Source organism: Streptosporangium subroseum, from assembly GCF_900188345.1.
Lineage (GTDB): Bacteria > Actinomycetota > Actinomycetes > Streptosporangiales > Streptosporangiaceae > Streptosporangium > Streptosporangium subroseum.
In genome coordinates this window covers 1-57671 of the sequence record NZ_FZOD01000060.1, presented here as the reverse complement: position 1 = coordinate 57671, position 57671 = coordinate 1, and the positions used below count along the sequence as shown (strand labels likewise).

Annotated in this window: 42 protein-coding genes and 2 tRNA genes; 31 read left to right on the top strand and 13 right to left on the bottom strand. The window is 69.1% G+C overall.

All coding sequences use genetic code 11. The features are described 5' to 3' along the window. Positions 1 to 240 precede the first annotated feature (240 nt). Complete coding sequence (locus CHC08_RS37750; protein WP_089212175.1) at positions 241 to 558, bottom strand: hypothetical protein; 318 nt, start codon at positions 556 to 558, stop codon at positions 241 to 243. 596 nt (positions 559 to 1154) lie between these two features. On the opposite strand from CHC08_RS37750, the gene CHC08_RS37745 reads away from it, so the two are divergent. The 17 genes from CHC08_RS37745 to CHC08_RS37665 all read left to right on the top strand — a co-directional run bounded on the left by CHC08_RS37745 (position 1155) and on the right by CHC08_RS37665 (position 28655). Beyond that, a complete protein-coding gene (locus tag CHC08_RS37745) occupies positions 1155 to 2063 on the top strand; it encodes an alpha/beta fold hydrolase (protein WP_245878808.1) in 909 nt (302 codons plus the stop codon). 80 nt (positions 2064 to 2143) lie between these two features. Beyond that, positions 2144 to 3325 (top strand): adenylyltransferase/sulfurtransferase MoeZ, encoded by a 1182-nt coding sequence (moeZ, locus tag CHC08_RS37740; RefSeq protein WP_089212173.1) that lies wholly within the window; start codon positions 2144 to 2146, stop codon positions 3323 to 3325. A gap of 268 nt (positions 3326 to 3593) precedes the next feature. Further along, on the top strand, positions 3594 to 4328 hold the full coding sequence (locus CHC08_RS37735) for a hypothetical protein (protein ID WP_245878807.1): 735 nt from the start codon (positions 3594 to 3596) through the stop codon (positions 4326 to 4328). Continuing rightward, positions 4322 to 5560, top strand: coding sequence for a S8 family serine peptidase (locus CHC08_RS37730; protein ID WP_089212172.1), 1239 nt, complete (start codon positions 4322 to 4324; stop codon positions 5558 to 5560). The genes CHC08_RS37735 and CHC08_RS37730 overlap by 7 nt, the downstream gene beginning before the upstream one ends. Before the next feature lie 283 nt (positions 5561 to 5843). Then, positions 5844 to 6641 carry a hypothetical protein gene (locus CHC08_RS37725; RefSeq protein ID WP_245878806.1) on the top strand — a complete coding sequence of 266 codons (798 nt, stop codon included), beginning with the start codon at positions 5844 to 5846 and terminating at the stop codon, positions 6639 to 6641. Next, positions 6635 to 7891: a S8 family peptidase gene (locus tag CHC08_RS37720; RefSeq protein ID WP_245878805.1), complete on the top strand. Its 1257-nt coding sequence runs from the start codon at positions 6635 to 6637 to the stop codon at positions 7889 to 7891. The genes CHC08_RS37725 and CHC08_RS37720 overlap by 7 nt, the downstream gene beginning before the upstream one ends. Before the next feature lie 252 nt (positions 7892 to 8143). Then, positions 8144 to 8512 carry a hypothetical protein gene (locus CHC08_RS37715; RefSeq protein WP_089212170.1) on the top strand — a complete coding sequence of 123 codons (369 nt, stop codon included), beginning with the start codon at positions 8144 to 8146 and terminating at the stop codon, positions 8510 to 8512. Then, the gene (locus CHC08_RS37710; RefSeq protein ID WP_089212169.1) at positions 8500 to 8820 is read left to right on the top strand and encodes an MGMT family protein; all 321 of its coding nucleotides are present in this window, start codon (positions 8500 to 8502) and stop codon (positions 8818 to 8820) included. The genes CHC08_RS37715 and CHC08_RS37710 overlap by 13 nt, the downstream gene beginning before the upstream one ends. Positions 8821 to 8991: 171 nt before the next feature. Next, positions 8992 to 11784: a CDP-glycerol glycerophosphotransferase family protein gene (locus CHC08_RS37705; protein ID WP_089212168.1), complete on the top strand. Its 2793-nt coding sequence runs from the start codon at positions 8992 to 8994 to the stop codon at positions 11782 to 11784. 231 nt (positions 11785 to 12015) lie between these two features. After that, positions 12016 to 15171 (top strand): ATP-dependent helicase, encoded by a 3156-nt coding sequence (locus CHC08_RS37700; protein ID WP_089212167.1) that lies wholly within the window; start codon positions 12016 to 12018, stop codon positions 15169 to 15171. Positions 15172 to 15343: 172 nt separating this feature from the next. Continuing rightward, on the top strand, positions 15344 to 19087 hold the full coding sequence (locus CHC08_RS37695) for an ATP-dependent DNA helicase (protein WP_089212166.1): 3744 nt from the start codon (positions 15344 to 15346) through the stop codon (positions 19085 to 19087). Positions 19088 to 19441: 354 nt separating this feature from the next. Further along, positions 19442 to 19780: a histone-like nucleoid-structuring protein Lsr2 gene (locus CHC08_RS37690; RefSeq protein ID WP_089212165.1), complete on the top strand. Its 339-nt coding sequence runs from the start codon at positions 19442 to 19444 to the stop codon at positions 19778 to 19780. A 1405-nt stretch (positions 19781 to 21185) separates the two neighbouring features. After that, complete coding sequence (locus CHC08_RS37685; protein WP_179282441.1) at positions 21186 to 22388, top strand: EfeM/EfeO family lipoprotein; 1203 nt, start codon at positions 21186 to 21188, stop codon at positions 22386 to 22388. Then, positions 22385 to 23572, top strand: coding sequence for an iron uptake transporter deferrochelatase/peroxidase subunit (gene efeB / locus CHC08_RS37680; protein WP_089212163.1), 1188 nt, complete (start codon positions 22385 to 22387; stop codon positions 23570 to 23572). The genes CHC08_RS37685 and efeB overlap by 4 nt, the downstream gene beginning before the upstream one ends. A 126-nt stretch (positions 23573 to 23698) precedes the next feature. Further along, positions 23699 to 25321: a phospholipase C gene (locus tag CHC08_RS37675; RefSeq protein WP_089212183.1), complete on the top strand. Its 1623-nt coding sequence runs from the start codon at positions 23699 to 23701 to the stop codon at positions 25319 to 25321. 412 nt (positions 25322 to 25733) lie between these two features. Further along, positions 25734 to 27377, top strand: a complete 1644-nt coding sequence (locus CHC08_RS37670) for a methionine--tRNA ligase (RefSeq protein ID WP_089212162.1) — start codon at positions 25734 to 25736, stop codon at positions 27375 to 27377. Positions 27378 to 27578: 201 nt separating this feature from the next. Beyond that, positions 27579 to 28655, top strand: coding sequence for an alanine racemase (locus CHC08_RS37665; protein WP_245878804.1), 1077 nt, complete (start codon positions 27579 to 27581; stop codon positions 28653 to 28655). 155 nt (positions 28656 to 28810) lie between these two features. Here CHC08_RS37665 and CHC08_RS37660 read toward each other — a convergent pair whose 3' ends face one another. From CHC08_RS37660 to CHC08_RS37640, 3 genes are read right to left on the bottom strand one after another with little or no spacing between them, the layout of a single operon-like run. Then, positions 28811 to 30502 carry an IucA/IucC family protein gene (locus CHC08_RS37660; protein WP_245878803.1) on the bottom strand — a complete coding sequence of 564 codons (1692 nt, stop codon included), beginning with the start codon at positions 30500 to 30502 and terminating at the stop codon, positions 28811 to 28813. After that, a complete protein-coding gene (locus tag CHC08_RS37655; RefSeq protein WP_245878802.1) occupies positions 30499 to 32361 on the bottom strand; it encodes an IucA/IucC family protein in 1863 nt (620 codons plus the stop codon). Before CHC08_RS37655 ends, CHC08_RS37660 begins: the two co-directional genes overlap by 4 nt. 14 nt (positions 32362 to 32375) lie before the next feature. Beyond that, complete coding sequence (locus CHC08_RS37640; RefSeq protein WP_089212160.1) at positions 32376 to 33734, bottom strand: siderophore biosynthesis protein; 1359 nt, start codon at positions 33732 to 33734, stop codon at positions 32376 to 32378. Positions 33735 to 33954: 220 nt separating this feature from the next. On the opposite strand from CHC08_RS37640, the gene nudC reads away from it, so the two are divergent. Then, positions 33955 to 34932 (top strand): NAD(+) diphosphatase, encoded by a 978-nt coding sequence (nudC, locus tag CHC08_RS37635; protein WP_089212159.1) that lies wholly within the window; start codon positions 33955 to 33957, stop codon positions 34930 to 34932. Positions 34933 to 35108: 176 nt separating this feature from the next. Here the strand turns inward: nudC and CHC08_RS37630 are convergent, their stop codons facing one another. Together CHC08_RS37630 and CHC08_RS37625 are read right to left on the bottom strand one after the other, a co-directional pair. Beyond that, positions 35109 to 35363 carry a mycoredoxin gene (locus tag CHC08_RS37630; RefSeq protein ID WP_089212158.1) on the bottom strand — a complete coding sequence of 85 codons (255 nt, stop codon included), beginning with the start codon at positions 35361 to 35363 and terminating at the stop codon, positions 35109 to 35111. A gap of 84 nt (positions 35364 to 35447) precedes the next feature. Beyond that, the gene (locus CHC08_RS37625) at positions 35448 to 36437 is read right to left on the bottom strand and encodes an alpha/beta hydrolase (RefSeq protein ID WP_089212157.1); all 990 of its coding nucleotides are present in this window, start codon (positions 36435 to 36437) and stop codon (positions 35448 to 35450) included. Positions 36438 to 36612: 175 nt separating this feature from the next. On the opposite strand from CHC08_RS37625, the gene CHC08_RS37620 reads away from it, so the two are divergent. The 3 genes from CHC08_RS37620 to CHC08_RS37610 all read left to right on the top strand — a co-directional run bounded on the left by CHC08_RS37620 (position 36613) and on the right by CHC08_RS37610 (position 40359). Next, positions 36613 to 38682 carry an ATP-dependent DNA helicase UvrD2 gene (locus CHC08_RS37620; protein WP_089212156.1) on the top strand — a complete coding sequence of 690 codons (2070 nt, stop codon included), beginning with the start codon at positions 36613 to 36615 and terminating at the stop codon, positions 38680 to 38682. After that, the gene (locus tag CHC08_RS37615; RefSeq protein ID WP_089212155.1) at positions 38679 to 39545 is read left to right on the top strand and encodes an acyl-CoA thioesterase; all 867 of its coding nucleotides are present in this window, start codon (positions 38679 to 38681) and stop codon (positions 39543 to 39545) included. The genes CHC08_RS37620 and CHC08_RS37615 overlap by 4 nt, the downstream gene beginning before the upstream one ends. A 544-nt stretch (positions 39546 to 40089) precedes the next feature. Next, positions 40090 to 40359 (top strand): WhiB family transcriptional regulator, encoded by a 270-nt coding sequence (locus CHC08_RS37610; RefSeq protein ID WP_089212182.1) that lies wholly within the window; start codon positions 40090 to 40092, stop codon positions 40357 to 40359. A 535-nt stretch (positions 40360 to 40894) separates the two neighbouring features. Here CHC08_RS37610 and CHC08_RS37600 read toward each other — a convergent pair. Beyond that, positions 40895 to 42238 (bottom strand): ABC1 kinase family protein, encoded by a 1344-nt coding sequence (locus tag CHC08_RS37600; protein WP_089212153.1) that lies wholly within the window; start codon positions 42236 to 42238, stop codon positions 40895 to 40897. A 63-nt stretch (positions 42239 to 42301) separates the two neighbouring features. Then, on the bottom strand, positions 42302 to 43402 hold the full coding sequence (locus CHC08_RS37595) for a ThiF family adenylyltransferase (protein ID WP_089212152.1): 1101 nt from the start codon (positions 43400 to 43402) through the stop codon (positions 42302 to 42304). Between the two features lie 168 nt (positions 43403 to 43570). Between CHC08_RS37595 and CHC08_RS37590 the strand changes: the two genes are divergently transcribed. The 3 genes from CHC08_RS37590 (at position 43571) to CHC08_RS37580 (ending at position 45609) form a co-directional block, all read left to right on the top strand. Beyond that, a complete protein-coding gene (locus CHC08_RS37590; protein ID WP_089212151.1) occupies positions 43571 to 44356 on the top strand; it encodes an enoyl-CoA hydratase/isomerase family protein in 786 nt (261 codons plus the stop codon). A gap of 141 nt (positions 44357 to 44497) precedes the next feature. After that, positions 44498 to 45013, top strand: coding sequence for a M48 metallopeptidase family protein (locus tag CHC08_RS37585; RefSeq protein WP_089212150.1), 516 nt, complete (start codon positions 44498 to 44500; stop codon positions 45011 to 45013). A 14-nt stretch (positions 45014 to 45027) separates the two neighbouring features. Then, entirely contained in the window at positions 45028 to 45609 is a 582-nt protein-coding gene (locus CHC08_RS37580; protein ID WP_245878801.1) for a hypothetical protein, read from the top strand. A gap of 291 nt (positions 45610 to 45900) precedes the next feature. On the opposite strand, the gene CHC08_RS37575 is transcribed toward CHC08_RS37580, so the two are convergent. The 3 genes from CHC08_RS37575 to CHC08_RS37565 form a co-directional block, all read right to left on the bottom strand. Next, positions 45901 to 46905, bottom strand: a complete 1005-nt coding sequence (locus CHC08_RS37575; RefSeq protein ID WP_218825680.1) for an endonuclease/exonuclease/phosphatase family protein — start codon at positions 46903 to 46905, stop codon at positions 45901 to 45903. A 515-nt stretch (positions 46906 to 47420) separates the two neighbouring features. Then, entirely contained in the window at positions 47421 to 47978 is a 558-nt protein-coding gene (locus tag CHC08_RS37570; RefSeq protein ID WP_089212148.1) for an NUDIX hydrolase, read from the bottom strand. Beyond that, entirely contained in the window at positions 47975 to 49288 is a 1314-nt protein-coding gene (locus tag CHC08_RS37565) for a zinc-dependent metalloprotease (RefSeq protein WP_089212147.1), read from the bottom strand. The genes CHC08_RS37570 and CHC08_RS37565 overlap by 4 nt, the downstream gene beginning before the upstream one ends. 79 nt (positions 49289 to 49367) lie before the next feature. Between CHC08_RS37565 and CHC08_RS37560 the strand changes: the two genes are divergently transcribed. From CHC08_RS37560 to CHC08_RS37530, 7 genes are all read left to right on the top strand, one after another. Beyond that, the gene (locus CHC08_RS37560; protein WP_089212180.1) at positions 49368 to 50444 is read left to right on the top strand and encodes an NAD-dependent epimerase/dehydratase family protein; all 1077 of its coding nucleotides are present in this window, start codon (positions 49368 to 49370) and stop codon (positions 50442 to 50444) included. A 218-nt stretch (positions 50445 to 50662) separates the two neighbouring features. After that, the gene (locus CHC08_RS37555; protein WP_179282440.1) at positions 50663 to 51088 is read left to right on the top strand and encodes a molybdenum cofactor biosynthesis protein MoaE; all 426 of its coding nucleotides are present in this window, start codon (positions 50663 to 50665) and stop codon (positions 51086 to 51088) included. Positions 51089 to 51244: 156 nt separating this feature from the next. Next, complete coding sequence (locus CHC08_RS37550) at positions 51245 to 52288, top strand: YlbL family protein (RefSeq protein WP_089212145.1); 1044 nt, start codon at positions 51245 to 51247, stop codon at positions 52286 to 52288. A gap of 283 nt (positions 52289 to 52571) precedes the next feature. Further along, entirely contained in the window at positions 52572 to 55499 is a 2928-nt protein-coding gene (locus tag CHC08_RS37545) for a UPF0182 family membrane protein (RefSeq protein ID WP_179282439.1), read from the top strand. Between the two features lie 74 nt (positions 55500 to 55573). Continuing rightward, positions 55574 to 55650: transfer RNA gene (locus CHC08_RS37540), tRNA-Met, on the top strand. 306 nt (positions 55651 to 55956) lie between these two features. Then, positions 55957 to 56033 (top strand) — tRNA-Met (locus CHC08_RS37535). Positions 56034 to 56154: 121 nt separating this feature from the next. After that, positions 56155 to 56574: a PH domain-containing protein gene (locus tag CHC08_RS37530; protein WP_089212144.1), complete on the top strand. Its 420-nt coding sequence runs from the start codon at positions 56155 to 56157 to the stop codon at positions 56572 to 56574. A gap of 15 nt (positions 56575 to 56589) precedes the next feature. Here the strand turns inward: CHC08_RS37530 and CHC08_RS37525 are convergent, their stop codons facing one another. Together CHC08_RS37525 and CHC08_RS37520 are read right to left on the bottom strand one after the other, a co-directional pair. Continuing rightward, on the bottom strand, positions 56590 to 56817 hold the full coding sequence (locus CHC08_RS37525) for a hypothetical protein (protein WP_089212143.1): 228 nt from the start codon (positions 56815 to 56817) through the stop codon (positions 56590 to 56592). Positions 56818 to 56870: 53 nt separating this feature from the next. Then, the gene (locus tag CHC08_RS37520) at positions 56871 to 57272 is read right to left on the bottom strand and encodes a hypothetical protein (RefSeq protein WP_089212178.1); all 402 of its coding nucleotides are present in this window, start codon (positions 57270 to 57272) and stop codon (positions 56871 to 56873) included. Positions 57273 to 57671 lie beyond the last annotated feature (399 nt).

Genomic DNA, 57671 nt, shown 5'->3' with positions numbered 1-57671 from the left:
GGTTCGATCCGGTGAGTGAAGCGGGGTTTTGGCGGCGCATGCTGAGTGCCCGTGTCCTCTGGGTGATCACGGTTCTTCGGTGAAGAGTGATGACCTCGGTGAGCACGGGCACTCTTTTCCTCCGTCGTGGATCCGGGTTTTCCGCAGTCCCGGATTCAGCCGCGTGATGTCGATGTTCTTCGACTACGTGCTGTGCCCACGGCGGAGGCTAGTTGTTATTCGGCGATTAAATCAGCGATTTCAGACGTTGTTGTTGTTGTTGGTGTTGTTGACGTCGTCTTCCGCACCGTTGACGTTGTTGTTGTTGATGTTGACGTTGAGCCTGAACCGGTGGCTGCGGTGGTGGAAGCTGCGGTGGTGGTGGCAGCAGCGACGGTGGCAGCCGCAGCCGCGACGCCAGCCCCAGCCGCCGCCACCGCAGTTGATGACGCTCGCGCCCGCGGTGACCGTGGTAGCGCTCGCGGTGGCCGCGGTGGTCGCCGCGCCCACGCTCACGACTCCGCCGGCCAGCGCCGTGCTGATCGCGAGTCCCGCAATGACACCCTTGACATTGGGCATTGCATTTCCTCCTCGAAAGGATCGATTGCCCCGAATTCGACTTTTTCCAGATTTCTGGAAAATTCCAGAGTCCATGAAGTGTCTGGCTCTCTGGAATGTCTGGGATGACCACTTATGGGTCGTCCCTAGTTGTCATGGTTTCCTCTAGTGTGGTGCGACAAACGGACATAGAGGGCTTTTGCTATCTCATTGTCTATTTATTGATTGTATTGAACTCTTATTATTTGTTTTACTGTGAAATGTCTTCAATGTCTGATTTGTCGCGCAAGCCAGAATCGAGAGCGCCGCAGGAGGGGCACGGGAAGGGCGTGTTGTTCGAGTGGGGAAGAGGCCCGAATTGAATTGACCGGTTTTGCCCTTTTTGTCCGAATGGATCGAACGGATAAACGGGGGCACGCCGGGGGTTCGCGTGCGCCGAACCCCGAGCCGGTCGCCAGGGGATGACGCGCACCCTGCCACGCGTACCGGACGGCGGTGATCACACGCATCGGGCGACGGATCGCGGGTATCGGACGACGGCGAATCATGCGGCCGAACTGGCGCATCACACGCATCGAACTATCGTGGAACGGAGCAAGAACAGAGGAGGACACGTGGTGGACAACCCGATTCCGAGCTGGCCCGGCGAGCTGGTCGACCTTGGAGAGCAGATCGTCCACATGCGGTCGACCCCGGAAGGCCCCGGCGAGAAAGCCGTCTACGTACACGGCCTGGGAGGCTCGGCGACCAACTGGACCGACCTGATGGGCGAGTTGTCCGACGTGGTCACCGGCTATGCCGTCGACCTGCCGGGAGCCGGATACTCCCCCGAGCCGCCCGGCCGCGACTACTCCATCGGCGCCCACGCCCGGACCGTCATCGCGCTGATCGAACGCGTCGCGGACCGGCCCGTTCACCTGTTCGGCAACTCCCTGGGCGGTGCGGTCTCGGTGCGGGTGGCCGCCGACCGGCCCGATCTGGTCCGCTCGCTCACGCTCGTCTCGCCGGCCCTGCCCGATCTGTTGCCCAGGTCCGGCCCGGCGCGGGTGGCCCTGTCCACGGTGCCCCGGCTGGGCGAGTGGGCCGCGGGCCGGCTGAGCGTCCTGCCCGCGGAGCGCAGGCTCAATGCCACGATCGCCATGTGTTACGCCGACTCCGGCCGGATCCACCCGGAACGACTCAGGGAGGCGGTCGAGGAACTGCGCCGCAGGGACGGCCTGCCGTACGCCGCGTTCGCGCTGGTCAGCTCGGCGCGGGGCCTCGTCGCGGAGTACTTCAGGCGCGGCGAGGAGAATCTGTGGCAGCAGGCGGCCCGGGTCAGCGCGCCCACGCTGATCGTCCACGGCCGCCACGACCGGCTGGTCAATCCGCGCATGGCCGCCCGTGCGGGCCGGACGTTCCCGCAGGTGAGGCTGGTGCTGCTGCCCGACGCGGGGCACGTGGCACAGATGGAGGTCCCCGGCCGGGTGGCCCGCGAGGCACGGCTTCTGATCGGCGAGACTGCCCCCATGTCAATTGGGGAATGACCTGGGTACCGCATTGGGTTGTGAATGGTGCGTGCTGTGCTAGCCGTACCGCCAAGACCCCCTGAAACGGGAGCTGAACTGTGTCGTTGCCACCGCTGGTAGAGCCGGCAGCCGAGTTGACCGTCGAAGAGGTGCGTCGTTATTCGCGCCATCTGATCATTCCCGACGTGGGCATGGCCGGTCAGAAGCGTCTCAAGAACGCGAAAGTACTCTGCGTGGGCGCCGGTGGCCTGGGCTCCCCCGCACTTCTGTATCTGGCGGCCGCGGGTGTGGGCACGCTCGGCATCATCGACTTCGATGTCGTGGACGAGTCCAACCTTCAGCGCCAGATCATTCACGGCCAGTCCGACATCGGCCGGCTCAAGGCCGAGAGCGCTGCCGACAGCGTCAAGGAGATCAACCCGCTGGTCAAGGTGATCGTCCACAACACGGCGCTCACCACCGACAACGTCATGGAGATCTTCTCCGGCTACGACCTGATCGTGGACGGCACCGACAACTTCGCCACCCGCTACATGGTGAACGACGCGGCCGTCCTCCTCGGCAAGCCGTACGTCTGGGGTTCGATCTACCGGTTCGACGGTCAGGCCAGCGTGTTCTGGGCCGAGCACGGCCCCTGCTACCGCTGCCTCTACCCCGAGCCCCCGCCCCCCGGCATGGTCCCCTCGTGCGCCGAGGGCGGCGTGCTGGGCGTGCTGTGCGCGTCCATCGGTTCCATCCAGGTCAACGAGGCCATCAAGCTCCTGGCCGGCATCGGGGAGCCGCTGGTCGGACGTTTGATGATCTATGACGCCCTGGAGATGAACTACCGCTCGGTCAAGGTCCGCAGGGACCCCGAGTGCGTGCTCTGCGGCAAGAACCCGACGGTCACCCAGCTTCTGGACGACTACGAGGCGTTCTGCGGCGCGGTCTCCGAGGAGGCCCAGGAGGCCGCCTCGGGCTCCACCATCACCGCGAAGGATCTCAAGTCCCTGCAGGACGCCGGCGAGAACATCTACGTGATCGACGTCCGCGAGCCGAACGAGTACGAGATCGTCTCCATCCCGGGCGCCGTGCTCATCCCCAAGGGTGAGTTCCTCAACGGCTCCGCGCTGGAGAAGCTCCCGCAGGACAAGCGCATCATCCTGCACTGCAAGTCAGGTGCCCGGTCCGCCGAGGTCCTGGCGATCGTCAAGAACGCCGGCTTCTCCGACGCGGTCCACGTGGGTGGCGGCGTGCTGAGCTGGATCAAGACGGTCGACCCGAGCCTGCCGGCCTACTAGGCCCCGTGCCGCGGACGCCCCATGGAGCCCGCTCCATGGGGCGTCCGCCGTTTCTGGTGAGTTCGCCTCGCCGTACAGCGGCCGGCGAGGCGGGGACACGGGCGGGGCAGGCGTGGCGGCCTCCCGGGAAGGACTCCGGTCAGATGGAGTCGCGAATCGAACGAACTCAGCCGGACACGGCGATCCCGACCGCTGAACGCGTGTGGATCTCGACGTATCCATCCGGAATGGCGGATGGCACCCTCCTTACCGCATTAGGGTCGATGACGTGAATGAAGCCCCAGGTCGGCGGCGGCGAGTGTGGCCGGCGCTGGTCACGGCGTCCGCGCTGACGTTGAGCTGCGCCGTCGTGGCCGGGGTGGCCTCCAGCGCTGCCGGAGCGGAGTTCACCCGAGGTCCGAGCCCGGCGGAGCTGGATCGGGCCGCCGTCAGCGAGGTGGCCCTGCGCTGGCAGGTCTGGCCCGCCGGGCGGATCTTCCCCGCGACCGTCGGTTACGCCGCCGAGCAGGGCGGCGAGGAGAAGGCCCGGCGCGTGGGCATCTCTCCGGAGACCCGCTGCGACAAGGCCGTGGACGCCAAACTGCTCAAGGCGCTGCGGCAGGCCGGTTGCCGGGGCATCCTGCGTGCCACCTACCTCGACGCGCTCCAGGGCGTCGTCCTCACCGTCGGCGTCGCGGCCTTCGCGGACGAGGTGGGCGCGGCACGGGCCAAGGCGTCGCTGCCCCGGGCGGGCCGCCCCTCGCCGGGCCTGCGGACACTGGCCTTCCCCGGTACGGTCACCGACCGGTTCACCTCGGCCGGGCGGCAGAGCAGCCTGGTACGGCAGGCCGGGCCGTACGTGGTGATGGCCACGATCGGGCAGATCGACGGCCGCCCCGCCAAGGCGGTCGGGGAGCAGCGGCCGACCATTTTCGCCTTCACCGGGGACATCGCCGAACGGATCCTCGCGGACATCTCCACGCCCGTACGTCCGGATTGCACCTCTGAGGAGTGGCGATGCTGAGGCGGGTGGGCGTCGCGGTACTGCTGGCCATGATCGCCCTGGGGCTCGCCCCGGCGGTGGCACGGGCCGACGACGTCCGGGACAGCCAGGGACAGGTGCTGCGGACCCTGGGGCTGTCCGACGCCTGGCGGACCTCCGAGGGCCTGGGCGTGACGGTGGCCGTGCTGGACTCGGGGGTCGATCCGGGCCACCGTGACCTGGCGGGCTCGGTGACCGTGGGCAAGGACTTCACCGAGGGCTCCAACCCGCCGGGTGTGGAGCCCCTGCGGCTGCACGGCACCTACATGGCGTCGCTCATCGCCGGGCACGGTCACGGTCTGGGCGGCGGCGACGGGGTGATCGGCGTCGCGCCCAAGGCGAAGGTGCTGTCGGTGCGGGTGATCCTGGAGGACGAGGAGCCCGGCTTCAGGAAGTTCAACACCGCGGCGCGCTACGAGAACGTGGTGGCCAGGGGCATCAGATACGCGGTGGACCGTGGCGCCGACGTGATCAACATGTCGATCTCCAAGGAGCTGGCGACGAAGGAGGAGCGGGCGGCGATCCGCTACGCGATCTCCAAGGGCGTTGTGCTCGTCGCGGCGGCGGGTAACGAGGGCGCAAAAAAGCCCGACTCCACGGGCTTCGCCCCCTACTCGTACCCCGCGGCCTTCCCCGGGGTGGTCTCGGTCGCCGCGGCGGACGGAGGGCTGCGCCGGGCCTCGTTCTCCAACCGGAACCCCTCGGTTCTGGTGGCCGCTCCGGGGGTGGACATCCTCGGCGCGGGCCCCGGTGACGAGTACTGGGTCGGCCGCGGCACCTCGCAGGCGACCGCGCTGGTCTCGGGGGTCGCCGCCCTCATCAAGGCCAAATACCCGAAGATGTCGCCGGCGTTGGTCGCGCAGGCACTCGCCGTGGGGGCGACCCGGCGGCCCAAGGGCGGCTACGACACCGGCACGGGCTTCGGCATCGTCAATGCTCCCAGGGCGCTCGCCGCCGCGACGAAGATCTTCCGGCACACCCTCACGGCCAAGGGGCGCGCCACCTACGACCCCGCCCGCCCGCTGGGCAGGGCGGTCAGACCGGTGCAGGTGATCCACCGGGACCAACACAAGATCAGCTTGTACGGAGGAGTCGCCGTGGCCGCCGGGATCGGCGCCGTCGTCTCCCTCGTGGCGCTGGCCGTGTTCGTCAGCCGGACGCGGTCGGCGAACAGGTTCGCGGAGCCCGTACGGGCACCGGTCTCCACACACTGACCGCCGCATCAACGGTTGAAAACCGGAGATTTGGGGAGCCGCATATGCCGCGCGCGGCGGGTGATCGGGTAAACACACTCCGACGATAGGGCGGCGGAGCTCGGCAACGTAGCATCGAAGTATGTCGCAGCCAGGGAGGTCTCAGGAGCCGGAGCGGCCCCTGGAAGCTTCGGCATCCCGTGCTCGCGGGGGCTGGCCGCCATCCGGTTCCCGGACGTCCGGCGCGAGGAGCGCCCGGGCGCCGCGGGTGCCGGCACCGGGCGCCGCGGGCAGGCGTGCCCGGGTGCGTTCCTGGCCGGGCGCGAGCCGTACCCGCGGGGCGATCGAACGCGCCGAGCAGATGGCGCTGGAGCAGGGGATCCGCTACCGAACGATCTTTCTGATCCTGATGGGCACGATCCTGGCGATCGCCGCGACCAACGTGCTGGCCGGCACGGTCGGGCTGGTGCGTGAGACCAGGTCCCGCCCGATGACCGCCGTCGAGCAGGCCCGCTACATTCAGGAGGACATCGCCGCCCGCTGGCACAACTGGCCGGCGGACCTGGTCTTCCCCGTCGAGCTGCAGTACATCGGCCTCGGCCGGGTGCAACAGTACGCCCGGAGGGTCGGCCTCGCGCCCGAGGTCGCCTGCGCGGCCGGTGTGGACGCCCCGGTGGGATCGGTGCTCACCGAGTACGGCTGCCGCACGCTGCTGCGGGCCACCTATGTCGACCAGACCTCCAGCTTCGCCTTCACGGTGGGCATCGCGGTGCTCGCCAGCGAGGAGAAGCGGATCGCCGCCGCCGGTCAGCTGGCGGTGGACGACCGCGTGGGGGTGCGGCCGGTGGCGTTCCCCGGCACGGCGACCCAACTGTTCGGCGCGGCCCAGCGGCAGCGCAACTCCTGGGTCGGCGTCGGTCCGTACATCATCTTCTCCACCGCCGGTTACACCGACGGCCGTACCCGCGAGTCGATCCCCCCGGAGGAGATCCTGCACAGCGAGCTCTGGCCGACGGCCCAGGCGGTCGCGGGCCGCATCGCCCGCGCCCTCGGCGACGAGCCCAGCGCCGTCCCCCAGTGCACGCAGGGGAACGTGTGCTGAGGCGGAGGCGGGTCTGGGCGGCGGGAGCGCTGATCGCGGTCTCCCTGACGGTTCCGACGACGCTCGCCGCACCGGTGGCCGCCGCGGACGTGCGTGAGGACCAGCGCTGGGTGCTGGAGAAGATGAACGTCGAGCAGGCCTGGAGGGTCACCAAGGGCGCGGGGGTCACCGTGGCCCTGGTGGACAGCGGGGTGGACGACCAGGTCGCCGAGCTACGCGGCCGGGTGACCTCCGGGCCCAACATGGGGTCGGTGGAGTACGACAGGAAGGACCCGGGCGCGGGTCTGCACGGCACCGCGATGGCCTCGCTCATCGCCGGGGCGGGCAACGGCGAGGGCGGCCTTCTCGGGATCGCGCCCGAGGCCCGGATCCTCTCACTGCCGATGATCATAGAACAGGACGCGGCGGACGGCTCCGCCATTCCCGAGGAGAACCTGCGCTCGCAGAGGGACAGCCCCCTGGCCCGTGCGATCCGCTACGCGGCCAACAACGGGGCCGAGGTCGTCAGCATGTCGCTGGGGGCCTACGGGGCGCAGAAGAGCGAGCGGGAGGCGATCTCCTACGCCCTGTCCAGGGGTGTGGTGCTGATCGCGGCCGTGGGCAACGAGGGCGAGTCCGAGGACGCCATGCAGAACGGCACCTCCTTCTGGAACTTCCCGGCCGGATACTCCGGGGTGGTCGGGGTCGCCGCCGTGGACGAGCAGGGCAAGCCGGCGCTGTTCAGCAGCGACAATCTGTCGGTCCTGGTCTCCGCGCCGGGCGTGGACGTGCCCGTGGTGATGCCGGGCGGCGACTACGGGGTGTCGGAGGGGACCAGTTCGGCGACCGCCCTGGTGTCGGGGGTAGCCGCCCTCATAAAAGCTAAATATCCAGATATTTCACCGCAAATGGTGTCGCAGGCGCTGACCTCCACCGCCACGTCCGTCCCGGCCGCCGGATACGACGACCACGTCGGGTTCGGCGTCGTCGACGCGGGCGCGGCGCTCACCAAGGCGGGAGAGCTGGTGGCGGGCGCGGCGGAGGTCCCCGCGGTCGAGGACCAGCACTTCGGCAAGGGCCCCCTGGTCCAGGAGCCGCCCAGGCCCGGTCCCGCGCCCGCCCGGCTCTGGCTGTACGGTGGGGGTCTCCTCGGAGGACTGCTGGCGTTCGCGGGAGCGGTGATCATGCTCGTCCGCCGCCCGGAGCCGGCGGGTCCGATGCCGGGACCGCCGATGGCGAACCGGCGGGGGAGCGGCCGAGCGCGGCCCTAGCCGCGGCCGGCGGCGAACCACGGCCGGGAGGCGCCGGATACGCCGGAGACCTCGACGGTGAGGCCGGGATCGCGCGGCAAACGGGCGAGCGACGCTTCGGGGATGAACCCGGTACTCCAGGGATGAAAACGATAGGGCTAAGCGGATTTTGAATTCGATTCGAACGCGTTTTGGACACTGTTCGGACGCGGTCCGCTAGATGTCGGCCTTCCTGCTCGGGAAACCGGCGAAGGTTCGCTAAGGTCGCGGATCATGGGGTACGAGTTGCGCGTGGAGCGCCCTGCGCCTCTCGGCTTCGCGGAACTCGCGACTGTGCTGGGGCAGGCGGGGTTCGAGTTCCGCGGTTCGCAGGAAGCGGGCGAGGTCCTGGCCCGGCACGGCGACGAGATCCATGCCGTCGCCGACTGGAACGGCCGTCTGTCGGGCACGCCCGACTCCGACTGGCAGGTGGCCCAGATGGCGAGGGTGTCCTCCCTGCTCGGCGCGCGCCTGGTCGGTGAGGACGGTGAGTCCTACGCGATCCGTGACGGCCTCGTCGAGCAGCTGAACGGCTCCGCGGCATACGAATTCGGCAAACTTGGCGAGATTCTCTCGGCCGGCCCGACTCTATGGAGTCGGTAGGCCACCCCACCCCGTACGCGGAACGTGTGCTCGACCTGGTCGAACGCATCCCGCCGGGCATGGTCATGTCCTACGGGGACATCGCCGAATATCTCGGCGAGGGGGGTCCGCGTCAGGTCGGGCGCGTCATGTCCGTCTGGGGCGGCGGCGTGCCCTGGTGGCGTGTCGTGCACGCCGACGGCAGCCCCCCTCCCGGCCATGAGCAGCGATGTCTTGCGGGATGGCGTCAGGAGGGGACTCCGATGAGGGGAACCCGCGCGGATATGCGCGTCGCAAGGTGGGACGGACGGCCGGAAAGCACGGCGTAACCGGGCCTGTCGTATCCCACTACCATGGCCATGGACAGCGCTCTGTCGAAAGGCGGTGCTTTCTCCATGGCCACCGGCGCCACACCCGCACGAGCCAGCGGCGACCCCGTCGCTGACCGTCTACGGGCTGTCCAAGATCTCTGCGACCGGGGAGAACCACTTGAGTTGATCATGGCGGCGGTGCTGGCCGAAGGGCTGGACCCGAGTGAGCGTCGCAGGTTCGACGCCGACGCACTGGCAGGTCCGCTCGGTTCGAGGTTGGATCTGGCGACCAAGCGCGGCGCCGTTCGCCGTCGCGAGTTCGTCACGCTCTTCAAGCCCTACATCGCCGGTGTGGACGCACGCGTCAAGCGTGATCTGCCGGTTGCGCGCAGGATCGCCTTCCACCTGCTCGAACACCGGGGGATAGACGACCTCGCCGACGGCGACGCGCTGCAGAAGGTCGCGACGGCCGCCGCGGAACCGTCCAAACGGATCCGCACCAGCCTGCGCTGGTATGCGGACCTGCCGCTGCGGGACGAGCTCCCCGAGTCCCTGTACCGGCTGCGCGCCGCCGACCTCATCCCGATGACCCAGGTCGAGGACATCTCCTGGTCCGACGGACGGCTGCGCGTCAGCGGTCACGCCTATCTGGCCGGGCTCTCCGTGCGAAGCCGTCGCTTCAACCGGGCGACGGTGGTGCTGCGGGGCCCGCGCTGGCTGCCGCCGGTGCGGTTGCGCACCCGCCGGGTCTTCCACCCCGAGGCGACCTACGGCGCGGAGGAGGCCGGCTGCAACTACGACTGGTCGGGCTTCACCGCCGAGTTGCACCCGTGGGCGCTGCGCTGGCGTGCCGGCGTGCGGGCCGTCGTGCGCGGCGCCAAGCGTCTGCTCCGCCGCCGGGCGACCGTACAGGACACCACCACCTGGCGGGCCGAGATCGTGATCTGGAGCCGGGGCGCCCGCGCCACCGGCCTGCTCCGCGGTCCCTCCAGCGGTCGCACCGAGCGTCCCTCGGGTCTGGAGGTCCGTCCGAGCAGATGGGTCCGCCCGGTCTGGACCTCCGACCGCGCCCTCCAGATCGTTCTGCAGCCCACCCGGGCGGAGCTGACCGGGGTGCGGCTGGAGGGCGAGAAGCTGGAACTGGCGGTGTTCCTGCCGGGCAAGGGGACGGGCAAGGGCCACGCGCGCCTGGACGGTCACCGGATCTCCGCGGACTTCACCCCCGTCGAGGGGGGCACGGCCGTCGTCGTGCCGCTCGCCGTGTCGTCCCTGCTGCAGGAGCGCGACGGAGGCAGGCTCTGGGTCGAGCCCAAGGGAGATCCGGCCGCCTCCGTCATGCTCGGCAAGGCGCGGGAGAGCCGTTCGATCGTCGGTGAGCGGGAGATCACGGTGCTGCGCGACCGGCGCGACCGAGTGATCGTCTCCGCGCACCGGATCCGTCCGATCATCTCCGCGGCCACCTGGGACGAGAACGGCACGCTCATCCTTGAGGGCTCCTACCCGGGCTCGGGCCCCGCGGAGCTGTCGCTCAAGCACCGGACCGGACTGATCTACACCGTTCCGCTGGAGCGCGCCGACTCCCGTTTCTCGGTACGGTTCGCGCCCGCCGCGATGCCCCGGTTCGGAGACACCGTGCCGCTGATCAGCGGCAGCTGGAGCATGGTGGTTCGCGACGGCAGGGAGATGGTCCCGGTCCGTGTCGACCACGCCATCCTCGACGGGCTGGACGAGGCCCCCAGGATCCGCGACGGGCGGGAGTATCGCCTGATCTCCACCCGGTTCGACGTGCCGGTGCTGGCCGTCTCCGAGAACCTGCCCGACGACGAGAAGGGCGCCGGCGGCCTGTACTCGCTGCGGCGCGCCTTCTACCCGGCCGAGCGGGCCCGCGAGCTGACCGACGCGACCGTGTACGTCGCCTCCGACGGTCGGCAGTACGAGGGCAACGTCCGCGCGATCTACGAGGAGCGGGTGCGCCGCGGCGACGATCGCGAGCACATCTGGGTGGTCAAGGACGGCGCGTTCGTGCCTCCGGGGTCGCAGGAGCTCGGATTCGGCTCGGACATCAGGCCGACCGTGGTCCGCGCGGGCAGTCGCGAGCACTACGCGGTGCTCGCCCGCTCACGCTACGTGGTGACCAACGGCTTCCTCCCGCCGTGGTTCCGGGCACGTGAGGACCAGATGGTCGTGCAGACCTGGCACGGCACCCCGGTCAAGCGCCTCGGCAACGACCTTCCGCACATGTCCCGCGACCCGAAACCACCGGTGTGGCACCGGCAGGTCGCCGAGGTGCGCGGCTGGGACCTGCTGATCACGCAGAGCCCGTGGGCGACCCCGGTCCTGCGCAAGGCGTTCGGCTACCAGGGCAAGATTCTGGAGAGCGGCTACCCGCGCACCGACGCCTTCCTGTCGCCCGAGCGGGAGGAGCTGGCCGCGGCGATGCGCCGGAGGCTCGGCATCGCCGAGGGCGTAAAGGTGGTCCTCTACGCGCCGACCTGGCGTGACTACGACCGCAAGAGCGCCACGCTCCGGCTGGACCTGGCCGAGGCCCGGCGGGTGCTGGGCCCCGGTCACGAGTTCCTGATCAGGGCCCACGCGATGCAGGCGGCGCCGAACATGCCCGCCGGCCTTGGACTCGACGTCACGACATATCCGGATATAGCTGATCTGCTGTTGATCACTGACGTGCTGATCACGGATTACTCGTCCGTCATGTTCGACTTCGCCGTGACCGGACGGCCCATGATCTTCTTCACCCACGATCTGCAGCGCTACTCGGCCAAGCGGGGTCTCTACTTCGACCTGGCCGCCGAGGCCCCCGGCCCGCTGCTGACCACGAGTGCGGATGTGATCGAGGCCATACGGACGATCGACGAGGTGGCGGCCGAGCACGCCGAGCGTTACGAACGGTTCCAGCGCGTCTACACGCCCCGCGACGACGGCAAGGCGACGGCAAGAGTCGTCGACCACGTCTTCGTCTCCTGAGCGTCTGGGCCGGAGGCTTCCTCGAAGGAGGATCCGCACCTCCGGCCCAGGTCCTCGCACCGGAGAACACTCTGACGAGCTGATCATCCGGCTCGCGGGACCGGGCCTCCGCCATGCCGTACACCCGGACTCGGCACGATCATCGTCCGAGATCTGGTGGAATGGCGAGTTGTGAGTGGTCAGGGCTGGCGACTGGTGCGTCGTGAGGATGCGGGGAGAGCTGTTGCCCCTGTGCTGGACGAGCACCAGCGGGCGGTGGTGGCCCACGAGGGCGGCCCGCTGCTCGTGCTCGCCGGGCCCGGCACCGGCAAGACCACCACGATCGTGGAGACCGTGGTGGACAGGATCGAGCGCCGCGGCGTGGATCCCGAGCGGGTGCTCGTGCTCACCTTCAGCCGCAAGGCGGCCGAGGAGCTGCGCGAACGCATCACCGGCCGGATGCGCCGCACCACCCGCACCCCGCTCGCCCTCACCTTCCACAGCTACGCCTACGCGCTGCTCCGCCGCGAGGCCGTGCTCGCCGGAGGGGTGCCGCCCCGCCTGCTGACCGGTCCCGAACAGCTTCTGGAGATCCGCCGCCTGCTCCACGGCGAGCTGGAGGACGGCGCCGCGCACTGGCCGGACGACATGCACGAGGCGCTCAAGACCCGCGGCTTCGCCTCCGAGCTCCGCGACTTCCTGTCCCGCGCCGCCGAGCGCGGTCTCGAAGGCGCCGAGCTGGTCGAGCTGGGCCGCCGCCACGGCCGTGCCGACTGGGTGGCCGCCGGGCGGTTCTCCGACCGCTACCAGGCCAGGTTCGACCTCGATCTGGAGCCGGTGCTCGACTACTCGGAGCTGATCCGCGCCGCCGCCGCCCTGCTCAACGATCCCGAGGTACGGCAGCGCGAGCGGTCCGCCTACGACGCCGTCTTCGTGGACGAATACCAGGACACCGACCCGGCACAGGAGCTCCTGCTCCGGCAGCTGGCGGGGGAGGGGCGCGACCTCATCGCGGTCGGCGATCCCGACCAGTCGATTTACGGCTTCCGCGGCTCCGATGTCCGCGGAATCATGAAATTTCCGGATAGATTCCGTGACGCGGCGGGGGAGAAGGCGCCGGTCATCGCGCTGCGCGTCTGCCGCCGTAGCGGCTCCGAGCTTCTGAAGGCCACCCGGCGCATCACCGCGCGGCTGCCCGCCACCCCGGGCGGCGCCGCGCACCGGGACCTGAAACCCCTTCCGGACACCGAGCCCGGCGACGTCCGGGTCCTGGTGACCGACGGGGCCATCCAGGAGGCCGCGGTCGTCGCCGACACGCTCCGGCGGGCGCACCTGCTGGACGGCGTCCCCTGGTCGCGAATGGCGGTGCTGGTGCGGTCGGCGACGCGCCAGGTGCCGCTGCTGCGCCGGGCGCTGGTCTCGGCCGGGGTGCCGGTCGTGGTCGGCGGCGGCGAGGTGCCGCTGTTCCAGGAGCCGGGCGTGCGGCCGCTGATCAGGCTGATCCAGGTCGCGCTCCATCCGGAGATCCTCGACGAGGCGCTGGCGGAGGAGCTGCTGACCGGCGCGCTCGGCGGCACCGACATGATCGGTGTGCGCCGCCTGCGCCGTACCCTGCGGATCGCCGAGCACGAGGCGCTGACGCACCCCGACGAGCGCGACCTGGTGGACAACTCCGCCGAGCGTGACGCCGCCGAGCCGCGCTCGTCGGGCGAGCTGCTGGTCGCGGCGTTGAAGGACGTGCGGGAGCTGGTCAGGGTGGATCCCCAGGTGGCGCTGCCCGCCGAGCGGCTGGCGAAGCTCATCGCCGGCGCCGCCGAGGCCGTACGGCGGGGCGGCACCGCGGAAGACATGCTCTGGACCGTCTGGCAGGCCACCGAGCTGGCCGCGAAGTGGACCGAGACGAGCGTCAGGGGCGGCTTCCGGGGGACCATGGCCGACCGCGACCTCGACGCGGTGGTGGCACTGTTCGACCACGCGGCCAGGTTCGTGGACCGCCTGCCGCACGCCGGCGTCGACGTGTTCGTGGAGGACCTGGTCGCCCAGGAGATCGCCGGTGACTCCCTCGCCGAGCGGGCCCCCGACGGAGACACGGTCCGCATCCTGACCGCGCACCGCTCCAAGGGCCTGGAGTGGGACGTCGTGGTCGTGGCGGGGGTCCAGGAGGGCGCCTGGCCCGACCTGCGGCTGCGCGGATCCATCCTGAGCGCCGACGACATGGTCGCCAGGGCCGAGGGCTCCGAGCACGAGAACCCGGCGGCCGTCTCCGCCGCACTGGCCTCCCAGCTGCTGGCCGAGGAGCGCCGCCTGTTCTACGTGGCCGCGACCAGGGCCAGGAAGCGGCTCATCGTCACCGCCGTGGGCGGGGAGGACACCGAGGAGCGGCCCTCCCGGTTCATCACCGAGCTGGTGCCCGGGTCGACCGACGAGACCGGCATCGACGAGCGCTCCCGCTGGCTGAGCATGTCCGCCCTGGTGGCGGACCTGCGCTCGGCGGTCTCCGACCCCACCAGGCCCGACCCGCTCCGCAGGACCGCGGCCGAACACCTGGCCAGGCTCGCCGCCGCCGGGGTGCCCGGCGCCCACCCCAACGACTGGTACGCCCTCACCCCGATCTCCGACGATCGCCCGCTGAGCTGGCCCGACGACATCGTGCGCATCTCGCCCTCGGCGGTGGAGAGCTTCAGCAAATGCGGCCTGCGCTGGCTGCTGGAGACCTCGGTGGGGGCGAGCGGCACCGACGCGGCCCGGGGTCTGGGCACGGTCATCCACGCGCTGGCGGTGCTCGCGGCGACCGGGATGCCCACCGAGGACACCCTCGGCAAGCGCCTGGACGAGGTCTGGCACGAGCTGGACTTCGGCGGTGTCTGGTACAACCGCAAGCAGCGCAAGGTCGCGGAGGAGATGATCTCCAAGTTCGTCCGCTGGCACCAGGACAACCCCCGCGAGCTGGTCGGCCTGGAGGAGGCGTTCACGGCCATGGTCTCCGAGGGGGTGCAGATCAAGGGCCGGGTGGACCGGGTGGAGCGTGACGGCGAGGGCCGAGCCGTGATCATCGACATCAAGACCGGTAAGAACGGGCCGAAGGACGCCGAGCTCGAACGCCATCCCCAGCTCGGGGTCTACCAGCTCGCCGCGCTGCTGGGCGCCTTCCAGCGGCACGGGATGACCGAGCCGGGCGGCGCGGCCCTGGTCCAGGTGGGCGACGCCGCGGGCAAGAAGGGCGCCAAAGAGCAGGCGCAGCAGCCCCTGGGGGAGGACGATAATCCCGGCTGGGCCCGCGACATGGTCGACACCGTGGCGATCGGCATGTCGGGGCCCTTCTTCCAGGCCAAGGTCAACGATGGATGCCGCACCTGCGCTGTGCGGGCGAGCTGCCCGGTCAGCAAGAACGGAGATCAGGTGTGCTGAGCCGTACCACCGGCCGCGAGGCCGCCCCCGCGCTGAGCCGTGCCGTCCGTGGTGAGGGTGCTCGTGCTGTGAGCCGTGTCGCCCGTGGTGAGGGTGCTCGTGCTGTGAGCCGTGTCGCCCGTGGTGAGGGTGCTCGTGCCGTGAGCCGTGCCGTCCGCGGCGGGGTCACCGCGTGCTGAACCCGATCCAGCTCGCGGCCAAGCTGGGGATCCTGCCACCCACTCCCGAGCAGGCCGACGTGATCGAGGCCGGTCTCGAACCGATGGTCGTGGTGGCCGGGGCCGGGTCGGGCAAGAGCGAGACCATGGCCGGGCGGGTCGTCTGGCTGGTCGCCAACGGCCTGGTCCGTCCTGAGCAGGTGCTCGGCCTGACCTTCACGAGGAAGGCCGCAGGAGAGCTCTCCATCCGCGTTCGCGAGCGGCTCAACGGCCTCGTCGCCGCGGGCCAGGTCCCCGCCGAGCTGATGGAGGGCGAGCCGACCATCTCGACCTACCACGCCTACGCGGCCCGGCTGGTCACCGACCACGCCCTGCGTGAGGCGCTGGAGCCGACCATGCGCCTGGTCACCCCGGCCGTCTCCTGGCAGCTCGCCGGGCGGGTGGTCAGCGCCTACGACGGGCCGATGGAGCAGATCGAATGGGGTCCGGCCACCGTCACCCGGGCGGTGCTGGAGCTGTCGGGGGAGCTGGCCGAGCACCTGCGTTCCCCGCAGGACGTCCGGGAGGTCGGCGCCTGGCTCGCCCAGCGGTACGGCGAGCTGCCCGGCACGCCCGTCAAGGACCAGCGCAGGCCGCTGGCCACCCAGCGGGCCAGGGAGCAACTGCTGCCGCTGGTCGAGGCCTACAGCCGGCTCAAGCGCAGCCGCGAGGTCGTCGACCACGGAGACCAGATGGCGCTGGCCGCCCGCATCGCGGCCAAGCACGCCGAGGTCGGCGAGATCGAGCGGGGACGGTTCGCCGTCGTCCTCCTGGATGAATACCAGGACACCAGCCACGCCCAGCTCGTGCTGCTCCGCGCGCTGTTCGGCGGCGGCCATCCGGTGACCGCCGTGGGCGACCCCTGCCAGTCCATCTACGGCTGGCGCGGCGCCTCGGCGGGCAACCTCACCCGCTTCCCCCGCGACTTCAGGACCGCCGCCGGAGAGCCCGCTCCGGTCCGCCGCCTCTCGGTCAGCTTCCGCAACGGCGACGCCGTACTGGACGTCGCCGCCCGGCTGCAGATCCCGCTCCGGATGGAGGCCAGGGAGGTGCCGGTGCTCGTGCCGGGTGGCAACCGGATCGAGCGCGGCCGGGTGGTGTGCGCCTTCCACGAGACCGCCGACGACGAGGCGGAGTGGATCGCCGCCGGGATCGCCAAGGTGCTGGGCGCCGAGACCGCACCCGACGGCATGCCGTGGGGCGAGGGCGAGCGCAAGAAGGCCAAGCAGAGCGCGTGGGGCGGCCCGCAGTGCGTGCAGCCCCACGACGTGGCGATCCTGGCCAGGAAGCGCTCGCAGTTTCCCGCGCTGCGCAAGGCGCTGGAGAACCGGGGGATTCCGGTCGAGGTGGTCGGACTGGGCGGCCTGCTCGCCGTGCCGGAGGTCTCCGACATCGTCTCCACCCTGCGCGCGCTCTACGACCCGACCGCGGGAGACGCCCTGGTCCGGCTGCTCTCCGGACCGCGGTGGAGGATCGGCCCCGCCGACCTCAAGGAGCTGGGTGAGCGGGCGCGCGAGCTGAACCGGGAGACCAGGGACGGCGCGTCGCCGGTGGCCGACCCGCTGGACCAGGTCGTGGCGGACATGGCCGAGGAGCGCGGCAGCCTGATCGACGCCCTCGACGAGCTGCCCGACCGCCCCGAATGGCAGGACCTGTTCTCGCCCCTGGCGCGCCTGCGGCTGGTCGCCATGGCCCAGGAGCTGCGAACCCTGCGTGCCCACACCGGTCAGCCCCTCCCCGACCTGATCCTCGAGATCGAGCGCAGGCTCAACCTCGACATCGAGGTGGCGGCGCGGGGGACGGCCATCGGAGCCTTCGCCGCCCGCGCGGACCTGGACGCCTTCCTGGACGCCGCCGCCCGGTTCGCGGGCGACTCGGAGGACCCCACGCTGGGCGCCTTCCTGGCGTTCCTGAAGGCGGCGGACGAGGAGGAGAACGGCCTGGACGCCGGGCGGGTGGGAGAGAGCAACAGCGTGAAGCTGATGACCATCCACGCCTCCAAGGGCCTGGAGTGGCCGGTCGTCGTGGTGCCCGGCATGTCGCAGGCGCTGTCGAAGGCCGGGACGCTCACGGTCGGCACGGTGTTCCCCGCCCGGGCGGCGACCAGTCCCAAGTGGACGGAGAACCCGCGCAAACTGCCCTACCAGCTCCGCGGAGACGCCTCCGACCTGCCGGGGCTGGCCGGGCTGGCCAAGGAGGAGCTGGCCGATTTCGACGAGCGCTGCCGTGACCGCGACCTGATGGAGGAGCGCCGCCTCGCCTACGTGGCCGTCACCCGCGCGCACTACCTCCTGATCGCCTCCGGTTACCGGTGGGGCAGCGCGGCCAAACCGCTGGAGCCCTCCGACTTCCTGGTGGAGACCCGCGACACCTGCGGCCGCGTGGCCTTCTGGGCCCCGGAGGCGGAGGAGGGCGCCACCAACCCCCTCCTCACCGAGCCCGCCGAATCCACCTGGCCCGTCACGCCGGACGGCCTCCGGTACGGGGCCGTCCTCGACGGCGCCACCATGGTCGAATCCGCTCTCGCCGCACTCGCCGGTGCCGCGCCGATCTCCCCGGCAGGGCGGAGCCGTCCGGCAGGTTCCGATCCGGAGAGGGAGGACGTTCCTTTCCCGGAGGCTCCGGATGACGAGGACGTCCCCTTTCCGGAGGTCCCCGGCGATGAGGACGTTCCCTTTCCCGAGGCTCCGGACGACGAGGACGGCCCCGTATTCGAGGAGCCTGACGACTTCCAGGACCTTCAGGACTTCCGGGACCCTGAGAGTCCGCGGGAAGGCCGGGACCCGGAAGACCTTCGGGAGCCCCGGGCCCCCGAGAGTCTCCAGGGCTCGGAGCGCCCCCGGGACTCCGGGGATCTCCAGGATCCCCAGGGCTTCGAGGACTTCGGAAAACCTCGGGACCACGGGGAGCCGGGACCGGTGCTCCCCGCGCGGCGGGGCGATCCGGCCGGTTCCGAGTATGAGCGCGTGCCCGAGGAGCCCGAGAACGAGCGCGCCGCGGCCTTCCCTGAGCTACGGGGATGGGACAGGGAGCGGGCCAAGGCCTGGGAGCGCGACACCGAGCTCCTGCTGAGAGAACGGGAGATGAACCGGCGGCGCGGTAGCGGGCGGGTGGAGCTTCCCACTCACCTGACCGTCTCGTCGCTTGTCACGCTGGCCTCCGACCCCAAGGCCCTGGCCAGGCAGATCCGCCGTCCCGTGCCCAAGAAGCCCACCCCCCTGGCCCGCAGGGGGACGTCCTTTCACCGCTGGCTGGAGTCTCGCTGGGGACAGCAGCGGTTGATGGACGAGTTCGAGCTGCCCGGCGCGTCCGACGACTTCGAGGAGACCGACGCGCATCTCGACGAGCTGCGCGACCGGTTCGAGGAGAGTGAGTGGGCGGGCAGGGAACCTCTGGACGTCGAGGTCCCGTTCGAGACGATGATCGCCGACCGGTTGATCCGGGGCCGGATGGACGCGGTGTTCCAGGTCTCGGAAGACCGCTACGAGGTGGTCGACTGGAAGACCGGCCGGCGCCCCAACGGCAAGAAGGCCGAAGCCGCCGCCTCAGTTCAGCTTGCCGCCTATCGCCTGGCCTGGTCCCATCTGGCCGCCATCCCCCTGGATCACGTGAGCGCGGCATTCCACTACGTTCGCCTCAACGAGACGGTCCGGCCCGTTAACCTTCTCGACGAGCGTGGCCTTATCGCGCTCGTCGAGTCGGTCCCCGCGCTGGGCTGAACCAGGGCGTCCGGTTGTCGTCTCCGTGGCCGCGGCACGGGCCGTCCGCATGAAATCGGACGTGACTTCGTCCGGCTTCCGGCGCGGGCGGGACATGCTCTGGGCTATAACGCTCGGCGTTAAATGACCCCACTCCATCTTGCTTTGGGAGAGGGTGCCATTGAGGGCGAGTAGATTAGTGGAGCAGTCGGATCCAGCCGTCACTGTTGCACGAGGGCGTCGGGTCCTTCTCTGCCCGCATGGAATTGCAATGACAGAGGGAGCGCCTCAGGGAGAGTAAGCCCCTTTGGCCCGAAGCACCTGGCGGAACCGCTAAGGTATCGCCAACACCTAAACATCATTTGGAGAACGATCATGGCCAAGCGGATCGTGGAGTCTTTTGTAGACGACCTAGACGGTAGCGAGGCAGAGGGAACCATTGCCTTTGCCATCGAAGGCTCGTCCTACGAGATCGATCTCTCAGGCTCGAACGCAGACAAGCTGCGCGCGGCGCTCGCACCGTTCATCAACGCTGCTCGTCCGGTCCGCCAGGAGCGACCGGGGCGTGGCCGTAAGCTCAACGTCTCCGGCCGGGCGCTCGAGCGCGAGAAGAGCAGCGCGATTCGTACGTGGGCGAAGGACCAGGGTCTGAACGTCAGCGAGCGCGGCCGGATTGCGGCGAAGATCGTCGAGCAGTACGAAGCGGCCAACTAGGTAAGTCCTCTTACCGAGCTCGGCCGTAAAAGCCCCCTCCTCCGGAGAGATCCGAAGGAGGGGGCTTTTTTCGTTGCTCGAAAAGAGCGGCGGGCAACAGGTCCGATCTGCGCGGGCGCGCCGTGGCAATCGCGAATGTTAGCGGAAACATGGAAAGGCGCGCAGGGGAGTGGACGTCCGGCAGGAGGCAATCTCCACACCTGCTGGGCCGTCGGGTCAATGATCGCCGGACGTGCGCCCGTCGATGATTGAATTCGCCTTATCCATGATGAATGCGAGAGAGGCCTCATTCCTGTCGCACGCGTGAGGAGTAAAAAGAGTTTCTCGAAGGTCGGCGGTTAAAATCGACGACAGGTTGCCTTGAGGTTTTCGTCCGTTGTCCAAGAAGGAAGCGGGCGCCGTTCCGCCGCATGGAGCCGTTCCGGCGGAGTGTTTTCCACCGGAAGCGTGTGGCGGCGGAAGAGCCGGTTCCCCGGGCAATTCATGGAGAGGCTCGCCAAACGGATCTGTGAACGGACCGTCGCCGGAGCCATCGGCGCCGGGGTTGGATGTCACTCGCGGACCGTGACCGGGATGAGAAGTCGCCATCGTGGTTTGCGCAGCGCCTCACCCGGGAACATCAAGATCGTTTTGATGGCCGTCGCGGCGAGGACCGTCACAATAGTCGCCGCGAACGGGCCGAAAATGCGGATATGCCGGTAAGAACCGTCAACCATCATGGTCTCCGTTTCTCCAGCCTCCGCGCATGGTCGCGTCGGGTATTCGCGATTGTCGAGGACTCACTCCGATTTCGCCGCCGCCTGCCGGTGGCGGAGGCCGTTACTCATGACATTCGCCATTCAGAACGCGGTGGGAGTGAGATGTCCGAGCCGTGCCGGCCATCTGAAACACGGTGACGGCCGGAAGCGGCCGTCCGGGCAGCCCGGGGCCAGGCTCGTGTAAGTGACCCAAGGTGCGGCGATCGGCGCGGAAATAAGGGCACCCCGACCAAGAAAGTGCCAAGGCACGCCCTTGCGATGCGCTCCGTCTCATCCCCGGGGAGAAACGCCGACCGGTTCGGGAGGGGCATCATCAAAGGAGCCGTTCATCGGAGTTCCATATCGCCGATGGAATTCTCCGCCCGCCATCCGGGCGCCGCTCGCTCACGCATAACCTCCGGCGGCCGTGGCCCGGAGGCGATCTCCTGGCCGGAGGTCTCCTCTCCACCCCTGCGATCTTGGCCAAGGCGCGGGGAGGTCCGCCCGGTCGGTATCGGATCCGGCTCTTCTGGGGCGTCCGTTGTCGAACGGCCGGTGAACCGGCGATGAAGTTCTCTCCGTCCATCTTCGAGATCGGCTCCGGAGAGAGTTTTGCTGGCTTATGCTCCCCAGAGTCGCTTTTGTGCTCATCTGACGGGAGTTTCCCGGTGACACGTCCCGCTTGGCCATCCGCCGCCCGCCGGGCGCTCCTCGCCGCGATCGTCCTTCTCCCCCTGGCCGGCTGCACGAGCGATCCCGCTCCGGACGCCTCGCCCTCCACGGCGGAAGTCGCACCGCCCGCCGCGGAAAGCGTGATGGGCATCGCGCGGAGCGTGTGCGGCACCAGCTGGACCGGGCACGGCGGGGACCGGACGTTCCTGGTCAAGAACACGGACACGGTCACCACCGACGTCGAGCTCGTCGACCCGGGCAACGGGGCGGTCTACGCGGAGGTGGAGTCGCTGGCGCCGGGCACCACCAGATCCCTGCGCGTCCGGCTGGGGCACGGCGCTTACGCCCTCCGCTGCCTGCCGGAGGGCGTGAACATGCTGACCGGCCCGACCGTGCGGATCACCGACGGACCACAGGACGGCACCCCGGCCGTCCTGCCGGTGGACGACCAGGATCTGACCGGCGCGGTAGGCCGATACCGGAAAGGCGTGACCGCCGGGCTGGCCGTTCTGTCCGATGACGTCGCCGTCCTGCGCCGGGCGTTGCACCACGGTGACCGGGCCGACGCCCGGACCGCGTGGTTGACCGCACACCTGGGATACGAACGGCTGGGCGCCGCGTACGGGACCTTCGACGAGTTCGCCGACAGGATCGACGGCCTGCCCGACAGCCTGCCGGGTGGTGTGCACGACAAGGACTTCTCGGGTTTTTACCGCATCGAGTACGGACTCTGGCACGGCGAGTCGCCCTCGTCGCTGGCTCCGGTGGGCGACCGGCTCGCCTCCGACGTCGCGAAGTTGCGGCACGACTTCCCCGAGCAGCGGACCGATCCCATGGACCTGCCGCTGCGCGCCCACGAGATCCTGGAGGACACCCTCCAGTCCCAGCTGACAGCCGCCGCCGACCAGGGCAGCGGGACCGGCCTGGCCACGGCCGAAGCGAACCTCGACGGCACGCAGGCCGTACTGGACGCGATCGCGCCGGTCATGCGGAGCCGGTACGCGGGGTGGGATCAGGTGGGCGTCTGGATGGGACGCGCCCGGCGGTTGCTGAAGGACGCACGTCGCCCCGGTGGCGGATGGACTCCCGTCGCCTCGCTGAAGACGATCGATCGCCGGCGGCTGGACGGCACGATCGGCGCACTGCTGGAGGAACTCGCCCCGATCGCGGCGATCGGTGAGACCCGGAGGACATCATGACGGACCGTCGGACGTTCATGCGCGGAGCGCTGGGTGTGGGCGTGGCGGGCGCCGTGCTCGCCGGGGCGCCGTCCGGTCGCGCGACCGCGACCCCGGCCCCGGTCGCTGATCCGGTGGTGGCCTTCCACGGCGCGCACCAGGCCGGCATCACCACCCCTCAGCAGCGAAACGCCACGCTGGTGGCCTTCGACGTGCTCGCCGCCGACCGGCGGGAGCTGACCGGCCTGGTGCGGACCCTGACCGAGCGGGCCAGGTTCCTCACCTCGGGCGGCACCCCGCCCGAGGTGGGAATCGGCGCACCGCCGACGGACTCCGGGGTCCTCGGTCCCACGGTGCCGGCGGACGGGCTGACCGTGACCGTCGGGGTGGGCGCGTCCCTGTTCGACGGCAGGTACGGCCTGGCAGACCGCAAGCCGGCCGGGCTGACCCCCATGCGCGACTTTCCCAACGACCACCTCGACGAAGCGCGGTGCCACGGGGACCTGAGCCTGCAGCTGTGCGCCGACAATCGGGACACCGTGTCGCACGCCCTGCGGGACATCGCCAAGCACACCAGGGGCGGGATGCAGGTGCGCTGGCGGATCGACGGCTTCGTCTCCCCGCCCAGGCCCTCCGGCACGCCGCGCAACCTGATGGGCTTCAAGGACGGCACGTCCAACCTCGACGTCTCCGACAGCGCGCTGATGGACCAGCTGGTCTGGCTGCCCGAAGGCGGCAGCTACCAGGTGATCCGGATCATCCGGATACTGGCCGAGTTCTGGGACAGGGTCTCCATCCTGGAGCAGGAGAACATGATCGGCAGGCGCCGGGACACCGGGGCGCCCCTGGACGGCGACCACGAGCTCGACGTGCCGAACTTCGCCGCCGATCCGGTCGGCACCTCGATTCCGCTGACCAGTCACATTCGCCGGGCCAATCCACGCGTTCCCCAGACGGACGGCAGCCGCATCCTGCGCAGACCGTACAACTACGACCTCGGCGTCGACTCGGTCGGCGACCTCGACATGGGCCTCGTCTTCGTCTGCTACCAGCGGGATCTCGCGGCACAGTTCGAGGCGGTGCAGACCAGGCTGGCCGACGAGCCACTGGTCGACTACATCCAGCCCGTCGGTGGGGGCTACTTCCTCGTCCTGCCCGGGGTGCGCGATGTCGACGACTATTTCGGCCAGACGTTGGTGGGCTGATGTGGACGGACCGTTAACCCAGTGTTTGGCCTGGCGTCATGATTCCGTGGTGGCCGTCGCTCCGTCGCTCCGAAAGATTGACGAGTGCACCTAAACCACTCATTTATGGAAGAAGGCGACATGGGCATGAAGTCCCATAGCCGGATCAGAAGGACCCAGATGCTCGCGGTGGCGGCAACGGTCGCGGCCCTGGCGATGACCACGGTGGCGGCAAGCCCCGGGTGGGCCGACCACGGAGCGGCGTCCAAGCCCGCCGACCACTCCAGCCGCACGTCGACGCCGATCAAGCACCTCGTTGTCCTCTTCGACGAGAACGTCTCGTTCGACCACTACTTCGGCACGTACCCCCAGGCCGCCAACACCGACGGTACGACGTTCAAGGCCGCGAAGGGGACCCCCAAGGTCGACGGCCTGAGCAAGAAGCTCCTCACGAAGAACCCGAACCAGTTCAACCCCAAGCGCCTGGCCCCCTCGCAGGCCCTGTCCTGCGACATGGACCACGACTACGGCCACGAGCAGCTCGCCTACAACGGCGGCAAGGCCGACAAGTTCGTCGAGAACACCGGGCGGGACAAGTGCACGGGCCAGCCGGTCATCTTCGGTGAGCCCGGCCTGGTCATGGACTACTACGACGGCAACACCGTCACCGGTCTGTGGAACTACGCCCAGAACTACGCGATGAGCGACAACTCCTTCAACACGGGGTTCGGGCCGTCCACCCCGGGAGCGCTCAACCTGATCTCCGGGCAGACCCACGGCGTGTACGCGGTGAACCCGGTCACGCACGCGAAGGTCACCGACGCCTACACGGTCGCCTCGCCGGACGCCAAGGGCGTGGGAACGGTCATCAACGACCCGGACCCCGCGTTCGACGACTGCTCGGACACCAACCACACCTCCACCAACGCCCTCGCCGCGATGAAGGGCAAGAACATCGGTGACCTCCTCAACGACCAGAAGGTGACCTGGGGCTGGTTCCAGGGCGGCTTCACGCCGACCGGCACCACCAACGGCTACCAGGTCTGCGGCGCCACCCACCAGAACATCGGCGGCAACTCCGTGGTCGACTACAGCCCGCACCACAACCCGTTCGCCTACTACGAGTCCACCAGCAACCCCAAGCACCTGCCGCCGTCCTCGGTCGCCAAGATCGGCCAGACCGACCAGGCCAACCACCAGTACGACCTGACCGACTTCCACAAGGCGGTCAAGGCGGGCAACCTCCCCGCGGTCAGCTTCCTCAAGGCGAGCGAGTACCAGGACGGCCACGCCGGTTACTCCGACCCGCTCGACGAGCAGCACTTCCTGGTCGACACCATCAACGAGCTGCAGCGGTCGAAGGACTGGAGCTCCACGGCGGTCGTCATCGCCTACGACGACTCCGACGGTTGGTACGACCACACCAAGCCTCCCATTTTCAACGGCTCCGCCGACCCGGCCCACGACGTGGCGGCGCTGTGCGGCACCGCCTCGGCGGCCGGCGGCTACGCCGACCGCTGCGGCATGGGCCCCCGCCTCCCGATGCTGGTCATCAGCCCGTACAGCAAGACCAACTACGTCGACCACACCCGGACCGACCAGACCTCGATCCTCAAGTTCGTCGAGGACAACTGGGGCACCGGCCGTATCGGTGACTCCTCCTTCGACGCCCATGCCAAGCCGCTGACCGGAATGCTCGACTTCCGCCACGGCCCCAACAAGAAGCCGGTGCTGCTCAACCCGACCTCGGGTGCGGTCACCCGTAGCTGATCTCGGCCGTTGCGGGTGACCACACCCGTGGTCACCCGCAACCGACCGCACCCGCCGTCATTGGACGGCAGGTGCGGCGGTGGGCAGGTCGCGGACCTTCCAAGGATCCCCGAGCGGTCGGCCGCCGACCTCCGGCGCTCCGGGACCGGCAGAGGCTGAAGATCGGCGGTTCGCTCCGGGGCGCTCCGGTGACGCACTCGTACAGCGTCGTCCGAGAGCGGCCGGCGGCAGTAAAATCATCGGCGTCCGGCGGCCTGTGGCTGCTACCGTGATCTCATGAACACGTCCGCGCATCAGGTGACGATGCCCCGCTCACGGGGCCGCTGACGCTGCACGGACGATCTTCTCCGAGGCCCTGCGACGGGGCCTCGAGCATTTCACGGGTCGGAGCCCCGGTTTCCTGGAGGTTCCGATGACCACACCGCACACCTACATCACCACCACGATCCCTTACGTCAACGCCCGGCCCCACCTGGGATTCGCGCTGGAGATCGTGCAGGCCGACGTGCTCGCCCGGTTCCACCGCCGACAAGGTGACCAGGTCCGGTTCCAGACCGGAACCGATGACAACTCGCTGAAAAACGTGCTGGCCGCCGAAGCCGCGGGTGTTGCCGTCCAGGAATTCGTGGACGGCAACGCGGAGGCGTTCATCGCGCTCCGCGAGCCGCTTGCGCTGGCGGTCGACGACGTCATCCGTACCAGCCGCGACCCTCGCCACAGGGCCGGCGTGGAGAGGCTCTGGCGGGCCTGCGCCGACGACCTCTACCGAAGACACTACGAAGGCCTGTACTGCGTCGGTTGCGAGCAGTTCTACACGCCTGCCGAACTCACCGGCGGCCGCTGCCCCGAGCACGGCACAGAGCCCCAGTGGGTCGCCGAGGAGAACTGGTTCTTTCGCCTCTCCCGCTATGCCGACCGGCTCCACGAGCTCATCTCCAGCGGGCGCCTGCGGATCGAACCCGTCGAACGCCGCAACGAAGTCCTCGGGTTCATCGCCGGTGGTCTGCAGGACTTCTCCGTCTCCCGATCGACCGCTCGCGCACGCGGCTGGGGGATCCCCGTACCCGGCGATCCCGGCCAGGTCATCTACGTGTGGTGGGACGCGCTCGGCAACTACATCACCGCCCTGGACTACGGCACCGGCGGGGAGAACCACCGGCGCTGGTGGACCGGCTCTGACCGTCGCATCCATCTGGTCGGGAAAGGGGTGCTGCGCTTCCACGCCGTCTACTGGCCGGCGATGCTGCTATCGGCAGGTCAGCCTCTGCCCACCGACATAGTGGTGCACGACTACCTCACCGCCAACGGCCGCAAGATCAGTAAATCCAGCGGGGTCACGGTCGACCCGGCCGTCCTGGCCGGAGAGTACGGCACCGACGTCGTCCGCTGGTGGTTGCTCCGCGAAGTGCCCCGCGTCGGGGACACCGACTTCATCGTCGACCGCCTCATCGCCCGCGGCAACGACGAACTCGCCAACGGCCTGGGCAACCTCGTCAACCGGGTCGTCGCCATGATCCATCGCTACCGCGACGGGCACGTCCCCGCAGCGGGGAGCGGGACCGGAACGGAGACGAAAGCCGGAACCGGAGCCGCGACTGGAATCGGGACCGGAACGGAGGCGGAGCCAGGGACCGAGGTGAAGACCGGAGCCGGGATCGGGACCGGCGCGCCCGGGTCGGAAGGCCTTCAGGCCGCCTGCCGTCAGGCACCCGGTCTCATCCACGCGGCCCTGACCGATTTCGAATTCCGCAGGGCCACCGCGGCGGTCTGGGCCATTGTGGACGAGGCCAACCGTTACATCAACCACATCCGGCCCTGGGAACTGGCCAAGGCCGAACGGGACGGTGATTTTGACGCCACGGCCCGGCTCGACGCCGTCCTCGTCGTGCTCATCCGGGCATGCAGGGCGCTGGGCGATCACCTGACGCCCTTCCTGCCCGACACCGCCATCCGCATCGCCCAGCAGTGCGCGGCCCGGGACGGCAAACTTCCCGGCCCCCGTCCGCTCTTCCGGAGAATTACCGCCCCGGAGCCCGGATCCACGCCCCCGCCGTAACCCGACGACTGAGGCCGGCGGTCCGCGGCGGGTCCGGGTGGACGCTCACGCCTGTCGCCATCTGATGATCGAAACCGGATCGTCCCCACCACCGGACCACTTCCGCGCATGCCGGGATCAGCCGATGGGCAGGCTGAGCTCGATGCGCTGACCAGCGGACATTTTAAGATCGGAGACGCCGAAGTGATATCTGCGGTACCGGTGAGGGATCGAGTCTCGGGACTGGCCTCCACGGCGGAGCTGCCCGCTTACGTCTACGACCTGGTCGAGCTGGACGCCCACCTGTCGGCCGTGCGGGCGGCGCTGGGCGACGTCGAGCTCTACTACGCGGTGAAGGCCAATCCCGATCCCGAGCTGTTGCGGGTGCTCTCCCCGTACGTCGACGGCTGGGAGGTGGCTTCGGGCGGAGAGCTGGCCCACGTGCGCGAGCTCTTCCCGGACGCTTCGATCGCGCTGGGCGGGCCCGGCAAGACGGAGAAGGAACTGCTCAGCGAGGTCACCCGGCTGCACGTCGAGAGCCCCGGTGAGCTGCGGCGGCTCCTTGCGTCGGGACATCGGGCGGATGTGTTGCTCCGGGTCAACCTGGACGTTCCGATCGAGGGCGCCTCGCTGGCCATGGGCGGTGGCGCGACGCCGTTCGGCATGGATCCGGAGGGGATCGCCGAGTGCGTGGCAATGTTGGAAGGCCAGGACGCGGTACGGCTACGCGGGATCCACGCGCATCTGGCCAGCGGCCTCGACGCCGCGCGGTTGCTGGTGCTGGCCGAAGCCGTCCTGACCTACGCCCGGGGGCTGGGTGTCACCGAGATCAACCTCGGCGGCGGCATGGCCGTGTCCTACGCCGACCCCGACGACCGGTTCGACTGGCGCTCGTACGGCGAGGGACTGGCGAGGTTGCGCCGCCCCGGCGAGGTGCTGCGCATCGAGCCGGGACGTTCGCTGACGGTCTACTGCGGGCGGTACGTGACGCAGGTGATCGACGTGAAGCGCGTGCACGGCGAGCTGTTCGCGGTGGTCGCCGGCGGCACCCACCACCTCCGGACCCCCGCCACGAAGGGGCACGACCAGCCGCTGGTCATGGGGGCTCCGGGCGAGCCGGTCACGATCGTCGGCCAGCTCTGCACTCCCAAGGACATCCTCGCCAGGAAGGCCCCCATGCGGTTGGAGGTGGGGGACGTCGTGGAGTTCACGATGGCCGGCGCCTACGCCTGGAACATCTCCCACCACGACTTCCTGATGCATCCGAAGCCGAGCTTCCACTATCTGACCGCGCGCTGAGAACCGAGATGACGGAGGGCCCCGAGAACTCGGGGCCCTCCGTCATGAACGGGTGAACGGTCCGTCCGGGATCACGAGAGCACCTCGTGAACGGGCGAACGACCCGTCTGACATTACGAGAGCACCGTGTGAACGGATGGACGGTCCGTCCGGGATCAGGAGAGCACCGCCAGGGGGTTGGCCACCAGCACGTACCCGGCCGCACGGTCGGCCGATCGTGTCCACCGGACCGACAGGTTGGCCTTGGCGGGCAGCGGCACCCCGGCCAGCAGGTCGGACAGCGGTCGCGGCCATCCCCTGGACTCCGCGTATCCGGCCAGCACCTCCCCGGCCACCGCCCACAGCTCCCGCGTCGGCCCCTGCCCCGCGAGAGAGGCCGCGATCTCGGCGAGGTGGTTGACCATCAGGCAGTAGACCACCCGGTTCCAGCCGGCGGCCGGCTCGTAGGTGAGCGCCTCGGCGACCCGCTCCGGCAGCCCGGACAGGTCGTGACGGCCGGAGACGAGTTTGGTGCCCTCCATGTCGCGGAAGACAGCCTCCACCGGCAGCCCCGCCGCGTCCACGCCGATCAGGACGTTCTGCAGGTGGGGTTCCAGCACCACGCCGTGGCTGAGGTAGGCGTCGAGCACCGGCAGCGCGACGTGTTCGACATAGGCACGCCACCAGCGCACCGGCTCGGCCGGAAGCTCGGCGGAGACGGCCAGCGCTCCGCTCAGCAGGGGGGTCACGCCCGGGCGGCAGACCGACCACGGGCTGGTACGGATGATCACACCCAGCCCCTCCAGGAGACGGGTGCCCAGGTCGGCGGAGCGGTAGCCGGGCTCGGGAAGCCAGCGGGTGCCGGGGAACTCGGCCGCGAGATCCTCGAACACCGGTCCGAGGCGCCGGGTCAGCTCGACCGCGCCCGCCAGCTCGTACCAGGAGTTCTTCCGGACGCAGTTGGTGATCCGCACGTCCAGACTGAACTTCAGGCACCGGTCGATCCGCGACTCGTAGACCGTCCTGACCGAGGAGGTGGGGATCGCCATCCGGTCGCCGTCGCCCAGATCGACCAGCCGCCCGTCGGCCAGCGGCGCGGCCAGCTCCGCCGCGAGCAGGTCGAGCTGCCATGGATGCGCGGGGAGCAGCGAGTAGCCGCGAGGTGCCCGGCCGAGGGCGTCGAGCGGGCCGGTGTCGCCCGCCTGGGCCAGCACGTCGTCCCTCACCCCGAGCAGTCGCAGCGGGAAACCGGCGTGCGCCTCGGGGGCGTAGCGCAGCCAGTCCGCGCCGCCGCGCGCCTTCGGACTGGGATGGAACGGATGCCCGAAGACCAGCGCCTGCTCGGAGGCTAGCCACGGATCGGCCGGAGGATCGGCGTCCCGCCGGACCGCCAGCAGCGTCGCCATGACCTCCCTGCTCGCGGCCACCTGCGCCGCGAACTCGTCGTTGACCCCGCCGGATCCGGTCTGCTCGAACCCGATTTCCGCGGGCCCGGTCTCACCCGGTCTGGTTCCCGCGGGCCTGGTCTCTTCGAACCCGATTTCCGTGAACCCGGTCTCACCGGGTTCGGTTCCCGCCGGTACGGCCCCGCCGAGTTCGAGCTCCACAAGCCGGACGAGCAGGTCGGCGGAGAGCGGCTGCCAGGTCCCGGCCTCCAGCCATTCGGCCGGTCCCTCGAAGCGCAGCGCGAGCCCGCCGTGCGTGCGGACCCGCAGCAGGGTGTCCGCGACGCGCAGCAGCACGTACGGCTCGGCGTGCCAGACCTGCCCGCGAGGTCCGGACACCTCCCTCACGCAGCAGCGCAGTAGTGCCGCCAGTGACGCCTCCTCGGCGACGGCGGCGGGAGAGTCGAGCGCGAGGCTGGTCATGTCGTCCTCTGCATGGTTACGGTCTGGACGGCCTGGGGCGGCTGGCGGAGATAGTTGGGACCGCTGGTGCCGTAGAACTTGTTCACGTCGCGCGCACCGGTGCGCGCCTTGTCGACCAGCGTTCCCGCAGTGATCATCGACTTGCCGACGAGCCGGGCGGCGTCGAGGGTTCTGGCTCGCAGCAGCCGGGCCATCGGATCCTCCCCGTACTCGTCCAGCGCGTCGGCGAGCGCGTCGCAGATCAGCCGGGCGGCCTGCGGGGACGGCAGCGCGCCGAACGTCACCGCGGCGGCGGCCAGGTGCAGGGTGATGGTCACGAACACGTCGGCGAGGGCGTGGGGATCGTCGGTCAGCATCCGTCCGTCGGCGAAGTCGGGCACCGCGACGCCCGCGCTCCTCAGCCGGTCCGGCGAGGTCAGCAGCCCGTCGTTGTCCTTGACCAGCAGCTTGGCGGGGCCGTTTCCGAACAGGAGCGAGAGGTTCTGCTGATGAGCTTCCAGCGCGGTGCCGTATCGGACGAAGAGCCGCACGTGGAACCCGAACAGCAGCCGCAGGTACCACCCGAGCAGCCGCGTCACGTCCCCGCCGTACCAGCGCCCGGCGAGCTCCTCCACGACGACTCCGCCGCCGGGCAGGGGCGCGAGCAGCGCGGCCACGGGGACGGCCTCTCCCGCCGGATGGCGGCGCAGGAGCCAGCCCAGATACTCGTGTCCCGCGTGCCCGTAGGTCTGCTCGTCGGCGATGATCACCCCCGGATCGGGCATCTCGCGCAGCAGCAACTCGGCCCGCGCCCCGTCGGCGAGCGTGTCGGGCTTGATCGACCTCCGGTTGCGCAGCCCGAGCGTGCTGGTGGTCAGCGGCAGCTTCAGGTGCGTTCCGGGGACGATCTCGACCGTGCGCATCGACAGTGTGGGTCTGACCTCCAGGTACGGCTCGGGCCCCATGATCGCCCACGGGATCTCCTCGACCGCGGGGACCGTCAGCGGATGCACGGGGAACAGCACGTGCGTCTCCGCGAGTCGCTCGTCCAGCCCGACCGTGGCGAACCCCGGGGCCTCCGGCATCTCCGCCCCCGCCTGCCGCTCCCGGGGCACCGCGGCCCAGCGCAGCTCGAAGGCGGGAGCGAACTCCGGCGCGTAGGCCGTCAGCTCCTTGTCGGAGAGCCCGATCCGGCACCGGGCCGTCGGGTACACCGGATGATCGACAAAAGCGGCCAGCGTCTCGTAGCGCACGGTGCCGTGCCCCATACCCGACACCGGCCGGAGGGCGCCGGACGCCTGAATCGGCACGGCGCCGGATGTCTGGCTTGGTACGGCGCCTGAGCCCTGGCTCGGGACGGCGCCGGATGCCGGGCTCCGCACGGCGCCTGAACCCTGGCTCGGCACAGGGCTTGAACTCTGGCTCGGCACGGCGCTGGACGCCTGGCTTGGTACGGCGCCTGAGCCCTGGCTCGGGACGGCGCCGGACGCCCGGCTCCGCACGGCGCCGAGCCGTTCCGGTGTCCGGGAGGGCTCGGCGCCCAGCCGGGCGAGAACCTCCTCGCGGTGGGCGTCGTGGAGGTCGAGGGAGCGCAGCGCCTCCAGGCACTCCTGGACGAAGGCCTCGACGCCGGGAGCGTCCGTCGGGGCCGAGACCTCCCGCAACGTGTGCAGGACCTCCTCCAGGCGGAGCGCCTCCTCCGGGGCCACCACGAAGTCCTGGAACAGCGAGCCCGGCGTCAGCCGCACCCGGCGCCCCCGGGGCAGGACGAGCGCCACGCCGTCCTTGCTCCGGGTCACCCGCGCCGTCAGGCCGCCGTAGTCCTCGCGCAGGAGCGCGTTCAGAACACGGGCGGCGAGGTACGGTTCCCGACCGCTCACGGTGCCTCTTCCGATCATGCGATCACCCACGGATTGCCGGCGGTGAAAGCCGCGAGAGCCGCGTCCACGCTTGCCCGGTCAGGCCCGATCGCGCGGACGATGCCCATGTAGTCGCGGTTGGTATTGCTCTGATCGATCCGGTCGCCTATGGCGCGCAACGGCCGGTGCCACAACCGGATCCGGTCCCCGGCGGCGGGAACGACCGTCCCCGGAGCCTCCACCACGGTCCCCGAGCGGTCGGCGATCAGACTCAGCACGGTCCCGTGTCCTCCGACCGCACCGGGGCCGCCCGGCCTCATGACGGGGGTGCCGGGATCACCTGTTTTCGCGCGGAGGATGCCGAGTTCGCCTGACTCCGCGCCGGGCTTGCCTGGACCGCCCGGCTTCATGGTGAGCACGTCCGGCTCCGTAGCGAGCTTGCCCGGGCCGCCCGGGTTCATGGCAAGGATGCCGGGTTCGCCCGGCTCCGTGCCGGGCGTGCCGGGGTCGCTCAGCTTCGCGCCGAGGTGGACGCCCAGGATGCGCTCGAACAGCGGAACGCCCAGCAGGTCCGCGATGAGGAAGTCGCAGTGGTCACCGATCACCCGGTAGTTGACCTCGATGATCCGCGGTCCGGCCGAGGTCATCGCGTACTCCGTGTGGCAGGCCCCGAACCCCGCCCCCAGCGCGTCCAGCGCCCGCAGCACGTGCTCGGTTCCCGGAGGCGACTCCCAGTCGAGCCGCTCCTCCACGAAGTACGGCAGTGGCCCGAGCCTGGTCCGGAAGCCGCCGAGAACCTGGGTCCTCTCGCCGTCGCCGAGCGTCTCCAGCGTGTGCAGGGGGCCGTCGAGATACTCCTCCACGACCAGCGCCTCGTCGGGGCGCCGGTCCCGGATCGCCCGTACGGCCGCCGCGAGCTCACCCGCGTCGCGCACCAGCACGACGTCCTCGCTGGCCACGCCCTCGCGCGGCTTCACCACCGCGGGAAAGGGCATGTCCCGCGGCACGGGGTCGCCGGCCGCCAGCCGTACGGCACGCACGACCTCGACCCCGGCCGCCGCCAGCCGTCGCCGGGTGAGCGCCTTGTTCTTGGTGGTGGCGCAGGCTCGCCAGTCCTTGCCCGGCAGGCCGAAGTATTCGGCGGCCAGGGCCGTCTCGGCCTGGATGTGATCGGAGTTGGAGAAGACCGCGTCCGGTGCGTGGTGGTGCGCGATGACGTCGATCACCGCGCGGGCGTCACGCACGTCGCAGCCGAGCACCTCGGTCCCGGCGTGCCGGTGGTGCTCCGGCCGGTCGGTGAGGATCGTGACGTCACAGCCCAGCTCATGTGCCGCCGGAAGGAATCCGTCCGTGACCGAGTCGGTCGGTTTGAGCGCCGTGAGGTACAGCCGCAATGCAGGACTCCCGATATCAGGTAAGGCTAACCTAACTCGGTGCATCCTAGCCGTCGAGGATCATCGCGTGTGCGTGATTGAGTAATCACCGTACATGCCCTCCTCCTTATGGCGTTGAAGGCCTCTTATCCGGCAGGAGAGCCGCCGAGATCGGAGGACGCGCGGAACCGCCTCTCTCCTGCGGCATAAACTGTTCACCGGTTTGGGGAGGCGGGACGGCGTGGAGATCACGACGCAAGAAGAACTACTGGGACCGCTGCTGCTCGCGCGCAGCACCATCGATCGTTCGGCACTGTTCCGGGGTGACGCCGAGTGGCTCAAACGGGCGTGGGAGGACAGTGCGACCCGGGTCCTGATCGTCGACGACGGCAAGGCGCTGGTCCGGCGGAGCGGTGAGGACGTCGCGCTGACGCTGCTGTCCACGGCCGACGCACCCGAGGGGGAGCGCTACCTGCTCGGCGTGGACGCCGAGGGCGTCGCCTACTTCGCCGTGACGGCCCCGCTGCCGGGGGTCGTCCACACCTCCGCTCCGGGCCGGATCGTCGCCCCGCGCGCCGCCTCCTCGCTGGCGGAGGAGGAGATCGTCGCCGTGGGGCTGCGCGAGGTGGGCTCCCTGCTGGGAGACCGGGACGCGGGGCTGCTGGTCTACGCGGTCGCCCTGGAGGCGTGGCACTCCACCCACGAGTTCTGCCCGCGCTGCGGGAGCCGTACGGAGGTCCGGTCGGGCGGGCATGTCCGCGTCTGTCCCAAGGACGGCAGCCAGCACTTCCCCCGGGTCGATCCGGCGGTGATCATGCTGATCCACGACGACCAGGACCGGTGCCTGCTGGCCAGGGGCCCGCAGTGGCCCGAGGGACGGCTGTCGGTGCTGGCCGGGTTCGTGGAGCCGGGCGAGTCGCTGGAGCACGCCGTGGCGCGCGAGGTGGCGGAGGAGGTCGGCGTGAGCATCGCCGAACCGCACTATCTGGGCAGCCAGCCCTGGCCGTTCCCCCGCAGTCTGATGCTCGGCTTCTTCGCGCGGGCCACGTCGACCGAGTTCGTGCTCGATCCCGAGGAGATCGCCGAGGCGCACTGGTTCAGCCGCGCCGAGCTGCTGGCCGCGATGGAGAGCGGCGAGGTGCGCCTGCCGTCCGAGGTCTCGATCGCCCGCAGGCTGATCGAGACCTGGTACGGAAAGCCGTTGATCGGCGACTGGTGATCGGCGCGGCCCGGCTCGGCCGTCGATGACGGTGGCGGGCACGCGCCGAACGAGGTTGCCGGCGAAGCCGCCGTGGTTCCACGGCCGCGCCGGCGGCCGGGTACGATCGCCGAAACTCTGGCACGACGGAGCCCCGCGTCCAACAGGACCGGGGCTCGCCGTGTGAGGAAGCGCGGTTACGCGCTGACGCCTGCCAGGAGGCGTTTGACCTCGATCACCGAGGGGTTGGTCCTGACGACTCGACCGGTCGGGGAGTCCATCACGACGGTGGGCACGACCTGGTTGCCGTTGTTGACACTCATGACAAATTGGGCCGCGTCGGGGTTCCGCTCGATGTCGATCTCCTCGTAGGAGATGCCCTCGCGGGTGAGCTGGCTCTTCAGCCGCTTACAGGGACCGCACCAGGTGGTGGTGTATACAGTCAGCGCCATTTTGTTAAATGTCCCCTCATGTGATGTCCGGCGCTCATTGGCAACAAAGTGAGAGCCGTTCATCTTCCCGGGGGCTCAACAAGCTTATCCCGTGGGCTCGAAAAGCCTGTCGGCGATCCAATCCTGGACCTGCTCCGCCAGGCCGGGCATCCGGTAGAGGGGGGCGCTGTGCCCGGTGCCCGGTTCGGTCAGCACCGTCATGTCCACGCCGACCTGGCGCAGGCGCGTCTTGAGCTGGAGGCTGTGCTCCACCGACACGAACTCGTCCTCTGAGTGCGCGGTCAGCACGGGCGCGTCGCGGCGGCTCGCGTGCAAAGGCACCTCCATGCTGGCCCAGATCTTGGGGCACTTGGCGGGCCCGCAGCCCCCGGCGAGTTTGATGGCCGCCGTGCGTAGCTTGCGCTTGTTCGCATCCGGGCTCTCGGCGCCTTCGGTGTAGGCCGTCATCGGCGAGACCACCGGGGAGATGCCCACCACGCCGCGCAGGCCGGGCAGGCCGTCCTTGTAGGTTCCCACGGCGGTGGATAGGTGGCCTCCCGCGGAGAAGCCGACGACCACGTAGTTGTTCGGGTCGAAGCCCCACAGGGGCGCATGCCTGCGCGCGGTGGCGATGGCGTCGAGCGTGTCGGTGCGCTGGGCCGGCCAGGGGGCGTCGGTGGAGAGGCGGTAGTTGATGTTGAAGACCGTGTAGCCCAGCTCGGCGTAGCTCTGGCTCACCGCGGTCATGAGCTTCTTGTCCCCTGAGGACCACCAGCCACCGTGGATCACGAAGATGCCGGGCCGCGTCAGACCGTCGGACTGGTACCAGACGTCCATCCGCTGGCGGACGTGCGAGCCGTACGAGATGGTTTTGATGTCGGTGCCGTGGACGAGTGGATCAGGCGCGACGACCGGGGGCGGCGGCGGGGTCGGCGGGGACGTCGGGTCGCCCTTGGCCGGCTTCTTCGCCGTCGAGGTGGCGCTCGTGTGCGAAGGCGCCGAGGACGCGTGCGCAGCCGGGGACGCGTGCACCGTCGCGGAGCCGATCACCAATGTCGCCAGAGCGAGCGCACTCACGGTCACCGCAGTTCGCACAGGTTCTTCCTTCCCCGAGCCAATTCGTTCCCCATTGTGGGGGAAACAGGCATGGTTGTGCATCTCGGCGAACGACATCGATGAGCGGCGGCATGATGCCAGAATGGGCGATGCTCTGCCAGTGGCTGGGAGGATGTTTCCGCCAGCGTGTTCGACAGCATGTTAAGGAGTCTCCGTGGAGCCCTACGACGTCCTGGCGGGGCTGGATCCCGAGCAGCGTGACGTGGCGGAAGCCGTCCGGGGACCGGTCTGCGTGCTCGCGGGAGCGGGGACGGGCAAGACGCGTGCCATCACCCATCGCATCGCGCACGCCGTACGCAGCGGAGTGGTCGACGCACAGGGCGTGTTGGCTGTGACGTTCACCACACGTGCCGCCGGGGAGCTCAGGCAGCGGCTGCGTCAGCTCGGCACGCCCGGGGTGCAGGCCCGCACCTTCCACGCCGCCGCGCTGCGTCAGCTCACCTACTTCTGGCCGCGCGTCATCGGCGGGGATCCGCCCAGGGTGATCGAGTCGAAGATGCCCCTGCTGATCGACGCCTGCCGCTCCATCCGCAAGAACCCCGACCGATCCGAGCTGCGGGACATCGCCGGCGAGATCGAGTGGGCCAAGGTCACCCAGATCGCCCCGGAGGATTACGCCGACGCCGCGAAGAAGGCCGGCCGGACCCCGCCGGTCGCGCCCGAAGAGGTCTTCCGGCTCTACGACGCCTACGAGACGCTCCGCCGTGACCGGCACCTGGTCGACTTCGAGACCATCCTGGAGCTCACCTCCGCCGTGATGACCGAGCATCGCGAGGTGGCCACCCAGATCCGCCAGCAGTACCGCTACTTCGTGGTGGACGAATACCAGGACGTCAACCCGCTGCAGAAACTGCTGCTCGACACCTGGCTCGGCGGTCGCGACGACCTGTGCGTGGTCGGTGACCCCAACCAGACGATCTACTCCTTCACCGGCGCGACCCCCCGTTACCTGACCGGCTTCTCGGTCGAGCATCCCAACGCCACCGTGATCAAGCTGGTTCGCGACTACCGATCCACCCCCCAGGTCGTCTCGCTGGCGAACCGGGTGCTGGAGAAGGCGCGGACCCCGCACAAACTCTCCCTGATCGCCCAGCGCCCGGACGGTCCGGAGCCCGTCTTCGCCGAATACGACGACGAGGTCGCCGAGGCCGAGGGCGTGGCACGGGCGGTGAAGAAGCTCGCCGACGGCGGTGTGCCGACCCGGGAGATCGCCGTGCTGTTCCGGGTCAACGCCCAGTCCGAGGCGTACGAGCAGGCTCTCGGCAAGGCCGGGGTCCCCTACGTGCTGCGCGGCGCCGACCGGTTCTTCGAGCGTCCGGAGGTCCGCCAGGCGGTCGTGCTGCTGCGCGGCGCCGCCCGCTCGGTCGAGCCCGACGACACGCTGGTCACGACCGTTCACCACATCCTCGCCGGCATCGGCCTCACCCCCGTGGTCCCCGGCGGCGGCAAGGCCCGCGAGAAGTGGGAGTCGCTCAAGGCGCTGGCCGATCTCGCCGAGGACCTCGCCGCGGAGGGCGCGGACCTGCCCGCCTTCGTGACCGAGTTGGAGCGCCGGGCCAGCGAGCAGCACGCGCCGCCGGTCGAGGGTGTGACGCTGGCCTCGCTGCACGCCGCCAAGGGCCTGGAGTGGGACGCGGTCTTCCTCGTCGGGGTCACCGACGGCATGCTGCCGATCATCTATGCCGAGACGCCCGAGCAGATCGAGGAGGAGCGCCGTCTCCTCTACGTCGGCGTCACCCGTGCGCGCGCCCACCTGGGGCTGTCGTGGGCGCTGGCACGCTCACCGGGCGGGCGTCGTTCTCGGCGCCCCTCCCGCTTTCTCGACGGCCTCACGGGCCGTTCCGGGGCGCAGAGCCGTACGCCCGAGCCCGCCTCCAAGGAACGGCGCGCGGTCGCCGCGCCGGTGAGCTGCCGAGTCTGCGCCAGAACCCTGACCTCGGCCGCCGCGCAGAAGCTCGGCAGGTGCTCCACCTGCCCGGTCGACTACGACGAGGCCCTGCTGGAAGCGCTCAAGTCATGGCGTACGGGCGTCGGGAAGAAGGACAAGATCCCGCAGTGGGCGGTCTTCACCGACGTCACCCTCCAGGCCATCGCCGAACGGGCGCCCGCCTCCGAACAGGACCTGCTGGCGATCGCCGGTATAGGACGCGTCAAACTGGACCGTTACGGTGAAGCGGTGCTCGATCTGTGCCGCACGGCCGCAAACCAGACGGAGGATGCGTGAACGAGGCGCTCAAAGAGTTACTGGACCTGCTCGACCTGGAGCAGATCGAGCTCGACATCTTCAGGGGCCGCAGCCCTGAGGAGCGCATCCAGCGCGTGTTCGGCGGTCAGGTGGCGGCCCAGGCGCTGTTCGCCGCCGGCCGGACGGTGCCGAAGGATCGCTACGTCCACTCGCTGCACGCCTACTTCATCCGGCCCGGCGATCCGGCGATCCCGATCGTCTACAACGTCGAACGGGTCCGCGACGGCCGTTCCTTCACCACGCGACGGGTGGTGGGCATTCAGCACGGTAAGGCGATATTCACCATGTCGGCCTCCTTCCACATCGTGGAGACCAGCGTGGAGCATCAGGCCGTGGTGATGCCCGACGTGGTCGCGCCCGAGAGCCTGCCCCTGTTCCAGGATCGGATGCGGGAGGTCATGGGGGAGGAGTCGCCGCTGCGCGAGTGGCTGGCCAAGCCGCGCCCGGTGGACGCCCGCTACGTGACCCCCCTCACCTGGGAGGCGCACCGAGACCCCGCGCTGCGCACTTTCAAGACCGACGTGTGGTTCCGCTACGACGCCGAGCTGCCCGACGACCCGCTGCTGCACGTGGTGCTCGCCGCCTACGCCTCGGACTTCACCCTGGTCGACACCGTGCTGCTGACCCACGGCCTGGCATGGGGAGCCTCCAACATCTCCGGCGCCTCACTGGACCACGCGATGTGGTTCCATCGCCCCTTCCGCGTGGACGAATGGATGCTGTACGCCCAGGAGTCACCGTGGTCGGGTGGGGCGCGAGGCCTGGCCAAGGGTGAGATGTTCACCCGCTCGGGAGAGCTCGCGGTGTCGGTGGTGCAGGAAGCGATGATCCGCGTGAGCTAGTGATAAAACTGCAGGTAGAAAATATGTTGCCCGTCCCCGCGAGCGGGGTTTAGGGTCATGTCAAGCAAGTCGGGCACCGAGTGCCCGGCCCTCAACGAATGGAGGTGAGTCCGCTGTGAAGAGCAATCTGATGTCGTCCCGGTCCGGGCTCACTTCCGCGCGACGTAGCACGGTCCTGCACCGCGGCAGCCAGGTCATCCTCACGGTTGGCGCGGCGGCTCAGCTTCAGCAGGACCGGTCTGTCCAGATCCTGGTTCAGGCCGCCAATTGGTTTGCTCCGATCGCCTTCCCGGCGATGAGTGTCCCGGCTATCCCCGCCACTGCGGGCGGCAGCTATGCAGCAACGACCAAGCACATCGGAAACGGTGGACTGCGTGGTCCGCAACCCTGGAGGCACCCTCCGGTCATAACCTGACCGAGAGAGAAAAAGCCTTCAGGCCGCGGATCCGCACCAGGATCCGCGGCCTTCTTGTTTGTCCGCGTCATTCCTGACCCCCACCCACGAGGTAACCAAAGATCAACACCTAACTGAGAGGTGAAGCAGATGGGGGCCCAGACGGTCATGGACCTGATCGACGAAGCCACAATCCCCTGTCGTACCGACCCCGACCTGTGGTTCGCAGAGTCTCCGGAGGACGTTGAGTTCGCCAAGGCGCTCTGCGGAGGCTGCCCGATCCGCGAGGCCTGCCTGGCCCGCGCGCTCGAGCGCGAGGAGCCATGGGGTGTCTGGGGCGGCGAGCTCGTCCTGCGAGGCGCGGTCGTTCCGCGGAAGCGCCCGCGTGGGCGTCCTCGCAAGTCGCCGGTCGCCGCCTGATCACGCAAGAACCCGCACTTCCCGAAAGGACGATTTCCGATGACCTTCCACACCGCTTGGAGCCTGGACATGCACTCTATGGATCAAGAACTGGTCAAAGACCGAATACGGACCCTCCACCGCGAAGCGGAGGAGCATCGCCGTGCAGTCGGTGTCCAGCGCCTTCAGCGCGCTCAGCGTGATGTGGAACGCGCGTCCGCGCGCGTCCGCAGCGCACTTTTGCGCCTGGTCTGATCTCCGGAGACCGGTTCTCCGGAGACCGGCGCTCTGAAGATCGTTAGAAAGTAAAAGGGGTGGCCCGTTCGAACGGGCCACCCCTGATGCGTTTCTGTCAGGGCCGCCTCATTCGCCAGACCCGCATTCGCTGGATTCGCGTCGCTCACGACGCGAATCCCACCCCGGGTCGATCGGCGGGCTCAGGCCGGCTCGCGGCAGCCGTGGTCAGGTCACGACGGGCGTGATCGGTTCGCGGCAGCCGGTTCACGGCGGCCATGGTCGGTTCGCGGCTGCCGCGGTCAGCTCACGGCAGCCGCGGTCAGCTCACGGCAGCCGTGGGCTCTCCGGAATCCTCGTCGGCGTCGGCGAATCCGGGGACCCAGCGGATGACCTCCTGGCGGAAGCGGGCGGTGGCGCCGAGCTGGCAGAGCACGCCGATCCCCGCCGCGTGCACCCGGTGGATGAGGACGTAGGACGAGGGCAGGTTGAGCTGTCGCACGACGTTTCCGGGTCGCAGGTCGGTGACCGTGGCCGCCTGGTTCTGCAGCCATTCCCTGCTGAACGTGAACTCCTCCACCGCGGTCGGCTCGACGTAGGGGGCGAGGAAAGCCCGCAGGGCCTCGGCGTCCACCTCGATGTGCGGGCGGATGAAACCCTCGTCGCGCAGGCCCTGCATCACGGTCGCCATGTCGCCGTTGTTGAAGATGCGGGTCAGCTTCCCGAAGAGCGGGGGGTAGCCGTCGGGCATCCGGTTGACCGCGCCGAAGTCGAGCACACACATCCGCCCGTCCTCGACGATCCGGAAGTTGCCCGGATGCGGGTCCGCGTGGAGCATGCCCACCCTTGCCGGAGAGGAGAACACGAACCGGACGAGCTGGAGTCCGGCGCGGTCACGCTCCTCCTGGGTGCCGTCGGTGATGATCCGTGACAGCGGGGTGCCGTCCACCCACTCGGAGACGAGCACCTGCTCGTTGGCGGCGATGACGTCCGGGATCAGGAAGTCGGGGTCGTCCTTGAACTCCAGGGCGAAGGCGTGCTGGGCCTCGGCCTCCCGCAGGTAGTCGAGCTCCTCCACCACCCGCTCGCGCAGCTCGCTGAGGACGGACTTGATGTCGAGCCCCGGCAGTAGCACCCCGAAGAGCTTGCCGAGCCTGGCCAGCTGGGTGAAGTCGGAGAGCAGGGCCTTGCCGGCTCCTGGGTATTGGATCTTGACCGCGACCGTCCGGCCGTCGTGCCAGACGGCCTTGTGCACCTGGCCGATCGAGGCGGCGGCGGTCGGTCTGTCCTCGAACGACTGGAAGTTTTCCCGCCAGTCGTCTCCCAGTTGCTCGACGAGGACCTTGTGCACGGTCTTGGCCGGGAGCGGCGGGGCCGCGTCCTGGAGTTTGGTCAGGGTCGCGCGATAGGGACCGACGACCTCCGGGGGTAAAGCGGCCTCGAAGATGGACAGCGCCTGGCCGAGCTTCATCGCCCCGCCCTTGAGCTCCCCCAGAACCTTGAAGATCTGCTCAGCGGTGCGTTCCTGGATTTCCTGGGCGACGATCTCGGCGGACTTCCCGCCGATCCGTTTTCCGAACCCTAGAGCGGTGCGGCCGGCGAACCCGATCGGGAGAGCCGCCAGCTTGGCGGAGCGCGCAACAGCGCGGCGCGGAAGGTCACTCACCTTGGTTTGCGGCGTGTCCCCCGTACAGCGAGACGCCGCTCCCTCCCTTCGCTGTGGTGTCTGTCAGCGGCATGGAGCCGACGCGACCATTGTTAGCGAACCCAACTCGTTTCGGAAGCAACGACATTGAGGATGAACACTCCAGGATCGCCTCTTCCATCGCCAATCGGGCATGACATCCATTGTGCCGTTGGTCACAGAGACCTCCCTGCCATCGATCAGAGCAAGCGCATGACCGGCTGCGGCCGCGGCGACCAGCGTCGACAGCACTGTGCCACATGCGATCTCGCCCGCGGGGAAGCCCCCCAGACGGGCGCTGACGATCGGCCAGCCGGGGTCGCGGTCTCGTCGGGTCAAATCTAGGCACTGCAGACATGTGCTTCGACCGGGTAACACCAGCGGGCCGACCGACCCGAAGCCCTCGTAGGCGGTCACCAGCAGATGCGGGATCTCCCAGGCGAGAAGCTCCCTGATCAGCAGGCCGTCCAGCGGCACCACCGGCGCGAGCACCGCCAGGTCGGGCCGCCTGGCCCCGTCGGCCAGCTGGGCCGCGCCGTCGCCGGTCCACGCGGTGAGGCCGGGCGCCAGGCTCCTGGCCACCGCGACGGCGCCGTCCTGCCTGCTCATCCCCACCTCCGTCCAGCCGAGGCCGCCGGGGACGACATCCCGGTTGCGGGCCGTCCCGGGATCGACGACGCAGATCCGGCCGACCCCCGAGGCGGCGAGCAGGGCGACGATCTGGGCGCCCACCCGGCCGGCGCCGTACACCCGCACCTGGGCATCGCGCCTGCGCTCGAGCGTGGCGAGCCCGCCGTCGGTCGTGCCGGGGGAGAGCGAGAGCCCGTCCAGATCGGGCTGGAGCCGGTCGCGCTCGGCCATCGTGAGCGTGCGCAACGGGCCGGGGCCCACCCCGGCGTCGTCGACCACGCCCCGGCTGACCAGCAGATCGAGCAGGGTCCGGCCGCGATCCTCCCCGATCCCCGCGTCGGCCGCGCCCACCAGCACCTCGGCGAGATCCCGTACGCCGTCCAGGCTCTCGACCCACCGACGGACCTCGGGCTCGAGATCGGTCAGCACCACCGCGTGCCGGGGGTGCAGGCCGAACTGCAGGGTGCGCTCGTCGCGCGTGATCCGGCGCAGCGCGGGCTTGAGACGTGGCCTCATCAGGGTGCCTTCCTCCAGGGGAGCGGCCAGAGTGCCACGTCCCAGTAAGATCCCAAACGCCTTTCCCCGCGCCTGTGGATAACTCCGCCTATGGATAACTCCGCCTGTGGATAACTCTTCATGCATCACGCTCCGCCACGAACGAGCTCTTGGCGTTACGCTCCCGCCATGAACGAGCTCTTGCTTGACCGGCGGGACGACGGCGTCGTCCTGCTCACCCTCAACCACCCCGACCGGCGCAACGCGATGACCGACGGGATGACCGGCGAGTGGCGGCGAACCATCGCCGATCTGGCCGCGGACAGGGACGTGCGCTGCGTGGTGGTCACCGGCGCGGGCAACGCGTTCTGCTCGGGGGGAGATCTTTCCTGGCTCGCGGAGCGCGGCGCCGAGAGCGTGCCCGCCCTGCGCGACCGGATGCTGGGCTTCTACCGGACCTGGCTGGCGATCGCCGACCTGGAGGTGCCGACCATCGCCGCCGTCAACGGCGCCGCCGTGGGGGCGGGGCTCTGCCTCGCCCTCGCCTGCGACCTGGTCTACGCGGCCGAGGACGCCAAGCTGCTCGCCCCTTTCACCTCCCTCGGGCTGCACCCCGGCATGGCGGCCACCTACCTGCTGCCCAGGGTCGCGGGAGTGGGGGTGGCCAGGGAGATGTTGCTGACCGGCAGGACGATGCAGGGTGCCGAGGGGGCAGGGGCGGGGCTGGTGACCAGGGCGTTTCCCCGCGAGTCCCTGATGGCCGAGGTCATGGAGATCGCGTCGGCGGTCGCCGCCAACGGGCCGATCGCCACCCGGCTCACCAAGGTCGCCCTCGCCGGGGGCGGCCACGCGGATCTCGACGCCGCGTTGCGCTGGGAATCCCTTGCCCAGCCGGTCACCATGGCCTCGGACGACATGCTTGAGGGGCTGTCAGCCCAGAGAGAACGGCGGGTCCCGCGATTCGGCAACTCATGAGACAGGCGATATCCAGGTTAATTAGATAGGTCGTCCTCAGGGCTGACAGGCATAGCTGAACAATCAACGAACGGGGATTGACCAGCGGGAACGCGTTCTGCCCTCTGGTGTGAATTCGTCATTCTCGGCTACCGTTCATATGTGCCCCCCGAGACAGTCGAGGTCCGCCGAAGTTCTCGTCGCCGGCGGACGGTCTCTGCATACCGCGACGGCGAGAAAACGATCGTGCTCCTACCTGCCGGGCTGAGCAGCACCGATGAAGAACAATGGGTGCGCCGGATGCTCGACCGGTTAGCGGCCAAGGAGCAACGAAGACGGCCATCGGACGATGATCTACTCGACCGGGCGGCCGAGTTGTCTGCGCGCTACCTCGACGGCAGAGCGAATCCGTCGAGTGTGCGCTGGGTGGAGAATCAGCAGCACCGCTGGGGCTCGTGCACCCCTGATCACGGCACCATCAGGATCTCCACGCGGCTACGGGGCATGCCGTCGTGGGTGGTCGACTATGTGATCATGCACGAGCTCGTCCACCTGCTGGTGCCGAGCCATGGTCCGCAGTTCTGGGCGTTGGTGGAACACTATCCCAAGGCCGAGCGGGCACGAGGGTTCCTTGAGGGATTCTCCACGGCGGCCAGCGGTTCTGCGGAGGAATATTGACGGAAGATCGATTGGTGGCGGTTCTCGTCACGCCCTCGATCGCGAGGGCGGCTCCCCCGGGGGTCGACGCCACCGAGTTCCTGATGGCCCTGGCCGAGGACACCTACGAGCTCGTCGCCGGGCTCGACTTCGTCTCACCGGTCCTGGTGACGAGCGTGCCGGGAATGGAGGAGATCGTCTGGCCCGGCACCCCGGTCGTCGAGATCCCCGACCTGTCGGGGAGCGCCCTGGTCGAGGCGGCTTTCACGGCCCTGCCGTACGGCAAGCAGGCGGTCCTGCTGAGCGGCGACGCGCCCGACCTGCCCCCGCTGCTCATCGGCAAGCTCTTTCGCGAGCTCGGCCGGGCCCAGATCGCCGTCTGCCCGGCGGCGGAGGGCGGCGCGGTGGCGATAGCGGCCCACCTGCCCTATCCCGGCTGGGCGAGCGCGGGCTTCGACGATCTCGACCCGATCAAGACGCTCCGCGCCTCGGCGCCCGGCAGCCGGATGGTCGCCAGAGGACCGGGCTGGCACCGCCTGCGCGCACCAGACGACGTCCGCCTGCTGGACCCCGGCCTCGAGGGCTGGGACAACACCCGGGCGTTGCTGTCGAGGTGATTCGAGGGCCGGACGGCATCTGATGTGACCGCGAGGTGGGAACGACAGCCGGGCGCTGCTCTCAAGGCGACTCAGGGCTTGGACAACGGCCTGGCGTGACGTGAGGGCCGGACGGCACCTGATGTGGCGCGAGGGCCGCAAGGACGGCCGGGCCCGATGATCGAGACGGCACCCGGACCCAGGGGGCTGGAACAACGCCCGTATGCGGCGCGAAGGCTGGGATGACACCGGATTGCCCTCGTGGGGCCGTACCAGGTCGCGAGGAGACGCCGTGGGGCCGCGTGGGCCGTGTCAGGGCGAGGGCAGGCGCAGGTCGGCGAAGACGGCGCGGTGATCGGTGCCCGGGACGGTGTGGACGCTGACCGCGTTCACGTTCACCCGCTGGTCCACGACGACGTGGTCGATGGTGATGAGCGGTGGAAAGCTCCTGTTGGCGGGCCAGGTGGGGGTGAGTCCCTGCCCGGCCCTGTCGGCCGCGTCCGCGTAGCCCCGGCTCAGGAAGCGCCGCATGACCGCGTGGTCGAGGCTGGCGTTGAAGTCGCCCGCCAGGATGCGGATCGTGTCGGGGGAGGCGGAGGGAAAGGCGTTTATGGCCGCCGTCCACTCGTACACCTGGCTGCCCAGCGGCGGACGGGGATGTACGGCGACGATCTCGACCGGCCCGGTGCCGGGGAGGGCCATCGTGGCGGCGGGCATGTTGTGCCCGATCACCTCGAACAGGCCCTCCAGCGGAGTCAGCGGATACCTGGCGTACAGACCGGTGCCGCCGGCGTTCCACTCGGCCTCCAGCGTCCGGTACGGCAGGAGAGCCTTCAGGCCGGCCCCGTCCAGCTCCTCGACCATCCCCGGGGTCAGCTCCTGAACGCTCAGCACGTCCGGTTTGAGACGCCGGAGGAGGTCCATCACGACCTCGGGCTCGGCCCCGCCGAAGAACGTGTTGAGGGTCAGCACTCGCAGCGGCGTCCCGGTCGCGCTTCCCGTGGAGCCGACAGCGCGGGGGAGCACGCTGAGACCGAGTGCCGCGGTGGTGATCAGTGCGATCGTGGCGGCCGCGCGGTTGCGGGTCAGCGCGGCGATGAGCACGGGCACGAGCGAACCCGCCGCCGCGTACGGTGTGGCGGTCATGAGCTGGGTGGGCAGCGACCCGCGCTCCAGCCCGGTTCCCCTGGCCAGCGCCCAGGCGGCGAAGGGGGTGACCGCGGCCCAGGCGAGAGCTTTGGAGATCCTCAGACGTCGTCGCACCGGCGTCACGATCACACCTCCCACGCCGCTGTCGGCCATGACGTCCACGCTCACGTTGTCCTGATTCGCTCGTACAGCTTGATCAAAACGAAGGTGCCCGGAGAAACGAAGGTATCCGGAGATACGTGAGACGAGCATAAAACGGTCCAACGGCGTTTACGGGTATCCGGCCATGTCCACCAACGGCCAGTCGCGTCCACTGAATCGACCCGCACGGCGCATGTCATGACTTTTCCTGACCGAAGCTTTTCCCCGGGCGGAGCCTTTCCGGATCATGACTTTCCGGATCAAGGTTTTCAGGGAGGGGGTTTTTCAGCTCCGGGACCAACGGCTTTCCGGACAGGGTCTTCACGTGGCGCGCGTCTCGGCCTACGTGACGCGCGTCAGGGCTCCGGCCGGTGCTCTTCGGGGGCACCTCCAGCGGGGCGGGACCCCGCCGAGCTCCCGGCAGGCCCAGTGCCCTTCCGGGCTACCGGTGTGCCTTTCCGGAGCTCAGCGCCCTTCCGGGCTACCCAAAAGTTGCCTTTCCGGAGCTCAGCGCCCTTCCGGCCTCTCAGGCGCCTCCCCGGTTACCGAGCGTGTTCCTCGGCGCGCATGATCTCCCGAGCACGGCGCGTCAGGCGGCGGGTCGCCTCGTCGGAGAGCTCGGGAATCTCCTCCACCGGGAACCAGCGCAGATCGAGTGACTCGTCACTGATCACGGCCTCGACGTCCACCGGGGCGACCGCGCCGTACTCCACGTCCAGATGGTGGCTGTGCGGTGGGTGACACCAGACCCGATGCCGGTCGAGGGCCAGAGGGCCGGGCAGCAGCCGCAGGCCGGGGATGCCGGACTCCTCGGTGGCCTCCCTCAGCGCCGCCGCCTCGATCGAGACGTCGTCGCGCTCGATGTGGCCGCCCATGGGCAGCCACATCCCGGCCTTGGGGTGCAGCGTGAGCAGCACCCGCTCACCGTCGTGAGAGAGCACCGCGGTCGTGGCCGTCAGATGGCCGGGGACGCACTCGCGCCACATCGCGTCCTCGTGGGCGTCCACGTGCTCAAGAAACTCCCCGCGCAGGAGCTCCTCCTCGGCGGTCGGCGCGGTCCATCCCGCGAGCACGCTCCGTGCGTCGGCACGCAGGCTCACGCGCCGTCGCCCTTGCCGCCACCACTCTTGCCGTCGCCGTCCTCGCCGCTTTCGTCGTGCTCTCCGGAAGGATCCTGCCCGGGGGCGTCCAGGAAGGACAGGTCGAGCTCGGGCTCGCCCCGGACGAAGCCCTCGGGGTTGTCGAGGTCGTCGGCGGTGGGCATCAGGTCGGGGTGGCCCCAGACCGCGTCACGGCCGTCCACACCCCGGTCCGCCTCCAGCGCCTGCCACAGAGCGGCGGCCTCGCGCAGACGGCGGGGGCGCAGTTCGAGGCCGACGAGCGTGGCGAAGGTCTGCTCGGCGGGGCCACCGGTCGCCCTGCGGCGCCGTACGGTCTCCGAAAGCGCGGCCGAAGACGGAAGCTTGCCCTCGGCGGCGCCGTCCACGACCGTGCCGACCCACCCCTCGACCAGGGCGAGCATGGTCTCCAGCCGGGACAGGGCGGCCTTCTGGCGCTCGGTCTCCTCGGGTTTGAGCAGGTTGCCGCCGCTCAGCGCCTGCTGGAGCTGCTCGGGGTTGTTGATGTCGAGTCCGCGGAGCTGCTCTTCCAGGGCGGACGCGTCGACCGTGATGCCCCTGGCGTACTCCTCCACGGCGCCGAGCAGATGAGTGCGCAGCCACGGCACGTGCTGGAAAAGCCGGTGGTGGGCCGCCTCGCGCAGGGCGAGATACAGGCGGATCTCCTCGGCGGGAGTCTCCAGCCCCTGGCTGAACGCCGCGATGCCGCCCGGAAGCAGGGCGGCGTTGTCCGACAGGGGCAGGCCGATGTCGGTGGAGCCGACCACTTCGCGGGCGAGGGAGCCGATGGCCTGGCCGATCTGCTGGCCGACCATCATGCCGCCCATCTGCTTCATCATGCCCATCAGCGGCCCGGCCATGGCCTGGGCCTCGGCGGGCAGACCCGCGGCGCCGAGCGTGCCGCTCATGGTCTCGACCATGCGGGCGGCGATGGGGTCGCAGAGTTTCTGCCAGACGGGAACGGTCTTCTCGATCCATTCGGACCTGCTCCACGCCTGGGGGTTACTCACCCCGCTCGGCAGTGCGGTGGCCTCGTTGAGCCACAGGTCGGCGAGATTCAGGGCGTCGACGATCTGGCGCCGCTCGCCTTCCATGACACTCGGGTCGCCCTCGGCGACCACGACGTGCCGTGCGATGTTCTTCGCCATGTCCCAGTTGACGGGACCTGAGCTCGGTGGGGCGGAGAGCATGTCCGCGAACTGCCGCATGGCCGCTGCGATCTGCTCCGGGTTGCCGAACATGGCGAACGGATTTTCGTTGGGGTCGTTTTCCCGACCTGGCAAGTCAGTCACCGCTCTACCTCGTGCAGGATGGAGGAGTCCACATCCGCCACGTTATCCGTCGCATGGCGGGTCAGTGCAAAGTGAGGACCTGGTGCCTACCTCGAAACGCTCCCGGCCCCCGGTCGTCGCCGTCACCGGCGCGGCCTCGGGTATCGGCCGTGCCTTCGTCGCGAAAGTCGCCTCGTCTGCGGATTTCCGCAGAGTCGTGGCCATCGACAAGCAGCGCGGCGACGTGCCCGACGTCACGTGGCGGGTGCTCGACGTCCGAGATCCGCTCTTGGCGAACCGGATCTCCGATATTGATGTGCTCGTCCATTTGTCCGCCGACTACGCGCTCGACGCCGACCCCGCGGAGCGGCGCGCCTACAACCTGCGAGCGGCTCAGACGGTGCTCACCGCCAGCGCCGCCGCCCGGGTGCGCCGCGTCGTGCTGGTCACCAGTGCCATGGTGTACGGCGCGGTCCCCGAGAACCCCGTTCCCCTGCCGGAAGACTCCGCGGTGGCCGCCGAACCCGATACCGGAGTGGTCGGTGACCACCTGGAGATCGAGGCGCTGGCCCGGCGGTCGCTGCGCAGTCATCCGGGACTCGACGTGACCGTGATCCGGCCCGCCGCCGTCGTCGGCCCCGGGGTGGACAGCGTGGTCACCCGGCATTTCGAGGCGCCCAGGCTGCTCACCGTCAAGGGCTGCGATCCCCGCTGGCAGTTCTGCCATGTGGACGATCTGGTCTCAGCCCTGGAGATGGCCGCGCTCGGCACGGTCTCCGGAGTGGTGGCCGTGGGAGGTGAGGGCTGGCTGGAGCAGGAGCAGGTCGAGGAGATCTCCGGGCTGAAACGGCTGGAGCTGCCCGCCGGACTGACCTTCGGCACCGCCCAGCGCCTGCACCGGCTGGGCATCACCCCGGCCCCGGCCGCCGACCTGCACTACGTCGTCTACCCGTGGGTGGTCGACTGTGCGGCGTTGCGCACGGCCGGATGGAAACCGCTGTGGACCAACGAGGCCGCGTTCGAACAGCTCCTGGAGCTGCGCGAGGGCCGGCACGCGGTCGTCGGCCGCCGTCTGTCCGGCAAGGACGCCACGATCACCGCCGCCGCCGGCGCCACCGTCGCCGTCCTCGGTACCGCGGCGATCGTCCATGCCGCCCGCAAGAAGCGCCGCCCGTAGGAGGCGCTGTCCGCGTAAGAGACGCCGTCCGTAGAGGGTGCCGTCCGTAGGAGGCGTCACCGTCGAAGGCACCCGCAAGGTGCCTCGCCGCGGGAGGCGTCTTCTGCGGGGAACACCGTGTGCGGGGCCACCGAGGGCGCCGCGGGTGAATTCTTTTACAAGTTTTTAATTACGGCTCGCGCCTGGGGGTTTTTCCCCGGGGCGGTACTCTTTGTGACGTGGATGTCATCCGGTTGCTCGGTATTCGCGACGGCGCACTCTCCGTCGACGAGGTGTTCGCGGCCATCGGCGATCATGCCGCGGGCGGGTCGACGATCTTCGTTGGCACGGTGCGCGACCAGGATCACGGCAAGCCGGTCACCCGGCTCTCCTATTCGGCACACCCGAGCGCCGAGGATGAGCTGCGACGGGTGGCCGAGAAGGTCGCGGCCGATTTCCCGGTGACCGCGCTGGCCGCGGTGCACCGGATCGGGGACCTGAGGCTCGGCGACATCGCGGTCATCGTGGCGGTCGCCTGCCCGCACCGCGGCGAGGCGTTCGAGGCCTCCCGGAGGCTGATCGACGACCTCAAGAGTGAGGTCCCGATCTGGAAGAACCAGCTTTTCGCGGACGGCTCAGCCGAATGGGTCGGGGCCTGCGAATGAGATCGGCCGCGGGCCGCCGGACCGGGCCTGCGTGGGAGACCGGGCGCGGGCCGCTGGAGCGGTGTCCGCGAGTGAGATCGGGCGTGGGCCGGGACATCGGCGGGACGGCGGACCGCAAGGACGTCATGACCGGCCGTACCGCATAAGCTCTACCCCATGTCCCGACGAGTGCTGACCCTCATGGTGGCGGGCTTTCTCACGCTCACACTCGCGGTTGTCGGCACCCTGCTGCCGGTGCCGTACGTCGTGCTGAGTCCCGGCCCGACCGAGAACACCATCGGCGCCGTCAAGGGCAAGCCGGTCATCAGCATCGAGGGACGCCAGACCTATCCGACCACGGGCGCGCTCAGCCTCGTCACCGTGGCCTACCAGGGCGGGCCGAGCGCCAGAATCGGCCTGTTCAGCGCGCTCAGAGGCTGGGTGGACCCGACCATCGCGGTCGTGCCGGAGGAGACGATCTTCCCACCGGCGACCACCGCGAAAGAGGTCGAGGAGCAGAACACCCAGGAGATGACCGGCTCCCAGGACGACGCGACCGCGGCGGCCCTGACGGAGCTGAAGATCCCCTACAGGACGGTCGTGACCGTGGCCTCCACCGAGAAGGACCTGCCGGCCGACGGGAAGTTCAAGAGCGGCGACGAGATCGTCTCGGTGGACGGCGTGCCCGCGGAGGACCGCGAGACCGTCTCCGCCATCGTTCGCAAGCACAAGGTGGGCGAGCAGGTCACGTTCGTCATCAATCGCGGCAGCCAGAGCCAGACGGTCGCCGTCCCGACCGTCGCGGCCACGGACGGCATGCCCCTGGTGGGCATCAGCATGCAGGTCGCCTACAAGTTCCCCTTCAAGGTGAGCATCAACGTCGGTGACGTCGGCGGGCCGAGCGCGGGGATGATGTTCTCCCTCGGCATCGTGGACAAGCTCACCCCCGGGGCGATGACCGGGGGCAAGTCCATAGCCGGGACCGGAACGATCACTCCTGAGGGCGACGTCGGCCCGATCGGCGGCATCCAGCAGAAGATGGTCGGAGCCCGCGACTCCGGAGCGACGGTCTTCCTCACCCCCGCCGACAACTGCGCGGAGGCGGTCAAGGCGATCCCCCACGGGCTGACCCTGGTCAAGGTCGCCACGCTCCACGAGGCGGCGCAGGCGATCGACAAGATCCGCACCGGCGGTTCCGCCCCGAGTTGCTCGGCGAGCTGACGGCCGTGGCCCGGGCCTGAACACGCCCGGCGACCGAGGATGTTTGACGGGAACCGCCGAGGGCGATCACGTCTTTCAGGGTTCCGGATCGTGGATGGGGCACTCATCCGGGTTCCCATACGTTGGTACCGCTGGAGCCCAGACCTGCGGGAGTTGTGGCCGGACCGTGCCCGAGAGGCCTAACGCGACCGAACCCTCGCCGGTGTAGGTTGCCAAAAACCGACCGTGCTCTTACGACAAGGGGTTGGCCTTGAGCTTCCGGACCCCCGGAGCCGGTAGGGCAATGCGCTTGCCCCGCCGGCCGCGACTGCTACTTCCTGTCGCGATCGCCCTCGCTGCGATCGTCGTCTTGTTCTTTCTCTTCGCCGGTATTTTCACCGATTACCTCTGGTACAACTCGGTTGGATACACGGCGGTCTTCTCCGGTGTGATCGTCACTCAGATCCTGCTGTTCGTCGTCGGCGCCCTGGTTATGGTCGGCGTCGTCGGCGGCAACATGCTGATGGCGTACCGAATGCGGCCGATGTTCGGCCCCGGGATGTTCGGTGGCGCCAGCGGCGCCGACCGATACCGGATGGCCCTCGACCCGCACCGTAAGCTGATCTTCCTGATCGGCGTGGCGGTGCTCGGCCTGTTCGCCGGCTCGTCGTTCTCCGGGCAGTGGAAGACCTGGCTGGAGTTCATCAACGGAACGCCGTTCGGCGAGACCGACGCGCTGTTCAAGATGGACATCTCATTCTTCATGTTCACCTATCCGTTCCTGCGGATGGTGCTGAACTTCCTGTTCGTGGCGGTGGTGCTGTCCGCCATCCTGTCGGCGATCGTGCACTACCTGTACGGCGGTTTCCGGATCCAGTCCCCGGGCATGCACGCGTCTCGCGCGGCCCGGGTGCACCTGTCGGTGCTGCTCGGCGTCTTCGTGCTGCTGAAGGCGGTCGCCTACTGGGTCGACAGGTACGGGCTGGTCTTCTCCGACCGGGGCTTCCGGAACGGCGCCTCGTACACGGACGTCAACGCGGTGCTTCCCGCCAAGACCATCCTGGCGATCATCGCCCTGATCTGCGCCGCCCTGTTCTTCGCCGGAGTCGTACGGTCCGGCGGAATGCTGCCCGGCGTCGGCTTCGGACTCCTGGTGCTCTCGGCCATCCTGATCGGCGGGGTCTACCCGGCCCTGGTCGAGCAGTTCCAGGTCAAGCCGAACCAGCAGGGCAAGGAGCAGGAATACATCAAATACAACATAGACGCGACTCGAAAAGCCTACGGGGTCGATAAATCCGAGGTCATCGACTACACGGCGCAGGGCGACCCAAGCAAGGTCAACGTCACCGCAGACAGCTCCATCTCCGGCGTGCGTCTGCTCGACCCGAGCCTGGTCGCCAAGACCTACCAGCAGAAGCAGCGGATTCGCGGTTACTACGACTTCCACGACCCGCTCGACGTCGACCGCTACCCGGATCCCGACGGCATGATGCGCGACACCGTCGTGACCGTGCGCGAGCTCACCGGCCCGCCGGCGGAGCAGAACAACTGGATCAACCGGCACCTCGTCTACACCCACGGCTACGGCTTCGTGGCCGCGCCCGGCAACGAGGTCGACTCCGAGGGCCTCCCCAACTTCGACGCCAAGGACATGCCGGTCACCGGAGCCCTGGCGGATCGGACGGGTCTCAAGGAGTCGCGGATCTACTTCGGCGAGGCCCCGGGCTCGACCGACTACGTCATCGTCGGAGGCAGCGGGAAGCAGGAGCTCGACTACCCCGAGAGCGGCGGTACGGGCCAGAAGAACACCACCTACGACGGCAAGGGCGGAGTTCCGGTCGGTTCGTTCCTCAACCGGATGCTCTACGCCGCCAAGTACGGTGAGATCAACCTGCTGCTGTCGAGCGACGTCAACGCGAACTCCAAGATCCTTTACGATCGCAACCCGCAGGAACGCATCGCCAAGGTGGCGCCGTTCCTGAGCATGGACGACAACCCCTACCCGGCCATCGTCAACGGCAGGGTGGTCTGGATCGCCGACGCGTACACCACCTCCAACGCCTACCCGTACTCCCAGAGCAAGAGCCTGGAGGCGATGACGCGCGACACCGTCACCGACCCGCGCCTGGTGGTGCCGCAGCCGCGCGACCAGATCAACTACATGCGCAACTCGGTCAAGGCCGTGGTCGACGCCTACGACGGCACCGTCAGCCTGTACGCCTGGGACGACAAGGACCCGATCCTGCAGACCTGGCGCAAGGCCTTCCCGGGCGTCATCAAGCCGCAGACGGAGATGTCCCCCGAGCTCAGGCAGCACCTGCGCTACCCGGAGGCGCTGTTCAAGGTCCAGCGTGACGTGCTCTCCCAGTACCACATCCAGGACCCGAACGCCTTCTACAGCGGCCAGGACTTCTGGAACGTCCCGAACGACCCGTCGGGCGAAGCCGGCATCAAGCAGCCGCCGTACTACCTGTCGGTCAAGATGCCGAAGACCTCGACCCCGTCGTTCTCGCTGACCACCACGTTCGTGCCGCGCCAGGGTCCCAACCTGGCCGCGTTCATGGCCGTGGACGCCAATCCGGGACCGGACTATGGAAAGTTGCGCATCCTGCGCATGCCCTCCAACACCACGATCCCCGGTCCGGGTCAGGTGCAGAACAACTTCCAGAACAAGTTCTCCGGCGAGCTCAACCTGCTCGGTCTCGGCCAGGCGAAGGTCCGCTACGGCAACCTGCTGACCCTGCCGTTCGCCGACGGTCTCGTCTATGTCGAACCGGTCTACGTGGAGATCGCCGCGGCCTCCGGCCAGGAGCCGTATCCGATCCTCCGCCGGGTCCTGGTGGCGTACGGCAGCAAGGTCGGCTCGGCGGACACGCTCAAGGGCGCGCTGGAGCAGGTCTTCGGGACCGGCGCCGGTGCCCAACCGGCCAACCCGGACACCGCCCAGCAGCCGGAGGGAGCCCAGCCCGAGGGCAACGAGTCCATCACCGAGGTGGCCAAGGTGATCGACGAGGCCCAGGCGGCGTACAACAAGGCGCAGGCGGCCCTGGCGTCCAACCCGCCTAACTGGACCGAGTACGGCGCGGCCCAGAAGGAGCTGGAGGCGGCCCTGAAGAAGCTGAAGGGCACAGCCGTACCGTCGTCGACGTCCACCGCCACCCCGGCTCCGTCGGCGACACCGGTGCCCTCCGCGACACCGTCGGTGACGCCGACGCCACTGCCGAGTTCCTAGGAGGCTCGACGGAGCCCAGCGCTATTTGATTCGCGTCCACCGCCAAAGCCGGGTAGTCTTTAGACATACACCGACGCGGGGTGGAGCAGCTCGGTAGCTCGCTGGGCTCATAACCCAGAGGTCGCAGGTTCAAATCCTGTCCCCGCTACCAAAGGAAGTCCCGGTCTCCGAGAAATCGGAGGCCGGGACTTTTTTCATGCCCGGCTCCGTCCGGATTGACCTGGCCATCCCAGAGGCAAGGCATCGGTCCGAAGCCCCGGGGCGGGTCCCATGGGTGCCCACCGGGCGACATCGATCAACTGGACGGGCACCGGTCCCGCGTTTCGGAAGGGCCAGGAGGTTCCGCTCCGGGTCAGAGCCCGCTGGCCATCATGGTCGCCCGCCGAGCTGACCAGGTAACCCTCATGTTGATTTGCTGTCTGCCTCGGAAGGCCGATAAGGTTTAGACATACACCGACGCGGGGTGGAGCAGCTCGGTAGCTCGCTGGGCTCATAACCCAGAGGTCGCAGGTTCAAATCCTGTCCCCGCTACCACATGAAGGCCCTGATCTCCCAGAGATCAGGGCCTTCGCCGTTTTCCTGAAGCCCTCGTGCCGAGGCCGAGGCGCCGCTCCGCCGTACGCGTCCCAAAAACCCGACGGGTAGCGTGGCTGACATGTCCGAAGGGGTTCTGCACTGGCGCGTGCGCCGGGAGTTTCTCATCCTGAAGATCGTCGCGACGCTTGTCCTCGCGACGATCACCGTACTGACCCTCGATGACCTGCGCGGGGCGTTCCTGGCGGGCGCGGCGACCGTGGCCGCGGCCGTACTGGCCCTGCGCGACGTCCTCGCTCCTGTACGGCTCAGCGCCGACGGGGAGGGACTCGTGGTGGTGAAGGGCTTCGCCGGCTCCGAGCGATTGCCATGGAGCGTGATCGAGCGGGTGCGAGTGGACACGCAGACCCGTTTCACCTCTCGCACGGAGCTTCTGGAGATCGACACCGGCGAAGGGATCTTCCTCCTCAGCCGGTTCGACCTTGGCGCCCCGTGCCAGGAGGTCGCCGACCAACTCCGCTCGCTCCGGAGAGGCTTCTAGCCCGTTCGCCAGGGGTCAGGCCCTGACCCGGCGGTGCCGCGGGACGAACCTGGGTTCGGTACGGCGGAGCAACTGGACCGCCTTGTAGAGAGCCCAGCAGATAAGGCAGGCCCCGAAGGAGGCCTGCCCCACTCGTGCCCATGTCGGTGCGTCGATGGTCGCGAACACCACAACACCGATCCAGACAAAGCCGAAGACGCCCACGAGGGTCGTCGCAGCCCAATTCAGCCCTCGCTGCACCATGCCTGGAGTCTTACAGATCTTGGTTCAAGACCAGGTCAATGACGCGGAATGCCTCATCGTGGGAGGCTACGGCTTGTGCCCCCGCATCTCCGGGAGCGAGGACCGGAAGTGGCCGTCACCGCGACAGGAGACTGCTCCAGGCAGGCCAGTAGCGCGGCTGCGGTGTGGGCATCGGCCAGGATCCGGTTCACCTCCCCGGTTGCCGGGAGCTGGCCGCGCTTGGCGAGCTCGTCGGTGAGAAAGGTCAGTGGCTGGGGATAGCCGGCCGCCTCCGCGGCGACCGTTGCCCGTGCCGCGGTGAGAAGACGCAGATAGTAAGCGCGGAGGGTCGCCTCTCGCATCCGTGCGTCTTCAAGGTCGTTCAGCAGAGACCTGGCAACCCTCAACAGGTCACCTGGATGATCGGCCTCCGCGTCGATGTGCGCGCGGATGTCGTCGAACTCCGAGCGGGTCATGGTGCTCACCTCCACGGCGGAGTCAGGATTCTGACCCTCGCGAGTACTTCGTATCCAGAGTCGGTTGCGATTGGCTTGACGTCTGGTTGCGCGCTTCGACTTCCTACGAACGTTTGAGACGCGCGAGGCTCGGGGATGGTTGGCAAGTTGTCTCTGTTACGTGAGAGTCCTGGTAGTGTTCATCTTGCAGGGCGAAGAGCCCCGGGGCCTTGAATCTCCGGGTAGGCGAACCGCCCAGCACCCCCTCTGCCCTGGTCCTGGCAAATCGGACGTGTCTGCAAAGTTGACACGAAGCGGATGTCTCGGTAGGTTTAGAGGGTTGCCCTGGAAGCAGGGCGGTCGAGATCCTAACGGATTCGACGGGATAAGCGGAAACGGTGCGAACGGCGCTGGTTTCCC

Coding starts and splice junctions, on each gene's coding strand:
- CHC08_RS37750 (WP_089212175.1), bottom strand. CDS start 558: ATGCCCAATGTCAAGGGTGTCATTGCGGGACTCGCGATCAGCACGGCG.
- CHC08_RS37730 (WP_089212172.1), top strand. CDS start 4,322: ATGCTGAGGCGGGTGGGCGTCGCGGTACTGCTGGCCATGATCGCCCTG.
- CHC08_RS37715 (WP_089212170.1), top strand. CDS start 8,144: ATGGGGTACGAGTTGCGCGTGGAGCGCCCTGCGCCTCTCGGCTTCGCG.
- CHC08_RS37710 (WP_089212169.1), top strand. CDS start 8,500: ATGGAGTCGGTAGGCCACCCCACCCCGTACGCGGAACGTGTGCTCGAC.
- CHC08_RS37705 (WP_089212168.1), top strand. CDS start 8,992: ATGGCGGCGGTGCTGGCCGAAGGGCTGGACCCGAGTGAGCGTCGCAGG.
- CHC08_RS37690 (WP_089212165.1), top strand. CDS start 19,442: ATGGCCAAGCGGATCGTGGAGTCTTTTGTAGACGACCTAGACGGTAGC.
- efeB (WP_089212163.1), top strand. CDS start 22,385: ATGACGGACCGTCGGACGTTCATGCGCGGAGCGCTGGGTGTGGGCGTG.
- CHC08_RS37675 (WP_089212183.1), top strand. CDS start 23,699: ATGAAGTCCCATAGCCGGATCAGAAGGACCCAGATGCTCGCGGTGGCG.
- CHC08_RS37670 (WP_089212162.1), top strand. CDS start 25,734: ATGACCACACCGCACACCTACATCACCACCACGATCCCTTACGTCAAC.
- CHC08_RS37660 (WP_245878803.1), bottom strand. CDS start 30,502: ATGACCAGCCTCGCGCTCGACTCTCCCGCCGCCGTCGCCGAGGAGGCG.
- CHC08_RS37630 (WP_089212158.1), bottom strand. CDS start 35,363: ATGGCGCTGACTGTATACACCACCACCTGGTGCGGTCCCTGTAAGCGG.
- CHC08_RS37610 (WP_089212182.1), top strand. CDS start 40,090: ATGGGGGCCCAGACGGTCATGGACCTGATCGACGAAGCCACAATCCCC.
- CHC08_RS37595 (WP_089212152.1), bottom strand. CDS start 43,402: ATGAGGCCACGTCTCAAGCCCGCGCTGCGCCGGATCACGCGCGACGAG.
- CHC08_RS37590 (WP_089212151.1), top strand. CDS start 43,571: ATGAACGAGCTCTTGCTTGACCGGCGGGACGACGGCGTCGTCCTGCTC.
- CHC08_RS37550 (WP_089212145.1), top strand. CDS start 51,245: ATGTCCCGACGAGTGCTGACCCTCATGGTGGCGGGCTTTCTCACGCTC.
- CHC08_RS37545 (WP_179282439.1), top strand. CDS start 52,572: ATGCGCTTGCCCCGCCGGCCGCGACTGCTACTTCCTGTCGCGATCGCC.
- CHC08_RS37530 (WP_089212144.1), top strand. CDS start 56,155: ATGTCCGAAGGGGTTCTGCACTGGCGCGTGCGCCGGGAGTTTCTCATC.
- CHC08_RS37525 (WP_089212143.1), bottom strand. CDS start 56,817: ATGGTGCAGCGAGGGCTGAATTGGGCTGCGACGACCCTCGTGGGCGTC.
- CHC08_RS37520 (WP_089212178.1), bottom strand. CDS start 57,272: ATGACCCGCTCGGAGTTCGACGACATCCGCGCGCACATCGACGCGGAG.